This window comes from Planococcus sp. VCh962 (assembly GCF_057748275.1).
In genome coordinates this window covers 1-57,671 of sequence record NZ_JBYLHS010000001.1, presented here as the reverse complement: position 1 = coordinate 57,671, position 57,671 = coordinate 1, and the positions used below count along the sequence as shown (strand labels likewise).

Genomic DNA, 57,671 nt, shown 5'->3' with positions numbered 1-57,671 from the left:
GCCTGGCAAGCGATAACCCGAGGCCCGAGCCCCCAGTTTCACGGCTTCTCGCTTTATCCACCCGGTAGAAGCGATCAAATATAAATGGCAGAGATTCTTTCGGGATACCGATGCCGTAGTCGCGAATTTGAATGATGGAGCGCCCTTCGTTTTTAGCCACCACTTCAATACGATCGCTGCTGTATTTCCGTGCATTGTCGAGCAGAATATACAATAGCTGCTTGAGCTTCGCAAGATCTGTCGTTACTAAAATATCCGGTTCGCTTGCTTGCAAATGAAACTCCCGGTTATACGAAGTCGTCAGAGCCGTAGTTGTTTGCTTTAGCACTTCCACGATGTTTACTTTCGAATATTCAAGCTGCGAATCGCTTTGCCGCGCAATATGCAATAATTGCTCGATCAAAGCTTTCATGCGGTCCGTTTCGTTTCGGATTGCGGTAAGCCCTTCATCCGCAATTTTTTCATCTTGCATCCCTTGCCGCTGCAGCAATTTTGCGTAGCTGCCGATCACCGTCAAAGGCGTCTTCAGTTCATGGGATGCATTCGATACGAACTCTTCCTGCTTTGTGTAGTTTTCTTCTAGAAGAGTCATCATTTCGTTAAATGTTTGGCCCATTTGACCGATTTCATCATTTGTCTCTTCAGTGATCTGTAATTTCTCGAATTTGCCGTTGCGCTGAATACGAGTCATCGTGCTGGTCAAATCGGTGATCGGCTTCGTAATGATCCTGCCAAGAACGATGCTCGAAATCACGACTGGAATCATGGCAAGCACTGTCACCGTAATCAGAACAAGACGCAGCGTCTGAAGATTTCCAGTTACTTCCCTCATTGATTGAGCAATCGTTAAATTTGCCACTTCTCCGTCTGTCCAAATGACAGGAGTGGTCACATAAGCAAAATGCTCACCTTCTACTTCTATGGTGCCTGAAGCTTCCGGCAAGTCTGTAGGTAGCTCGCTGGTGACAGAAGGGTCCTGTATTGTTCGAATCAGTTTCGCTCCATTCCGATTGACTTGGATTGAACCATTAACTGGCACGTACCCCCGAAGCACCGTCGAAGGATCTTCTGTCGAAGTTTCATTCAACTTTGTCACGACCACCCTGGCTTCGGTACGCAGCTGGCTGACTTCCGATGAATACGTTAAACGGCTGAATGAAAAATAAATCACTGTCATGAGCACCAGCAAAATGATCAGCATCAGCAAGGTTGTCCAAATATGGATTTTATTTTTCAGCTTCATTTATATGCTCCTTCAAAACATAACCAACGCCTCTTACGGTTTGAATATAAGTGGCAGCTTCCCCAGCATCCACTTTTTTTCGCAAATAACGGATATATACATCAATGACATTTGTGTCCCCGTAGTAATCATAGCCCCACACTGCGTTAAGCACTTGTTCCCTGCTGAGTACTTGGTGTGGATGCTGCATTAGATACAACAGCAAATCAAACTCGCGCGGCGTCAGCTCAATAGAACGCCCATTTCTGGACACTTCCCTTGTCGTTTCATTCAGTTCTAAATCCTCGAAACGGCGCACTTCGGAATGGCCGTTTCCGGCAGACAATCGCAGACAAGCACGAATGCGTGCCAGCAGCTCTTCGATTTCAAATGGTTTCGTTACATAGTCATTAGCCCCTAAATCGAGGCCGGCTACTTTATCTTTGACATCATTTTTTGCGGTCAATAAAATGACCGGCACCGTGGAATCTGAAGAACGAATGCGCTTCAATACGTCCAATCCGTGGATTTCCGGTAGCATTAAATCAAGCAAAATCAAATCCCAGTCATTTTCCCGGAATTGAATAAGGCCTTCCGACCCGGTATGGGCAACTCCTGTTTTATAGCCTTCGTATGTAAGTTCAAGCTCCAGTACACGCGCAATATTCTTTTCATCTTCTACTATCAGAATGCGTTCTGCCATTTCCGTCACCTCTTACTGATTATTCTAGCAAACATAAAGAAAAAAGCGACCCGCAGGCCGCTTACTTCAATACCGTTCTGACTAACTTGACTCTGTTTCCATAAGGCGGAAACAGGATATTAGTCGAAAATTTAGTGGATTTTTTCAATATTGATTTGGTATGCGTAAATGTTTCAAAACTTGCTTTTCCATGATAAGAATTGATGCCGGAAGTTCCGATACCGCCAAACGGCAGATATGGGCTGCCAACATGGGATACCGTGTCATTGATGCATCCCCCGCCGAACGGCAGTTCTTCCAGGAAAAAGTTGATGGCCCGTTCATTTTCTGAAAACATATACGCCGATAGTGGCTTTGGCATTTTTCGGATATGGCGCAATAATGCCGGAAGGTCAGTATATGTAACGACCGGAAGAATCGGACCAAATAGTTCTTCTTCCATGGAAGGGCTATTCCATTGGATATTCTCAAGGACAACCGGTTCGATATAGCGCTCATCCCGGTTCATCTTGCCGCCTGTTACGATATGGGGGGATTCCTTTTCAATGATTGAAGCCAACCGGTCAAAGTGCTGCAATGAAACGATGCGGCCATAATCCGGACTTTCATGTGCATTTTTGCCATAAAAGCTTTGGATAGCTTTGACCAGCTTTTTCATAAACTCTTCTTTCACGGACTCATGCACACATACATAATCCGGAGCGACACAAGTTTGTCCTGTATTCATCAATTTCCCCCAAGCAATTCGTTTCGCCGCCAAATCCAGGTTGGCAGTTTGGTCGACAATTGCCGGGCTTTTCCCTCCCAGCTCCAATGTGATGGGAGTCAAACGCTCAGAAGCTGCTTTCATGATGACTTTGCCGACATTAACGCTGCCGGTAAAGAAAATATAATCGAACGGTGCGTGGATAAGCGCAGTCACTTCTTCCCTTTCACCTTCCACCACTTGTATATAATAGGCTGGAAACGTTTTTTCAATCAGCTGTCGAATCACCCGTGTGACATTGGGGGTAGTCTCAGACGGTTTAATAACAGCGCAGTTGCCGCCGATAATGGCACCAATCAACGGTTCCATGATCAATTGAAAAGGATAATTGAACGGTCCGATGATCAATACAGAGCCGTAAGGTTCCCGCAGCACAAAACTTTTTGCAGGCTGAAAATGCAGCGGCGTCTTCACTTGTTCGGGCTCCATCCATTCCTCCAGATGCTTCGTCATAAAACCGATGCTGTCGAGAACAAATCCTACTTCTGTCGTATAAGCCTCAAATTCGCTCTTGCCCAAATCTTTTTTCAACGCTTGCGTAATATCTTTCTCGTATTCTACAATGGCTTGCTTTAACCGCTGGAGCTGTGCTTTGCGGAAACTGGCGTTTTTTGTGGCACCGGTATAAAAAAAGTCATGCTGTTGTTCAATCATCTTTTCGACGCTTGCGGACGTAACTTCCATTATTGGAACCTCCTCGTTAATACGATCATTTTAGTTCTTTACCCGTTATCAGTTCCGGCAATCAATTTTTCTGAAGTAAATGATCAATATGCCGCTGAACAACCAAGCCTTCTTCAAAAGTGACTAGAAAAGTCGACTGGGAGCGCATGGCATCAAATAAAGTCGGTACTTCCACAAAGTCTGTGATTTGTTTCCGCTCTTCGTATTTCCACTCTACGTATAGATTCGACCAATTCTCAAGTGTCAATACACCGTCATCACCATAAACCTTAAATTGCAACAACTCTTTTTGGCCGATTCCGCTGAGGCCTGAGATTAAAAAAGGAATATTGCGGATAGTCAATCCATGGGCTACGATGCCGGTTTCGCATTTGTCCTCTTGTTCCGGATAACTGATTTGATGCGATACAATGCTCAGGTCCCCAAATACCCGGTTCAACAGCTGCAAATAATGCGGAAATACTTCACGAACAAAGCCGCCTTGGCTTCTTGAGGCAATCCATGGATTTTGCTGCCAAGCCCGCGGCCAATCCGGGAAAAAAGTCTGCAATTCAATTCGCGTTATTTTACCGATATCGCCACTGCGGATTCGCTTGACCATGTCATGGACAGCCGGAGAGTACATTAAAGGAAAATGCATTGCAGTCCGTACGCGGCTTTTTTCAACAGCTGCTACCATTTCTTCTCCGTCTGCTGCGTTATGTGCCAAAGGCTTTTCACTTAACACATGTATTCCGGCACTTGCAGCGCGGTTGGCAATTTCTGAATGTGACGCTGGTGGTGTACCGATATACAGCCAATCAATATTAGAATGAAGAATCGAATCGAGCGAATCAACGATCGGGACCCCATATGTTTCATGAAGATATTGAAGCCGATCCTGCTGTACATCAAAGACTCCCTTGATCACTATTTTGCCGTCTTGCTGAATTTGCTTAATGATGCGTTCCCCTACTATACCTGCTCCAATAATGCCGATTGAGATCATCCTATCCCTCTTTTCTGCAAGGCTAAAGGCTTATTTTACTTCTTTCTGTTTATAAGTGTAACCTTTAGGGGTATAGAATAGTCAAACAATTACAATGCCATTGGAGGAGGAATTTACGATGAACAAACAAACAAACTGGTGGGAACCGATTTTTTCTGGAGAACTGGAAGTGGGATTAAACAAAGACAAATTGGACGATATGGAAAAAGAGTCATTTCTATATTTTGACGAATCTCAAATCGACCTGGAGTCACATGCTTAATTGAGGTACTTACTAGCTGAATATAGTCGCTGCAGTACATAAAAAACGCCTTGTTCAATGATTCATTGAGAAGGCGTTTTGTCATGTCTGGATTCTTTTGCACAGTTCCTCTATATAAAAACAGCGCTGAATAACAAGGATCCGGCATTCGTTCCTGCAGATGTGCCAACAGTTTTGGTTGCAAGCTGCCCAAGTAGTAAATATAATGAAAAAATGGAAGCAGGGATCAATATGAAGAGAATTTTTGGCTTATTAACAGCATTATTATTGCTTACAGGGTGTGGAATGCTGGATTCCACCGATACAGCTGGAACTAAGGACCGCATTGACGTAGAAGTCACCTCAGTTATTGACGGCGATACCATTAAAATCATGTATGAAGGAAAAGAAGAAACGGTTCGTTATCTGCTGATTGATACTCCCGAAACGAACCATCCAAGACTTGGAAAACAGCCGCTTGGCAGCGAAGCCACCGCCGAAAATAAACGGCTCATCGAATCAGGCAATGTGTCTATTGAATTTGATGTAGGCGACCGCTTTGATGACTACGGACGAATGCTCGCCTATATTTATGTAGATGGAGAAAACGTGCAGGAACTAATGCTTGAAGCCGGACTTGCCCGTGTTGCCTACGTGTATCCCCCAAACACCCGCTATCTGGATGAATTTGAAGAAGCTGAAAAAGCTGCAAAAAATGCTGGCATCGGTATTTGGGAATTCGAAAATTATTCGACCGACCGCGGATTTGATGCAGATGCTTATGGTGAGGTAAGCGGGCATAGCACACAAAATTCTAATGACAGCAAGTGCCGGATCAAAGGAAATATTAACCGCAGCGGGGATAAAATCTATCATCTGCCTGATGAAGGTTCATATGAACAAACCAATCCTGAGGAATGGTTTTGTACAGAACAAGAAGCACGGGATGCAGGATTTAGAAGCACAGGAAGATAACGGAGGAGGCCTTTTATGCAAGTCATCGTTCTACGGCTCGACTACCACGCGTCCAATATCATAGAACAGTTCCAACAGCAGGCACATGCCGCAAGCTTAAAGCAGGAAGTCGCTTTACCGCCGCATATAACGCTGCAGTCATTCAACCAAACTAATCCGATCGAACTGAAAAAAGCAATTGAACATTGGGCTAGTCATACTGAGCAGCTCTCTTTATCGTTTGCATCTCTTGGATTTTTCAAACAGCAAGGTTGTTTTTTTGCTTCTCCCGTTTATACAAAACCGCTGGCTCAGCTGCATGAAGCGTTAAATCTTTCAACGCGTGAATTCACTGGACAAAAGAAATTTTATATGCCCGAACACTGGGTGCCGCATTCCACAATCATCAACAACATTGCCCCTCCATTTTGGGGTCCGATGTTCGCCCGCCTTTCAATGGAGTTTCAGCCATTTGAAGGCAAAGCTATCGCCATTGAGTGCTGGTCATTGATTCAAGGCAAAGCACAAACCGAATGGAGCATTTTTCTTTCCGAATAGATGATCGACTTTTTAGCGGGGCACTATAAAGTTATGCTTTTCATGGGAAACAAGTTTTCTGAACCCAGCTGGAGACCGCTGTTTTGACAAGATAAATAGTAATTTTAATACAGTTTAACTACAAACCGTTGATAGATACAATCAATTTAAGTAGCGTTTCAATCCTGTAGACCTGAAAGTTCGACCTTAACACTTTGTTACTTCTGTTAAATTTCAGAAGAATGGGGTGTTTTTATATTTTCAGATCAGCTCAAGAATAAAAAAGTTGTCAAAAAATGATTTCCTATAAACGTATCGAAGAATAAATCTAAAATAGAAAACCTTTCGTTGAGCATTCGAGCATGGCAACTCTATATTTTTTCAAAAAGCTCTTGGGTAAGATATGCCTTTGTTTAATTTTTTTCATTTTATATTCTCTTCTAAGCGTATGAAAAACCGAATTCCCAGAGCTGATGGGAATTCGGTGAGTGTAAAGCTTGAATCTAGCGGAATTAAGCATCTGGAGTTTCGACACGCTTCCGGTGATTCAAGCCCTGTTCTTTGATGCCTGCTTTCCAAAAAAGCGGTGCATCTTTTGGCAATTTCCCGAAAGCAAAACCGGCAAACGGAACAAAGCGGTGGAAAAACCAAATGAAAAGATAGCAGAATACGACTGCTAGTACGAATTGAAGCCAAATCATGATATGCCAAGATAGGCCTGTTCCTTTTGTCGAAAAGAACAGCATCACATAATACAGAATAAAAGGATGCACCAAATAATAGCCGAAGGAATAAGAGGCTACATACTTCAGATTGGTGGTTGTTTTTTTGCTGAAGAAGGCAGCAAACTTCTCGGAAATATAAAAGAAGAAGAGCGCCCCCAGTGTCAAGTAGACGATTCCGATCAAGCGGTAATAGGCAATCGGAATCTCGACCCTTTCCCCGAACAGATTACGGTAATGGATTGAAATGAAAATTATTCCGCATAGAAGTGAACCGGCGCCAGCCAATAGGATTTTCCGGCTGGTAATTTTAGCGGATACCGTTTCATAATGAATGCCGATCCAGGCACCCAATGAGAACGCTGCAAAATAGTTCAAGAAAAAGTGCGTCGAAGTTAAGCGGTATTCCATATTCAATACAAAAAAGATAAATTCAATCAAAAAACCGATAAGCCATAAGTACTTTTGCAGAAACTTGGAATGACGAACTATAACAAGGATTATCGGGAAAATAAGATAAAATTGTACAATTAGATAAATAAACCAGAGCTGGTAATGACTTTCCCCATTCAATAACCGGTGCCAGACTTCTCCAAGATTCAATGTTCTGGCGCCAAGATAGACATTAAAGAATTCATAGAAAATCGACCAAACGAGATAAGGGATAATAATATAGGTTACCCGTTTTTTAAAGTAGGACTTAAAGACATCCTTTGTCAATACGCGTGTCCGATAGTTATAGAAAAATACAATGCCGACCAGCATAATGAACAGAGAGGATTCTACCCGGATTATCCGATTAATGAAATGATAGAACTGATGTTGATATGTAAAAGGTTCAAACAAATGGAAGATCTGAGCGGTAGTATGAACAAGGACCACCATCAGCATGGCCATAATACGAATATAATAAATAGAACTGATTTCTTTTTTCAGAACAGTCCAACTCCTTCCTTTTTTAAAATTTTTATGGTTAAAAGCCCCATCATTTTTCAATATATGTCCACCGTATCCCAGCATTTTCAACATAAAATTATTAAGTTTTGCCTTTAAACATTGATGGGGCTTTTATCTATTGATGAACCAGTTTCAAGACATGACAATCAATGTCCCTTATCAGGGAATAAGCTTGGTTAGATAGTTTCTTCTGCTCGTTATTGTACTATATTTTCCTTGTCATTTGTTACAGTCATTCAATAACTGATAAATTAAAGATTAAAAATTAAATCTAAAAGAAACAGTTTATTGCTCTAATTCCTCATTCCAAATTTTCAGTGCTTCTATCCACTGATTATTATTTTAAATATTTTTCATAAAACTATTGTAGTGTACATGTCGAACGTATATAATAACTTAGGTAGAAGTAACTTAAGCGTTGTTATAGCATCGTTTACCTCGATTCCTTAGCTCAGCTGGGAGAGCGCTACCTTGACAGGGTAGAGGTCGCTGGTTCGAGCCCAGTAGGAATCATAGGGTGCCAAACCCGTTGTAAACTTTAGGAACAAAGTTTGCAGAGAAAAAGCTGTTGCCTTCGGGCAGCAGCTTTTTTATTTTTCAAAAACCCCGGAGAGAAGCTTGATGCTTCTCTCCGGGGTTTTTGAATTATGCTGCTGAGGTATGCGAAACTTTCTTTTCCCTGGACATCCATTGAATGGCAAACAGGATAATAAACACTACCACACCTATATATGAATACAAGCCTTCCGGATAAATTAACGCTAAACCAGTAACCAAAGCGATAATCCGTTCAATCCAATTGAGTTTCCGGTACCAATATCCGATCAGTCCGGCCCCTACTGCTATCATCCCGGCAAAAGCCGTAAGGACTACCCAAGTCAATTCCGGCCAGGTCGTATCAATCATTAACAGCGTTGGAGACAATACAAACATATACGGAATAATAAAGGCAGCGGCCGCCAATTTAGCAGAAATTATGCCAGTCCGAATCGGCTCTCCACCGGAAATGCCGGATGCTGCGAATGCAGCTAGTGCAACCGGCGGCGTAATATCGGCGATAATCCCAAAATAGAATACGAAGAGATGGGCAGAAATCGCGACAACCATCGGTACGGCAGCTCCTGCAGGTTCGTCAAGCATTAATAAGGTAATTATGGCAGGGGCAGCAATTGTGGACGTGATTACATAGTTTGCTGTTGTCGGAGAACCCATTCCGAGAACAATTGCAGCGAGCATAGTAAAGAATAAAGTCAATAAGATGCTGCCTCCTGACGCTGAAATCAGCCCGTTTGCCAAGCTTAATCCCAAACCGGTCTTCACCACTACTCCTACGATAATGCCCGCTGCAGCTGTGGCAGCACCTACAGCAAGAGCGGTTCGCGCGCCGTCCACTAAAGCATGGACCATATCCTTAAAACTTAACCGTGTTTCTTTATTGATGGCACTGACTAAGATCGTAGCAAGAATACCATACAATGCAGCGTGCATGGTCGGAACTCCGATCATCAAGAAGACAATTATAATTAAAATTGGAAGCAAAAGATGTATTTTCTTCAATACCTCTTTACGGTCAGGCATTTCTTCTTTCGAAAGGCCACGGAGGCCAACCCGTTTCGCTTCAAAATGCGTCATGATCCAAACACCTGAAAAATACAGAATTGCAGGAATAGCAGCAGCTTTAGCAATATCCCAGTAACTGATGCCCCCGATAAATTCCACCATTAAGAAAGCGGCTGCTCCCATAATAGGCGGCATAATTTGGCCACCTGTGGAAGACGTTGCTTCCACGGCCCCTGCGAATTCTTTGTTATAGCCAAGCTTTTTCATCATTGGAATTGTGTATGCCCCAGACGTTACAACGTTGGCCACAGAACTTCCTGAAATGGTTCCTTGCAGAGCGCTGGAGAAAATCGCAACTTTTGCTGGTCCTCCAATTAAATGACCGGCAAGAGATACGGATAAATCATTAAAATATTCCCCGACTCCCGTCTTCACCAAAAATGCGCCAAACAATAAATAAACAAAAATGAACGTTGCTGAAACAGCTAGAGGCGTTCCTAAAATTCCGTCAGTAGTATAGAACATCAACTGGATGACGGACTCCAGATCCTGTCCTCGGTGCCTTAAAAATCCGGGGAAATAAGGACCAAAAAAGGTATACGATAAAAATACTGAAGAGATAATTGTAATAGGCAATCCAACAGCCCGGCGAGTTGCTTCTAAAGTCAGCAGGATAGCAAGTATTCCGACAAACAAATCCAAATCTGTCACTCGGCCGATCCGGAATACCAAATCATCATACATTAACGGCCAGTAAGCTCCAACTACGATTGACAGCAAAGATAAAATATAATCATAAAAAGGTACTTTGCGCCGATCTCCTTTTTTCTTAAAGGCAGGAAACAAAAGAAAGATTAACGACAAGGCAAAGCCTAAGTGAATCGACCTCTGCAAATATGCTGTAAACTGCCCGTTGATGGCGGTATAGAGCTGAAACAGTGAAAATGCCAATAACCCATAAAATACAATATGTTTAGCAATTCCCATTAAATCGCGTGTATTTGATTCAGGATCGTATTTTTGTAAAATTTCTTTTTGTTTTTCTTCAGAAATATAGGTTTCCTCTTCTGGAGGCAGTTTCAATTTCTCTTTCTCTTCTGGGGGCAGCTCATGGCTCATCGATGTTCACTCCTCTTAATTGTTGGATAAGAGATAGTCGCTTGACTTGAAATGTGTATGATTGGCCGCGTTTTAGGATTTTCTTTAAATCGTACTCCTGACCATTGCTCAAAAAAGAAAGGCCAGCATCCACATCGCCAATAAAAATTCTGAAATCAGGCACTTCTCTTTTCATGCCGGCAATAATATATTTTCCGTCTTTTTCGACAAAAGTTTCCCCTTCTCCTGCATTAGAAGGCATCCCAATATTAAAATCTTCATATTCCAGTTGAACTATTCTCAAGCGATTATCAGGAAGCACTTGATAACTTTCCAGTACCTCTGATAAATGGACGGAATGAGTATACTTGATTTGAAAATTCGTATCTTTAACAGGCAAACGTAAAGCAATATGCCCGGTTTCATTGTCAATAAAGATGTAATTTTTGTTAACAGGAACGATTGCAGCTGTACAGAATAATATAAGGACCGTTAATACGAGTAGAAATGGCTGCACCGGTTTTGGTTCCATTGCATATGCTCGCTCCTCTTACGAAAAAATAAATAACGACGATAAAGCTTTCGCTTTATCGTCACTTAGTCAGATATTATTTGTTCACTTCATCAAAATACTTTTGTGCACCTGGATGTACATCGATTCCGATGCCTTCCAGAGCAGTTTCTGCTTTAATGAACTCTGCTTTTGCATGTTGGATTTGATCGGTGTTTTCATAAATCGCTTTTGTGATGTCATAAACTAGATCTTCAGAAAGCTCATTTTGTACTACCAGCATCGCCAGTACAGAAACAGTCGGAACATCTTCTGTTAACCCGTATGTTCCTGATTTAATTGTATCGTTCGTATAATAAGGATATTTTTCAATCAGTTCCTTAGCCTTGTCTTCTGCCACAGGGACGATTCTAACATCGGCAGTCGCACTTAAACTTTCAACAGCCCCTGTAGGTGTCCCAGCGGTAATGAATGCAGCATCGATTTGCCCTGCTTGCAAACTTTCCTGGGATTCAGCAAAATCCAGGTTCTGTGCTTCAATGTCTTTCATCGTCATGCCATGGATTTCAAGCAGCTGTTCTGCATTGATATACGTACCGGATCCTGGTGCACCGACCGAGACTTTTTTCCCTTTTAAATCTTCAAAAGAAGCAATACCGGCATTCGCAGTAGTCACCAATTGGACTGTTTCAGGATAAAGCGCGCCAATTGCAGATACCGTATCAATTACTTCACCTTCAAACATATTTGTACCTTCCGCTGCATAATATGCCGTATCCGTTTGGACAAAAGCAATCTGGGCACCGCCATCAGCAAGTGCTGTCATATTAGCCGCAGAAGCCTGAGAAGATTCAGCAGTCGTATCAATTCCCGTCTCGTTTTCTATAATGGTTGCCATTGCTCCACCTAATGGATAATAAGTACCAGTGGTTCCGCCTGTTAAGATGCTAAGAAATTCAGGATCTGCAGAACCCCCGCCTTCTCCTCCTTCTCCGCTGTCAGTTGCTGTGTCTCCTCCGCATCCTGCCAGAAAAATCGACCCAGCTAATGTAATTGCAGCGAACACTCCCAATTTTTTGTTTGCCATAAAATAAATTCCCCCTTTTTTGAATATTGCAACTTCATCATAACATGCCTTTAGACTTGTTTACCATCTGAATTTTCCAAAAATTATGAGAAAAACGAACCCTTTTATGTTTCTGCGCCTTCCACATGAGTTTCAGGGGCTGTGTCTTTCGGAGCCACATCTTCAAACGTCATTCCTTTTTCCTCTAAATCTCTCGTGCGATGAGCTATGCGCGCAGATGCACATGCCGCTACACTGGCTACAAGATCATCTAGGAAAGTATGGACTCCTCCGCCGATTTTCGTATCCAATTTCCGGATAATCCCGACTTTGTTTTTATCTAAATGACCAAAAGTAGTAACCGCAATACTGCCATATGTTAAAACAGCACCAAGTCCAATCATTTCATCAACTCCGAACAACCCTTCATCCGAACCAACAATCTGCTGGAGCGGATGCGACAACTTCCCTTGTTCTGCCAGTTCGTCCAATTCAATTCCTACTAGTAATGCATGCTGCATTTCACGTTTCCTAAGAACACTTTCCACTGACTCAATACAATGGTCAATTGTTAGCCCATCGTTATAAGGCAATTGCATTTCCAATACAATTTTTGCGATTTCTTCACTTTTCACACCTCTGCGCTCCAATGCTTCAAGAGTCGCTTTTGTTATTTCTTCCGAATGTACACGGAATTTCCCTCCATCCATAAGTCATATCCCCTTCCATAATGTCTTTAGCTTTCTTGCCCATTATACCTCTACCGATGAATATGTTACAATTTTCGTACAGAAAGCACTAGGAGGTCTATTGATGAACAGAGGAACGGTACAGGATTTATCCATTTACAGTAAGGAATTGCAGGAAGATATACAACTGTTGGTTTACCTTCCAGCTAATTTTTCACCACTATATAAATATACTTTGATTATTGCATCTGACGGCAAAGACTATTTCCAGCTGGGCCGTGTGCCGCGTATTGCGGATGAATTATTGGAAAACAACGAAATTGAAAACATTATATTCGTTGGTGTTCCATATAAAAATGTGAAAGACCGCAGCAGCAAGTACGAGCCGACCGGTGAAAAGCATGGCGCATACTTACGCTTTTTAGCGCACGAACTGGTGCCTTATTTGGATGAAAATTACCCAACTTATCAAGTCGGAATGGGACGTGCTTTAATCGGAGACTCACTAGCAGCCACCGTATCACTCAGCGCCGCATTAAAATATCCAAACATCTTTGGCCGCGTAATTCTGCAGTCTCCTAAAGTAAGCGATGAATTGATGGAAACGGTAGATGCGTTTAATTCAGCTAATGCATTTACGGTTTACCATGTAATTGGAAAAGGCGAAACTGCTGTAAAGTTAATGTCCGGAGAAACCGCAGACTTTCTGGAACCTAATCGAAAATTAAACAAATTACTGAAAAATAAAGGGTTTTCTATCTTTTATGAAGAATTTGAAGGAGACCATACATGGAAGCATTGGCAACCTGACTTAAAAAGGGCTTTGCTGCAGAACTTCGGTTTATAACTGTCAATTCACGGCTTTCATGTTTTTTTGGTATAATAAATATTGAAGTATTACTACAGACTAGGAGGGCTTTTTATGAAATTCGGTGTTGTCGCATTCCCATCTAAAAAACTTCAGGACGTTGCAAACTCTTATCGCAAACGTTATGATCCCCATTATGAATTGATTACACCGCATATGACGTTAAAAGATGCGTTTGAGGTTGATGAAAATCAAATTAAAGACATGGTAAAAGAATTAACTGAAATTGTGAAGCGCCACAAACCTTTTCAGCTTCACGCAACTCGCGTCAGTACTTTTGCGCCTTTAACAAATACACTCTATTTTAAAATTGACCCAAATCCTGAAATCTTATCTCTTCACGAAGACTTGCATAAAGATTTCTTTAGCAGCCAGCCGAAATATTCGTATGTGCCGCATGTAACGATTGCTCAAAAAATGTCTGATTCCGAACATGCAGATATTTTTGGCCAATTGAAAATGGTAGGCATTGACCATGAAGAAACAATTGACCGTATTCATTTGCTTTATCAATTAGAAGATGGTTCATGGACCGTTTATGATACTTTTCGTTTATCAGGAGATGACCAGTAAGTGATTAAGGTGAAAATAGCAGAAAAACCTATTGAAAAAGAGCAAGCATATGATGTAAGACGAAAAGTGTTCGTCGAAGAACAAGGAATACCATTGCACATCGAATTAGATGAGTTCGATGATACAGCCGTTCATTTTGTTGCCTACGAACTGGAACAGCCAATAGCTGCAGCCCGTATACGAGAACTCGAAATGGGCATCGGAAAAATTGAGCGCGTGTGTGTTCTTCCGGAATACCGCGGCCAACATGTCGGCCTATTGATGATGAACGAAATGGAGCAATATGCACAAAAAGCCGGATTATTCACTTTAAAATTAAATGCCCAATCCTATGCTGTTCCTTTCTACGAAAAAATGGACTACTCCGTAAATTCTCCAGAATTCCTGGATGCCGGTGTACCTCACCGGGCAATGGAGAAAAAGATCATATAAAAAAAACAGGACTCACAAAGAGTCCTGTTTTTTACATTTGAGTAAGAAAGTTGAAATTCATTTTAGTTTTAAACATTTTATTGAAATTCCGCCAATCCGCTTCATCGCTGCGCTAGCTTCAAGACATGAAAGGATGTTGCAGGGTCTAGGCCGTCTCATCGCTTGGGCTGCCCCACAGGCAAGACATTGACCGACGCCTGCGTGGGCAAGTCTTTACTCCTTATCTGGAGAACAGGAAGCAACAAAAGAGAGTTTTCTCAAACAAGCACTGTTTCAGAGAATCACAAAAGGTGATTAAACGAAGTTGAATGCAGAGAAAGGCGGCGACTCCTGCGGAAGCAGCGTGAGCCTGAGACCCCGCAGAGAGCGTAAGCGAGCGAGGAGGCTTAGGCCACGCTCCGCGGAAAGCGTCCGCCTAGAGCGAAATGAAAGGTAAGCATAAGGTTTCTCGATAGTCTATAAAAAAGCAGGACTCACAAAGAGTCCTGCTTTTCTAGATGGTACTAGTATTAAAGAATGTGATAGCCGCTATCTACGTGGATGGTCTCGCCTGTAATCCCACGGGACATATCGCTAAACAGGAATGCAGCCGTATCTCCTACTTCTTCTGGAGTAGTATTGCGGCGAAGCGGTGCTTTTTCTTCAATTTCATGAAGAATCGTGTTGAAACCGCTGATGCCTTTTGCTGATAAAGTACGGATTGGCCCAGAAGAAATCGCATTTACACGAATTCCGTGTTTACCGAGATCAGCCGCTAAATAGCGCACCGACATTTCAAGTGAAGCTTTAGCCACTCCCATGACATTATAGTTAGGCATTACACGCTCACCACCGATATACGTCAAAGCGACAATGCTTCCTCCTTCTGTCATTAGAGGCTTGGCGTATTTTGCTATGACCGTCAATGAATACGAGCTGATATTTTGCGCCAGTAAGAAGCCGTCGCGTGATGTATCATAGAAGTTTCCTGCCAGTTCTTCTGTCTTTGCAAAAGCGATGCAATGAGCAAGGCCATGGATCGTTCCTACTTCTTCTTTGATGGTTGTGAAGCAGTTTTCTACGCTTTCATCGCTTGTTACATCACAAGGCAAAATCAATTCGTGGTTGCCGTCCAATGTAGCCACCAAATCGCGTACCGGCTTTTCAAAACGTTCTCCGGCATATGTAAAAATCAAGCGTGCACCGGATTGATCCAGTGACTGTGCAATTCCCCAAGCAATGCTGCGTTTATTGGCTACGCCCATGACGACGTAAGTTTTTCCTGCTAAAGATATTGACATCCAAAATTCCTCCTATACCTATTATTATTACCTGGTACTAATAATACTCCATAAAAAAGAAAAGTGCAATTCGCACTTCTCTTATAGGCTATTTAAAAAAGTTGTTGCCAGTCCCAAATAAATCAGGATGGAAATGATATCGTTTAAGGTAGTGATAAATGGTCCAGAAGCTACTGCAGGATCAATTTTCAATCGATGGATTAGCAGAGGAATAAATGACCCAGCCAATGTGGCGACAAAGATGGAGCCCATAACCGCTGTGCCCACAAGAAGACCGATCAACAGCTCTCCTTTCCAAAAATACACCAGTCCAACGACTACAATGCCGCATACAATTCCAGTTATTAAACCGGTCCCAGCTTCTCTGAACAACAATTTCACTTTGCTTTCTTCTTCGATATCACCCGTGGCAATTCCCCGAACTGCTACAGCGAGCGCTTGAGTGCCACTGTTTCCAGCCATACCGGCTATTAAAGGTATGAATACAGCTAATAACGCAACCTGGTCAAGGGTCGCTTCAAACATGCCCATCAAATTGGCGGTCAGCATACCAAGAAAAGTCAGTAAAATTAACCATGGCAACCGTTTTTTTGCGGCAGTGAAAGGCCCTCTATCAAAATTATCCATATCCGATACGGCGGCCAATTTTGAATAATCGTCCGATGCTTCTTCATCCAAAACATCGATGATGTCATCTACTGTAATAATTCCAAGTAAATGATTTTGAAAATCCACTACAGGCATTGCCAGAAAATCATAATCCTTGATCATCCGGGCCACTTCTTCCTGATCCTCACCTACTGACACACTGACTACACGTTCATTCATAATCGACTTGATTAATGTATCTTCATCCGAAATAATCAAATCACGCAAAGTAACAATTCCAGAAAGTCTTTTATCTTCGTCAACTACAAAAACATAATAAATAGTCTCTGCATTGGGTGCTGCATTCCGAAGAATATTCATCGCCGAACGGACAGTAGAGTTTTCAGGGATAGATACGAACTCGGTCGTCATGATAGATCCAGCTGTGTACTCTTCGTAATGCAGCAAATCCTTGATTTGCCGTGCAGAATCTTTGTCCATGATAGTTAAGTAAGTAGCCACCTGATCTTTATTCAATTTATTGAGAATGTCTACGGCATCGTCTGTGTACATAGCAGAAAGCAGGTCCGCTGCGTAATGGACGTTCATTTCTTTGAATAAATCTTCGTATTCATCGTCGTCTAATTCAATGGCTTCAAATGTGTTGGCCATTTCTTTAGGAGAGAGATACTGATACAGTTGCTGGCGGATTTCATGCTCAGCTTTCGCAAAAAATGTTGCTTGGTCATATGGATGATGTGCCAAAAATTCTTCCCGGAAACTTTCTAAGTCTCCACGTTGCAATAATTCGAGCAATAACTCCTCGTTCAGTTCTTGGTCGTGCACTACTTTTTCTTCCATCATGTAAACTCCCTCCTTTCGAATGTTTAGGGACCTGTAATTCCAATCCTTACGTTACACTATGTATAGAGATAATCAAGATTTAAGAGGTGATTTTTGTGAAATACGATATTATTGGCGATATTCATGGCTGCTTTGATGAATTGCTGGAATTGCTTGGCAAACTCGGCTATAAAAATGAGAAAGAAATTTATATACATCCCGAAGGGCGGCAACTCGTTTTCGTCGGAGATGCTATGGACCGAGGGCCGAAATCACTCGAAGTGCTGCAGCTTTTGTTTAAAATGCAGGACCGGGGCATTCTCTTCTATTCCCCAGGAAATCATTGCAACAAACTTTATCGGTATTTTAAAGGCAATAATGTACAAGTAAACAATGGTTTGGAGACCACACTTGCTGAATGGAGAACACTTCCTAAAAAAGAACAACAGGAATTCAGATCCCGTTACCGCCGCTTTTACGAGAAACTGCCCATATATCAGGAACTGGACGAAGAATTGATTGTCGCCCATGCTGGAATCAAAGCCGATATGATTGGCAAGCCACTCAGCAAAAAGATTGCTGTTTTCGTTTTATACGGCGATATAACAGGAAGATTTGATGTTAACGGTAGGCCAATCAGAAAAAATTGGGCAAAGTCCTATAATGGTTCCAAATGGATTGTCTATGGGCATACGCCTACTGAACAGCCTTATTTAATCAACCAAACCGCCAATATTGATACCGGCTGCGTTTTCGGAGGGGCACTGACAGCATTCCGCTTTCCTGAGAAACAACTTGTTTCGGTCGCTTCTCATCAGCCTTATCAACCCGATCATTTTCATCGGTTTACGTAAATCAGTTCTTCCATATCTTTATTCAAAGCGGAAGTGAAAAACAGCTTTTCTCCTGTAACAGGATGAACTAATTCCACTGATTTGCAATGGAGAGCTTGACGGGGAATGCTATCCCTCTTTCCACCATATAAATCATCACCAAGCAGCGGATGGCCAATGTGAGATAGGTGAACCCGGATTTGATGGGTTCTCCCTGTATTCAGCTGAAGCCGGACATAGGAAAACACGTCAAATTCCTTCAATACTTCAACTTCCGTTTCTGCAAATTGGCCATCCTCACGCACTTCCCTTTCGATGATGCTGCTTTCTTTCCGGCCAATCGGCTCAGTGATTTTAAAGTTCTTTTCAGCAAGTTTGCCGTGCACTAATGCATCGTACCGCCGTATCATCTTCTTTTCTTGCTGCTGCATAGAAAGCATATGATGAATATGGCGGTTTTTTGCTATGCAGACAAGTCCTGAAGTATCACGGTCAAGGCGGGTCGCTATATGAAGTGTCGCCGGGATTCCATTTTCTTTAAAGTGCATGGCTACAATATTAGCAAGGCTTCCACTGGGATGCTCACGCGAAGGAATGGTGTTTTGCAGCGGAGGTTTATCCACAATCAGCAAAGCTTGATCTTCATAGACAATATTTAAAGGGCCAGTCTCTGCAATGAGCCCTTCTCCCAATTCTTCATTCGGAAAAATAACGGTCACGGCATCATCTTTTTCCAAGACATGCCGGACCGTTACCTTATTGCCATTTACTAAAATTTGGCCGCCGCTGTATTTGACAGAAGCCAAAGTCCTTTTGGAAATTCCCCAATCGCTTAATGCTTCCCGCAGAACACCAGATTTCTTAGCGATATATGTTAACTGAAATGGCTTGAATTGTTTCACATTTATACCTCACTATCGATGAATGAATCATGAACCCTTTTCCAAAAAGGATGGTTCCGGAACCGGGCAAAACGGACTTTTTGTGTTGCGACTCTATACTCAATCGATTTTACATCTTTATGGAGCAGTTGCAAATGATCCACAGTGACCATAAAATCTACGGCTTTCACCGGGCGGAGAGCACAACGGTGATGTGAGGGCAATACAAGCGGTGAACCGACTGTCCGAAAAACCCGGTTATTGATCGAGGCCATCTCTGTCAGTTGCATAGCTTGAAGAGAAGGATGGATAATCGCTCCGCCTAGCGCTTTATTGTAAGCCGTACTGCCTGATGGCGTGGACATGCACAATCCATCACCTCTAAAAGTTTCGAAATGGCTTTCGTTTAAAAAGACATCCATGACCAGTGTTACATCTGGTGATTTAACAGTTGATTCATTTAACGCCAGATAGACAGCTGGCACCTCTTTGTTGCGGTAATGAATGCTTGCTTCCAATAAAGGATACTCAATTACCTCATATTCTTTCTTCGCTATAGAAAGCACCAGCTTTTCAATTTCGATCGGTTTCCAGTCTGCGTAAAATCCGAGATGGCCAGTATGTATTCCTACAAAAGCAACGGATGACAACTGGTCCCGATATTTATGGAAAGCGTGAAGAAACGTTCCATCCCCGCCAATTGATAGCACGACATCCGGCGACTGCTCATCCCATTCCATGCCAAAATCCTGCAAATAATCACGTGCTGTTCCCATTAATTCATTTGAAAGTTCATCACTTCTGGATTGTATAAAAAATTTCATCGCGGCGATGTGCCTCCTTCCCTTTCATTTGGAAAATGCGTACTTGGCGATTCTTTAAATTCACTGAAATACGCTTGAGCTTCTTGGATTTCATCTCTTATTTGCGACATTTCCTCATCAAGCTGAAATGCAGCTTCCGCAGCCCGTTGCAGCCGCTTCTTAATTTCTGCAGGGAAAACCCCTTTATATTTGTAGTTGAGTGAATGTTCAATGGATGCCCAAAAATTCATAGCCAAGGTGCGGATCTGAATTTCTGCCAATATCAGCTTTTCCCCTTTGATCGTCTGGACCGGGTATTCAACAATCACATGATATGACCGGTAACCGCTTTGCTTCTCGTGGGAAATATAATCCTTCTCTTCCACGATCCGCAAATCATTTCGCTGTCTTAGCAAGGCTACAACTGTTTCTATGTCTCCTACGAATTGGCACATCATTCGGAGACCCGCAATATCCTGCAGCTGGTGGGCCAGTTCATCTGAAGGCTCAAACGGAATTCCTTTTTCAAGCGTTTTATCATAAATGCTTGCTAATGGTTTCACTCTTCCGGTGACAAACTCAATCGGAGAATTCGTATTATCTGTTTCAAACTGCTGGCGCATCCCTTTAAATTTAATTTTTAATTCATCTACTGCTTGCTTATATGGTGCTAAAAAGCGATCCCATTGACCCATATTGTGTCCCCCTTACTTCTCTTTACGTCCTTGAAGCAAGTGCCTCATGAAAAGCTTCTTCTACCGCAGTACGAAATTCTGATCCGTAGTTGTCGTTACCTTCTATATTCTCTATCAGCATCCACAATTCCTCGTGAAAGCCAGCCAGCGGCATGATTTGTTCACCCCATTGAAGCAATGGAACATCGTTTCTTTGCAAGGCATTCGCTAAACTCGCCCAAGTATGTTCTTTGAAATGAACATAAATATATTCAGTTCCAGTATCTACTAAATAAACAAACGCACATTCATCACTGTCAGTAATCATTTTTCCAGCGGCTTCAACCGCTTCAAACGGTTCCATTGCCTCAATTTTGAATTGAACATGTTTTTCTGTGATTAAACCTTCTTTCACTTCAACTAATTTGCGCAATAAAAGTACTTCCCTTCTGCCTGTTATATAGCCATATTTTAACACAGCTCTGCCATTCGTTGCAGTTTGGCGGAGATTATCCGATAATAAAAATAACAGAGAGGTGTATTCATGACAAAAGAACTTGAAATTGAATTTAAAAACATGCTGACCCGAGAAGAATATAAACAACTTCTCCTGCATTTCCATTTAAATCCGGATGACGCAAAAACTCAGGAAAATTATTATTTTGACACAGCGGATTTCAACTTAAAAGAAGCCAAATGCGCACTTCGCATAAGGAAAAAACAAGACAGCTATGAGTGCACTTTAAAAATTCCGGCACTTGAAGGAAATTATGAAATTACCGATTCATTAAACGCGCAGCAAGCGGAAGCTTTGCTCACAGGGCATTCATTCGAAGCGGCTGAAGTTTATGCCGCTCTTCAAAAATTGCAAGTAGAGCCATCTCAATTAATGATGATTGGAAAACTGACGACACACCGAATTGAGCTTGACTATAAGGACGGCTTACTGGTTCTTGACCACTCAGAATATAAGGATACCGTGGACTATGAAGTGGAATTTGAAGTACAGGATGCTAAACTTGGCGAACAGCAATTTCTGGAGTTCTTGCAGCTGCAGCATATTCCAGTCCGCCCGGCGGATAAAAAAATAGCCCGGTTCATGAAAGCGGTTAAATCTGGAATCTAATTCAAAATGTAACTTTTTTAGATGAAAATTCTTTCATTCCCATCGCATTCAGTCGATTTGTTTGAGAAATTCTCACTCCGTTGTTAAAATGAATTTACAGCTAAAGCAAAGGAGACACAATGATGACTGGAAAACCAATAATTCCGTACGAAGAAATTGGTGCGGAACGCTTGTCACAGTTAATCGATGCATTTTACGCACGAGTGGCAAAGCATCCAAAGCTGCAGCCTATATTCCCACAGGATCTGACTGAAACTGCTAGAAAGCAGAAACAATTTATGACTCAATATTTAGGTGGACCTAATTTATATTCTGAAGAACACGGGCATCCGCGTCTTAGAGCACGGCATCATCCTTTTCCTATAACTCCAGATCGCGCACAAGCCTGGCTCGAATGCATGAGTGAAGCAATGGATGAAGTTGGATTGGATGGGAAATTCCGAGAAGTCTTTTATCAACGGCTTGTTTTGACTGCTCATCATATGGTGAATGAGCAAGATAGCGAGGAGGAGTTAGAATGAACAATCTGGACCTGGCTCAAGAGACAGAAAAGCAAGAAAAAACGCTGAAGCCAATGGAACTGTATGTTTTTTTTGACCCTTTAAATCCAGAATGCTGGGAACTGCAAGGAATTATTCGCAAGCTCCAAATCGAATACGGACATTATTTTTCCATGCGCTTTGTGTTAAGCACTAAATTATTTAATTTGAACAAAATAAGCAAGACCGTCAATATTGATACAAACAGTCTTTCGCATCCTGTTCTGGCATCAGTTGCCGTAAAAGCAGCCGAACTGCAAGGAAAGCGTGCTGGAAACCGTTTCTTGCATAAATTGCAGGAATACTTGATGCTCAGGACAAAAGACGTTTCTTCTTACACTATTCTTTTAGAAATTGCAGAAGAATCCGATTTGGACCATGAAGAATTCAAACGTGATTTTCATTCTGTTCATACCGCAAAAGCATTTCAATGCGACTTGCATATCACTCGTGAAATGGAAATTGACGAAGTGCCGAGTATTGTTTTTTTCAATGAATGCATTGAAGATGAAGGTGTTAAAGTATCCGGACTATATTCTTATGATGTCTATCAAACGATTCTGCAAGAAATGCTGGGAGAAGAGCGATTAAATCGTCAATCGCCGCCATCATTAAATGAATTATTCTTAAAGTACTCTACTTTGGCAACTAGAGAAATTGCTTCTATATATAATATTTCTGAACAAACAGCTGAACGCGAATTAAAAAAGCAAGTACTACAGCAAAAATTGGAACGCATCAATTTGCCCGATCAAACTTTATGGACTTTAAAATAGCCTTTCGCATATGCGAAAGGCTTTTTATTTATATGCAATTGTAATCTAGCTGTGTCTATTACAGGCGCTTCCGCTTTTCTTTATCCGGCTGCAGCGCCTAGCTCTTCGAGGTCGCTACGGCCTTTCCGTTAATGGCTAAGAATGCCATTTCCGGCAAGCCCTCCAGCGCTTGTCGGAGTTGGACAGGAGCTTCCGCTTTTCTTTGTCTTAGCTGCAATCGCCAGATTCTCGGGGCATAAGTTAACCCAGCTGCGTGGCAAAGAGCGCCATTTCTCTGGTTCGCCTTATCCCTGTCGAATCTTAACGGCCATTTCCGCTTTTCCTGTCTAGTTGCAGCGCCTAACTCCTTGGGTCGTAATCCACTTCGGCTGTGCGGCTGTAGATATGCCGCTTCGCCAAATCGGCTTACGCCCGTCGGAGCTGAACAGGCGCTTCCACTTTTCTTTATAAAACAGCGAAAGGCGCCTTCCACGTCCGGAAGGCGCCTTTCCATATTACACAAAGGGGATGGGAGAAATGTTCACGCTCAAACAAAGGGGTGTATGTTTGTATGTGATTTATTTCACAACCTAACTTTATCATGAAATAATAGTTAATGCAATAATTCACAAAGGATTTCACAAATTTGTCATATTGACATTACAATGGACAGCAAACTGAAAGCACTTTGCTATATTAGGAAAATAAAAAAAGCGGACTGCCAAATATCCTGGCAGTCCGCATTTTTTATTTTCATTTCTTTAAAAGCAACTTCTCTAGTTCATTTAGTTTCTCTTCAAAAACTTTGCATGCTTCTGCTACAGGCTCTGGAGAAGTCATATCCACGCCCGCTTTCTTAAGCACTTCAATCGGATAATCCGAGCTTCCCGCTTTCAAAAATTCGTTGATGTATCGGTCAACAGCGGGTTGCCCTTCTTCTAAAATCCCTTTGCTTAAGGCTGTTGCAGCACTTAAGCCAGTCGCGTATTGGAACACATAATAGTTATAGTAGAAGTGTGGAATGCGTGCCCATTCCATTCCAATTTCTTCATCTACAGCTACCTCTTCCCCGAAGTACTTTTTGTTCAAGTCATAATATACTTCAGTTAAGCGGTCTGCAGTCAGTGCTTCGCCGTCTTGATCCATCTGATGGATCAAGTGTTCAAACTCAGCAAACATCGTCTGCCTGAAGACAGTTCCCCGGAAACCGTCCAGCCAATGGTTCAATAAGTATATGCGTTCCTGGTCATCTTCTGTAGTTTTAACCATGTGTTCATTCAGCAAGGCCTCGTTAGTAGTTGAAGCCACTTCTGCCACAAAAATTGAGTAGTCTCCGTAAACGTAAGGCTGAGAAGAACGGGTGTAATAACTATGGACGCTATGGCCAAACTCGTGAGCTAATGTAAACAAATTGTCCACGTTGTCCTGCCAATTCATCAAAATATATGGGTTGGTGCCATAAGCCCCTGACGAATACGCTCCACTTCGCTTGCCTTTGTTCTCTTTGACGTCCACCCATCTGTTATTGATGCCTTGCTCTACAATCCCTACATACTCTTCTCCTAATGCTCCAAGGCCAGAGAGCATGGTTTCTGTCGCTTTTTCATAAGGGATTTCCATTTTCACCTCTTTAACAAGCGGTGTATACATATCCCACATATGGACTTGATCCACACCAAGCACTTCTTTGCGAAGCGCTGCATAACGGTGAAGCAAATGAAGATTATTGTTTACAGTTTCCACTAAATTATCATAAACGCTTTCAGGAATATGATCATCAGACAAGGCTGCTTGACGGGCTGATTCATATTTCCGGATACGTGCATTTACATTGTCGCGTTTAATATTTCCCGATAAAGTTGAAGCGAACGTATTACGGAATTTCCCGTATGTGGCATACACCGCTTTAAACGCATCTTCCCTTACTCGACGATCTGTACTTTCAAGGAAACGGCTGTAATTGCCATGCGTGATCTGTACCATTTCACCGTCTTCGTTCTCGATTTCCGGAAACTCCAAATCGGCATTATTCAGCATGCCAAATGTATTGGAAGAAGAACTGACAACTTCTGATAATTGTGCAAGCAATGCTTCCTGTTCAGCAGGCAGAACATGAGGGCGGACACTATTCAATTCTTCCAATGCATGCTTATACAGCTGCAGCCCTTCATGGTTTTCGATATAGCTATTCAGCACGGTTTCTTCCAAACTGAGGATTTCAGGTGTTAAAAAAGACAAGCCAGTTGAAACTTTTGCGTATAATGACTTGATTCGGCTATCCATCGCTTGATAAGTCGAATTGGTGGTGTCTTGGTCATAACGCATGTGCGAATACGTATATAGTTTCTGTAATCGCTGCAATAATTCATCTTTATATACCAGAACCTCATAAAGAGCTTCTGCACCATCTTGAAGTTTGCCTTGATAAGAACCGGCTTTCTCGCCCAATTCTGTCACTTTTTTAAATTCCTGTTCCCAAGCTTCATCAGACTCAAAAATTTCTTCCAATTTCCATGTCATTTCTGTAGGAACTTCTTCTCTTAACAATAGTTTATCTGCCACTCCAATTCCTCCTTTGCCCTACTCTTTCGGGAGTCGAACTACGTATTATTTTCTCAATTTTCATACGTTTTTGCAATAGTTATCATACAAAAGCTCTAAAAGAACTTCTTCATTGCTCTCCTGTTTTTTCAGGTAAGAATAGATCATTAAGTATTGTTCTAATAACTCGTAAACTTCTTCCTCAGAAGCTTCGGCTGTTAACTTTATTTTTCCTGAGCGAAGAAGCTCTTTCAAAGTTATCCCTTTCAAATCAGCCTGCAACACTTGCAGTTGCCAAATAACAGCACACTGAGCCATCAGATGGTTTCCAGCCAAAAGTATGCCTATGGTTAACGGCAGTTTGTTAGCATCCAATTGAAGTTCATAAATCAAACGCCAGAAAAGATTTTGAAAACGGTTTTTCACAAAATGCTGATTCCGGACAAAGCGCTGCCTCTCTTCAAAAGCCAAGAAATAAATTTTGGAAAATTCCGCTTTAGTAACTCTTCTCGGTACAGCAAAAGGAAATGTCTGTTTTTCCGCAGCTAAAGACTTCACTTTGGCTATCCATCGGTTCCCGCTAATATGAAATAAATTGGAGTAATAATAAAACCGATTGTTAACGGGATTAAAAGCTAATGCGAATTTATAATTTTTCTGTTGCTGGAGCATCGCTAGTTCAAAGGACTTTAATTTGATTATTCGGATGCCTTCAAAGAGCGGAACTTCTACAGAAAAAAACCAAAAAGGCATTATCCCCAACGATTTATATCCAGCAGAGCGCATTTTGATTTGCTGAACGGGAATGTGGCTGCATTGAAACTCAATTGCGAATTTATTATCAATCAGCAGATCTGCTCGCTGTTTGATTTGAGGAAAATACTTTTCAAGTTCTGCCTGATGATTTTTTTGTACGAAAAATTGATGCAGCAGGTACTTGCCGTTTAAATGGAGAGGGGATTCGGGTTCACTGGATGAAGAGCATTCAGAAAGGGTTTTATGGGAGAAATGGGGGATTTTTATATGACCGACTTTCAACAACAGCAGCTGGCCGCAACCGGGACAAAAAAACTGCTCTCTTTCTCTTAAATCAAGAAGTTCATTTCGGCTATCAAGCGGATTCAAATAAATTAATTGATTGTCTAAAGTCTTGGCTACTAATATAGCATTCACTCTCCTTTTTTTGATTGTAAGAGAGTTTTATGGCTTAGGCAAGAGATGATTTAATAAAATTCTGTTGAAAATAGGAGGATGCTTTGCATGTCTTTACTTTATAGTTTTACACCAATTACGTTCGTCATCATCTAAGTGACAATTGATAAAAATTCATACAAAAAAGACCTCCAAAGCGGAGGCCTTAACCGAAATAGTGTAATACATTTGATAATGCATCTTCTTTAAAAATTTGCTTACCGTACTCTTCCAGACGATGAATCGTAACCGGAGATACCTGCAAATATTCTGTAAATATGCTGATATTATCTTTCACATCACTTTCTGAGTGTAAGATCTCATCAAAACTTACATATAGATAGTATTTGTTTTCAAAATGATAAAGGGCCGATTCAATAGGTACATACATCAAACGGCGTGCTATCGGAAGCAATTCATCAACTTCTGAGAAAACAAAAGTATACTCTAATTTTTTCAAGTCTGGCTCATCAAAAATAGGTTCGAATTCATCAAATTCCGTCGCAGCTGAATCGTCACTGCCAAACATCTTACGGCGTTCTTCTATATCATCAGGCAAATCAAGTTTTTGCCCATCTTTTGTAAGTTGAGCACGAGTAACTGTCACTTCGAGTCCTTTATCCATTGCTTGGACTTGAATCCAAAGCGGCCCTTCCATGACAAAATCTGCTTCTTCATTTACTTCATCCATCATTTCCCAAAAAAGTTCTTCACTTTTATCTCTGTTAAACCAAATTTCGTCACGGCTAAAGCCACGTTCTTCAACATCAAGATAGGAAATGTAAAATTTAACTGTGTTATCATTGATTCTTTCTATCTCCATTTTACACCTCTCCTTTCGAAATGGACTAAGAGGATCGTCCTTCTATACCGTGCTGTGGTACTGCCTTAATTATATCCTTTTTTACTAGGGATGAGAAAGTATATGCCTAACGCTCGCATCAGCATTAAGTATCTTAGAGTTTAGTTCATTATACTGATTTATGCAACTATTTAAGAATAAAGAAAAGCTGCCCTAGATCCATTATGAATTGTCATAAAGACCGGACAGCTTAAAAACTTTTTTAGTTTACCATACGCTGTGCTTCAAGCAATTGATATGCTCTTACTTTACGAGGTAGGAAGCGGCGAATTTCATCTTCGTTGTATCCGACCTGTAAGCGCTTCTCGTCCATTATAATCGGACGGCGTAGCAAACCAGGGTATTCCTGAATTAATTCATATAGACGCTGTAGAGGTAAGCTTTCTACATCCACATTTAGTTTTTGGAAAATTTTAGAGCGAGTCGAAATAATTTCGTCTGTGCCATCTTCTGTCATTCGCAAGATTTCTTTAATCTCACTGATTGTTAAAGGCTCAGAGAAAATATTGCGTTCTGTATATGGAATTTCATGTTCTTCCAACCACGCTTTTGCTTTTCGGCAAGAGGTGCAGCTTGGAGAAGTAAATAATGTTACCATCATAGTAGAGCACTTCCTTTCGGATTCAGGTTACTTCATTTAATTATCAAATTAGAATCACTATAATGTAGAAGCTTTACATTCATTATACAATACTTGCTTTAAAATGAATAGAGATTCTGCTGAATTTTATTATTAAAGCTTCATATACGTCACATTTTAGCTATAATTTTATATAATTTCCTTATTCATTTGTATAATTAATTTTACCCCTATAAGAGACTTTTAAACCCTCTTTATAATTTTTTTTATTCTCAATTACATTTTCTTTTTGAAAATCATTTCCCTCTTTCTTGAATATAATACGTTTGAAAAAGGAATTAGTTGCAGAAATAAACCAAACCTTTTGATTGGTTTTTCTACAGGCTGTCGAGAAACTTTCGATAGCCTTTTCTCATTTCACTCCATGGTGGAAGCTTTCCGCGGGGTGCGGCCTAAACCTCTTTGCTTGATGGCGCACTTTGTCGCTGAAAACATATGCTCCTTGTCTCTGCATTGCTTTGCTAGCTTCGTTGCATGAAAAACCACCGCTGCGCTATTTTCGAAACAAGTAAGTGCGTTGCAACGCACTTACTTGTTTCGAAGCTGTGTAGCGGAATATCGGTTAAGGGATGATCACTAATAGAAACTTTAACTTCCTCAACAAGCTGAAAAAACCCCAATCCTTAGATTGGGGTTTTTCGCAATTATTAAGGTGTATAGTCTACTCCTGGTGAATAAGTATTTCCAGCATTCCATAATAAGAATTCGTCAATTCCATTTTCATTCAACGCCTTAATTTGTGCTTCAACTTCTTCTTTTCCGTATTTTTGGTAGTTTCCTGCGCCTAAATAAGATGCAGTAAAGTCCTGTAGCCACGGTCGTGAAGTTGGCGGAGTTTTAAGTTCTGCCAATTTATTGTTTTCAACTTTGGCATATTCCGTTACCAGCTTATAAGGTTCTAAATCTGGCTTGGCAATACCGAAATAAGAGGTCCAGTGGCTTGGATAAATCATTGAAGAAATTACATCAACATTTTCAGAGATTTTCGAGAAGTTCTGTCCAATACCCGGTGCTTCCGGCAAGGTTGCCGCATAGCCAAAAATATCAACAGACACTTGCACGCCATATGGCTTTAATTGTTCTCGAGCATAGGCGACAAAGTCTGTAACTGCTTCTACTCGCCGTTGTACGGGATCAAGATCGGAATCAGCATATTCCCCCATAGAATACTTCAGCGTGTCTGCTCTATTTTCAAATCCTTCAGGGAAGCGTACGTAATCAAATTGAATTTCCTTAAAGCCCAATTTGGCCGCTTCAATGGCAATTTGAACATTATGGTCCCAAACTTCTTTTAAGAATGGATTTACAAAAGATTCACCACGTCCATTTTTCCAAACTTGGTTTCCATCCACAAACGATAACTCCGGCCGCTTATTTGCCAGAACAGAGTCTTTAAAAACGACGACTCGAGCTATTGGATATATTTGTTTTTCTTCTAATCTTTCCAGTACTGCCCGTGGATCTTTCATATAAGGCTGACCAATTTTTAGCGCGGCTAAAGAACTTTCTTCTTGGGGCATATAAGTTAAATATCCGAAGTCTTCTTTAATGTCGATTACCATGGCGTTCAAATCAGTAGTATCAACCAAATCCACAAGTTTTTCAAAACGGTCTCCGCCTGCGGAATGGGCTGTGACAAAAATGCCTCTGACTGCATCAGGGTATTCAAAAGCTAGTCCTGAATCAAAAGCCAGGAGTTTTGATGATGCCAGCATTTCTGCATCAATATTGTTGATATTGTATGTACGGGAAACAAAGTCCGGTGTCTTCGACTCGTCTTCTGCTGCGAACACAGGTGTTACCGCTAATGTGCTTAGCAGTAAAGCACAAACTGCTGTCCATTTCTTCGTTTTCATCCAGCCTTACCCCCCTCTTCCTAATCTTTCTTCATTTTAACATTTTTATCAAAATTTGAAAGAAAAAGCGATGCCGTTTTGGCATCGCTTTGTCATTTTTATTTCACCGAGACGGAAGCTCTCTCAGATACAGATGCTTTTAAAGTTTCGAATTCTTGTACTGAACATTGGACAAAATGCCCTGGAGTAATCTCTCTCATCTGAACATCATCGCCTGCTGTGTAATTATGCATAGCAGGATTATATGACTTACGTACGCGATTGCGTTCGTAATTCGGATCCGGAAGCGGAATAGCCGACAACAAAGACTGGGTATATGGGTGCATGGGATTATTATATAGATCTTCCGCAGGCGCCAATTCCACCAGCTTTCCAAAATACATAACGCCAATCCGATCCGAGATGTATTTAACCATGGACAAATCATGGGCGATGAACAGGTACGTCAATCCTTTTTCTTCCTGTAATTCTTTCAATAAATTAACTACTTGTGCTTGTATAGATACATCTAATGCAGAAATCGGTTCATCAGCAATGATAAAGTCCGGATCTACAGCCAATGCCCGGGCGATTCCAAGGCGCTGGCGCTGGCCACCTGAAAATTCATGTGGATAGCGGTTAGCATGCTCTTTATTCAAGCCAACAGTTTCCAGCAAATCGAAAACCATTTTCTTGCGGTCAGCTGCATTTTTTGCCAAGCCATGGATATCGATGCCTTCTGCAATAATATCCATTACTTTCATACGAGGATTTAATGATGCATATGGATCCTGGAAAATCATTTGCATCTTCCGATTAAATTTTTTCAATTCTTTTTTCGATTTCTTGCCATGGACGTTTTCACCTTCATAAAAAACATCGCCTGAAGTTGCATCATATAACCGGATGATGGAGCGGCCGGTAGTGGATTTCCCACATCCCGATTCTCCAACTAAGCCCAGCGTCTCGCCTCTGTAAATATCGAAACTGATGTCATCGACTGCTTTCACTTCATTTGCTTTACCAACATTAAAATGCTGTTTTAAGTTCTTGATTTCTAATAATTTTTCTACCATCATACCGCTCCCCCTTCGTAATATCTACTGCCCGGGAACTTCTTCATCCGCTCGATTACTGTTGCAGGAGGCTCAACTTGCGGTGCATCCGGATGCAATAACCATGTAGCAGCAGAATGAGTATCACTCACTTTAAAAAATGGAGGATTTTGCTCCATGTCAATTTGTAAAGCATACTCGCTGCGCAAGGCAAAAGCATCTCCTTTCGGAGGTGCAATTAAATCTGGCGGAGTTCCTGGTATAGCATATAATTTCGCCTCAGAAGTATCTAGAGATGGCATAGAACTTAACAATCCCCATGTATACGGATGCTGAGGATTGTAGAAAATTTCATCCACAGTGCCAATTTCCACAATTTTGCCGCCGTACATAACAGCTACACGGTCTGCAACGTTCGCTACAACTCCAAGGTCATGTGTAATAAAGATAATGGATGTATCAATTTTCTTTTGCAGGTCTTTCATCAGTTCTAATATCTGAGCCTGGATTGTTACATCAAGCGCTGTTGTCGGCTCGTCAGCGATTAAAATTTGAGGATTGCAGGCAAGTGAAATGGCAATAACAATTCGCTGACGCTGTCCGCCGGAAAATTGGTGCGGATATTGTTTCATTCGAAGTTCAGGTTTCGGCATACCAACTAAACGCAATAAGTCGATGGCCACTTTTTTCGCTTCTGCTTTACTGATTTTTTGGTGCTTTAAAATCGGTTCTGTAATTTGCCGACCAATTGGCATTGTCGGATTCAAAGAAGTCATCGGATCCTGAAAAATCATTGAAATATCTTTCCCGCGGATCTTCTGCATCTCTTTATCCGAAAGCTTGGTTAAATCACGTCCGCCAAACAAGATTTCACCATTCTTGAATTCAGCCGAATGTTCCGGCAGCAGACGCATGATGGATTTTGTGGTAACGGATTTACCGGAACCTGATTCCCCGACAATTGCTAATGTCTCACCTTTATATAAATCAAAATTGACGCCTCGGATAGCTTTAACTTCCCCACCAAAAGTATTAAAGGAAAGCTCAAGGTCTTTTACTTGTAAAATTTTCTCCATTTGTGACTTTCCTCCTTAATCTTTCATCTTAGGATCAAGCGCATCGCGAAGGCCATCACCGATCAAGTTAAAGCAAATCATAATCAAGCTCAACAAGATAGCCGGGAATGCTAAAATATGCGGCTGATATTGAAGCAATTTGTAACCGTCGTTAATCAATGTTCCAAGTGACGCATCCGGTGCTTGAAGACCTAAACCGATAAAGCTCAAGAACGCTTCAAAGAAAATGGCGCTTGGGATAGTGAACATCGTATTGATAATGATTATGCCAAGGACGTTAGGCATCAAATGTTTCCAAATAATGCGGGAATCGCTTGCCCCAAGAGTCCTGGAAGCAAGTACAAACTCCTGGTTCTTGTATTTAAGGACCTGCCCGCGCACGACTCGTGACATTCCTGTCCAACCGGTTATTGTTAATGCAATGATGATAGCTAGAATTCCGGGATCCATTATCATAATGAACAAAATTACGACGACAAGGTTTGGGATACCGGTCAGTATTTCTACGATACGCTGCATAAAATCATCCACGCGGCCGCCGAAATAACCAGAAATCCCGCCATAGATGACACCGATTATCATATCAATCGCTGCCGCTACAAACGCAATGAATAAAGAAACTTGAGTCCCTTTCCATAGGCGGGAAAACATATCTCGCCCTAGTCCGTCGGTCCCGAACCAATAGTTGACTTCAACATTTTTCATTTCATACAAGTCAACTTCTTTTCCACCTAAAGTCCCTACGCCATCAAAAATCCCAAAATTTTCAATGACAGGTATTTTCGGCGGTAAGTTCGCATGCGTAATAGTCTGTGCATTTGGTTCATACGGACTGATTGCCGGTCCCACAAATGACATGATTGCGATTAAGAGGAACAGCACCAAGCTGAAAATGGCTCCTTTGTTTTTGCGCAATCTATACCAGGCATCTTGCCAGAAGCTGACACTTGGTTTAGAGATGCGTTCCGCTTGTTTTGTATCCACCGTGATTCGTTCGAACGAACCTTTGGGTAATTTTTCTAGATTTTGGGTCATTAACTTTTACCTCCTGAAAGACGAATCCGAGGATCGATGATGCCATAAAGAATATCTACGATTAAAATAACGACGATAAGGAAGACCGAGAAGAAAATAGTGGTGCCCATAATAATCGCGAAATCATTTACCATGATGGATTTAACGAATTGTTCTCCAATTCCTGGAATCGCAAAGATTTGTTCCACCACAAGTGATCCAGTCAAAATCCCTACTGTCATTGGCCCAAGTACAGTGATCAAAGGAATCAAAGCATTCCGGAAAGCATGTTTGAATGCAATCTCCGAGCCGCTTGCCCCTTTGGCTTTCGCTAATGTTATATAATCTGAACCTAAGACTTCAATCATTTCTGTACGGATAAAGCGTGCCGCTGTTGCAAGCGGGAACATTGCCAATGCGATTGATGGCAGGACACTCGACATAAATCCGTCTTTCCACAATGCTACCGGGAACCATTCCAATTTAAGCCCGAACCAATATTGAAGCAGTGAAGCAAATACAAAAGAAGGAATGGATATTCCGATTATAGCTACGAGCGTACTGCTGTAGTCGATCCAGGTGTTTTGCCGCAGAGCAGCTATCATTCCAAGCAGAATGCCAATCACAGTTCCAATCAGCATCCCTTGGAAACCGATTTGCGCAGAAGGTCCCATACGGCTGAGTATTAAATCAGTTACCGGTGCACCTTTGAACTGGTTAATCGAAATTCCTAAATCCCCTTGCACTAAGCCGAACATATAGTTAAAATACTGGACCGGGAGAGGGTCATTTAATCCGTAAGCTTCTTCAACCACTGCCCTTTGTTCTGGAGATAATTTATCTGCGGAAGCGATAGGGGAACCTGGTAAAATTTTCATTAAGAAAAATGTGAAAGTAGCAATCAACGCTAACGTGATTACCATATAAATTAATCGTTTGCCGATGTATCGTGCCATGTTGCACCTCCAAAATGAATACTTCTATATTACACAAGACTCTTGTTTCAATAATAAATTTAAGGCTTGTTTTTTTCGAAAGTTAGCAGAAAATGTTTAATTTTCCGTGAATTTTCCTTCATTAGAAAAGAGAGTATATCGTCCAAATACAAGCGATATACTCTCTTTCTATTTGTTTTTCACAGTGGCCAGTGTATTAGATTATTCTTTGCCGGAAATGTAAGCCCACTTGTAACCATAATCTCCACCGAATGGGTGAACAACGATGTCATGAACATACGGTTTTTGAAGTGACATTACACTACGTTGGAAGATCCCAGAAATAGTAGCATCTTCTTCAACCAAAATTTTCTCTGCTTTTGCCATAGCTTCCCAGCGAGCTGCAGGATCTAGAGACAATTCGCCTTTAGCTTGTTCAATCAATTTGTCGAATTCAGGGTTAGAGTAACTCATTTTGTTCTGAGCAGAGCCTGTTACGAACAAGTCGAGGAATGTCATCGGATCTTGATAGTCAGGACCCCAGCCAGAGTTTTGGATATCGTAATCTTGTTTCTCATCAAGTTCTAGACGTACCGCGAATGGAACCGCTTTTAGGTTGACAGTCAATCCTTCAAGGTTTCCTTCAAGTTGAGATTTTAAGTACTCGTCCATTTTCTTAGAAAGCTCAGTATCTCCACCAAGCAATTCAAGAGTAACTTCTGTAACGCCTAGCTCTTTCAAACCAGTTTCCCAGTATTTTTTAGCTTCTTCAGCATTAAATTCGTTCATTTTTCCGTTTACTTCACGGAAGTCTTTTTTCTCTTCATCAAAAGTAAATTCAGTCGGTACTAAGAAATCAGCTGGAAGTGATCCGTTAGCCAACACAACATCTACCAAATCTTGTTTATTGTAAGCCATAGAAATCGCTTTACGGATATTTATGTTTTCTAATGGAGTTTTTTCTCCATTGCGTTCTTGGTTAAATTTCAAATAGAATACAGTCGGCTCTAATTCTTTAACAACTTCTGCATTGTCAGCATATTGTAATGCATACTCACCAGAAAGGCTTGCACGGTCTTTTTCACCTGAATTATAAAGGTTAAGCCCAGTTCCCGCCTCTTTAACCACGTCTACGTTGATTTTATCAAGTTTAACTGTTTCTGCATCCCAGTACTCCGGGTTCTTTTCCATTGACCATGTTAGGCCAGTGCCATCCCATTTAGTCAAAACGAAAGGTCCGTTGTAAAGAAGATTGTCAGAGTTAGAAGCATAAGCTTCGCCTTTTTCAGTGACAAACGCTTCTTTCTGTGGAAGGAATGTTCCAAATGCCATTAATGACATGAAGTATGGAACAGGACGCTCAAGTGTTACCACTAGAGTTTTTTCATCTTTCGCTTCTACACCAAGTTCAGCTTTGTCCATCTTGCCTTCTGCAATTGCTGCAGCGTTTTTGATAGTGCCAGCCATCATGTAAGGGCCGTAAGGTGATCCGGTAGCTGGATCAACAGCACGCTGCCATGAGAATACGAAGTCCTGTGCTGTAACAGGTGTACCATCTGACCAGTTAGCATCACGCAATTTGAAAGTGTAAGTTAATCCGTCTTCGCTGACTTCAGGTTCGCCTTCAGCCATAGCCGGTTCTGCAATGTTTTCTTGGTTCAAGCGGTACAAACCTTCGTTTACATTGTTCATAATGTTGAAAGCTACAGCGTCTTCAGCAAGTGCTGAATCCATTGTTGGAATTTCTGCAGTTTCCATTAAATTCAACTCTTGCACTGAATCTAAATCCCCTGATGCTTTTTCATCAGTTTTTTCTGTATTGCCCTCTTTGTCTGTTGGTTCAGTTGCAGTATCTTCCCCGCCGCCACATGCCGCTAGGAAGGCACTAAGAACTAGAACCAGGCCCAATAGCCAAAATAACTTGCTGTTCTTCACTTACGTGACCCCCTTAAATTTTCTGAAAAATTGGTACACTGTTTATTATACATAATCTTTTTTAGTTGTACAGCACTTTTTTTTGACTAGTTACAACTTTATAACAATGATATGACAGTTATATTACGAAGAAAAGCATGAATATTGGTTTTATAAGGATTTTTTAACAAATTTTTTATTATAGATTTTGATTTTTTTTATTATTTCTTCTACAATAATTAAGAACAGGGGTGTAAAAATGAAAAAAACAATTCTTGGTATAATTTTTATCCAAGTCTTAATTCTTCTGACCATGGTGTTGCGGAGCGAGCCTTTCTCTCTATTATCTTATGTAAACAATTCTTTCATTTATGGTGGAGTCTTGTTTTTTATAGGCTTATGGGTTTTTGTCATACGTACAGGAGTATTTGATATATTTACAATGAGCATGAGAAAAGTCTTTAAGGGAAAATCTACTTTAGAAGATGACGAAATGCGTTCACCTTCTGAAATCTTCGCTGTTTCAAGCGCTCCGCTGTTGATCATTGGCGGTGTCACTTTACTGGGTATGGGAATTTCACTTGTTATTTATCAGCTATAAATCTTGCTTCTAAAAACTTTTTTGTATTATAATTAACGAATAGAAAATGAGCGATGAAAAAGAAGAGTAAATGCTGTTCCTTCTATATAGAGAGTCTGTGGCTGGTGAAAACAGATGGAGGATAACATTGAATGGGCTTTTGAGCTGAACCGGTGAACAAACAAGTAGCCGGTTCCGTGATCTTCACGTTATGAAGAAGAGTGGCCGGTGACGGCAACTAGGGTGGTACCGCGGAAAAACACATCATTCGTCCCTTTTTTTGGGATGTGTGCTGTGTTTTTTTATATTGAGGAGGAATTTAGATGAAAAAAATCTTTTCAGGCGTACAACCTACTGGTACCGTTACTTTAGGAAATTATATCGGTGCATTCAAGCAATTTACCGATCTGCAGGATGAGTTTGACTGTATTTTTTGTATCGTGGACCAGCATGCCATTACCATGCCCCAAGATCGGCTGGAGCTAAGAAAAAATATTAAAGCTCTTGCAGCTTTATATCTTGCTGTCGGTATTGATCCGGAGAAAGTTACTCTATTCATACAATCGGAAGTTCCGGCACATGCCCAAGCCGGTTGGATGATGCAATGCATTTCTACTATTGGTGAACTTGAGCGCATGACGCAATACAAAGATAAATCTGCAAAAAACACTTCGGTGTCGTCCGGCCTTTTGACTTATCCACCTTTGATGGCAGCGGACATTCTCCTTTATCAAACCGATGTCGTACCGGTCGGAGATGATCAGAAGCAGCATATTGAATTGACCCGTGATTTGGCAGAACGCTTTAATAAACGTTTTAATGAAGTATTCAAGATTCCGGAAATTCGTATTCCGAAAAATGGTGCCCGCATCATGTCACTTCAAGATCCAACGAAAAAAATGAGCAAGTCGGATACCAATAAAAAAGCGATTGTCACACTGCTGGATGATTTAAAGACAATCGAAAAGAAAATTAAAAGCGCAGTAACAGATTCAGAAGGCATTGTGAAATTTGATCCTGTAAACAAACCCGGCATTTCCAATTTATTGACTATCGAAGCGGCTCTTACAGACGAAAGCATTGAATCGCTTGTCTCTAAATATGAAGGCTCCGGCTATGGCGATTTCAAAGCATCGGTTGCAAAAGCGGTAACCGACCATCTTGCTCCTATTCAAGAACGCTATCAGGAACTCTTAAATTCAGAAGAACTTGACCGTATTTTGGATGAAGGCGCCGAAAAAGCTAATTATTTGGCCAATAAGACGTTAAAGAAAATGGAAAATGCGATGGGCTTAGGCCGTAAACGCAAATAAAGAAAAGGCTACAGCATCTGTAGCCTTTTCTTTTTGTCTTTATAAAAAATTCCCAGAACTTCTTACGGCTACTGCTTTCCGGAGATATATGTCCATTTATAGCCGTAATCTCCACCGAACGGATGTGTAACAATGTCATTGACATAAGGTTTTTGCAGTACCATCGCGCCGCGCTGATAGATAGGTGCGATTGCTGCATCTTCTTCAATTAATATCCGTTCTGCCTGTGCCATCGCATCCCAGCGAGCCGGGATGTCTTGTGCCAATTCTCCTTTGGCAGATTCCACTAATGCATCAAATTCCGGATTAGAGTATCCCATTTTATTCTGAGGAGAACCGGTGACAAACAAATCGATGAATGTCATTGGATCCTGGTAATCAGGACCCCAGCCAGAGTTCTGGATTTCATAATCTTGAGCTTCATCCAATTCCAAACGGACATTGAATGGAACTGTCTTAATTTGAATGGTTAAACCTTCAAGATTTTCTTCCAGCTGGGCTTTCATATATTCATTCATCTTTTTAGAGAGTTCAGTGTCATCTCCAAGATATTCAATCGTAACTTCAGTTAACCCCTCTTCTTCCATGCCTTGAGCCCATAGTTTTTTCGCTTCATCTGCATTGTACTCGTTCATATCGCCATTAACATCCCGAAAATCTTTCTGATTCTCATCGAATGTAAATTCAGTCGGCACCAAGAAATTCGCTGGAAGTGATCCGTTCGCCAATACGACATCTACTAAATCCTGTTTATTAAAAGCCATTGAGATGGCTCTACGGATATTTTCATTTGCCAGAACAGTCGGCTGGCCATTGCGTTGCTGATTAAACTTCATGTAAAAAATGCTTGGCTCTAATTCCCGTACTACTTCAGGATCATCAGCGTATTGCATCGCAAATTCCCCGGAGAGACTTGTACGATCTTTTTCTCCCGAATTATAGAGATTCAGTCCAGTACCCGCATCTTTCACCACATCCACGTTAATTGTCTCGAGTTTAACGGTTTCTGCATCCCAGTACTCCGGGTTCTTTTCCATCGACCATGTCAGACCTGTACCATCCCAATTGGTCAGCATAAAAGGACCATTGTACAGGACATTGTCGGAATTTGAAGCGTAAGCTCCCCCTTTTTCAGTGACGAACGCCTCTTTCTGCGGCAGGAAGGTGCCGAACGACATCAGTGAGAGAAAATAAGGGACCGGGCGTTCCAAAGTCACCACCAGCGTTTTGTCGTCCGGCGCTTCCACGCCAAGTTCCGCTTTGTCCATCTTGCCTTCCGCAATTGCCGCCGCATTTTTGATGGTGCCCGCCATCATGTAAGGGCCGTAAGGCGACCCGGTTGCCGGGTCGACTGCCCGTTGCCAGGCGAATACGAAATCTTGCGCGGTCACCGGCGTACCATCTGACCAATTGGCATCCCGCAATTTAAATGTGTACGTTAATCCGTCTTCGCTGATTTCAGGTTCGCCTTCAGCCATCGCAGGCTCAGCCACGTTTTCCTGATTCAGGCGGTACAGCCCTTCATTGACATTGTTCAAAATATTGAAAGCTACCGCGTCTTCCGCAAGTGCCGAATCCATAGTGGGGATTTCAGCGCTTGCCATCAAATTTAATTCCTGTACTGAATCTAATTCTCCTGTAGCTACTCCTTCAGTATTTTCTTCTGCATTTTCCGGAGCCGTATTGTCGCTATTGCCACTGCAGGCAGCTAAAAAGAAACTGAAACTTAAAATCGTACAGAGTAACCAGTATATCTTCTTGCGATTCACTAAGTCCTCCCCCTTAATTTTCCGAAAAGTTTATTTATTAAATTATACAACTTCTTTTTATAATGTATAGTATTTATTTGATTTATTTAATAACAAAAAACATTTTTCATTATGGAAACAAATTCAGCTATTTCTCTTTTTGCCAATTGAGATGAATTTTTAAAACAACCACGCATAAAAAAAAGCTGCTATCAAAGCAGCTTTTTCATTGATGAACTTTTATTCTTTCCCGGATATATACGTCCATTTGTAACTAAATTCACCGCCAAACGGCTGTCTGATTATATCTTTCACGTAAGGCTTTTGAAGAGACATCGTTCCTTCTTGGAAAATTGGCCCGATTGCTGCATCTTCCTCGATCAATATCCGTTCTGCCTGTGCCATCGCCTCCCAGCGAGCCGCTGGGTCTTGTGTCAACTCGGCTTTGGCAGAGTCCACCAATGCATCAAATTCCGGATTAGTGTATCCCATATTGTTATGAGATGAACCAGTCACGAACAAATCGATGAAAGTCATGGGATCCTGGTAGTCTGGGCCCCAGCCTGAAATTTGTATATCGTAATCTTGCGATCCATCGAGTTCCAAGCGTACAGAAAAAGGCACCGATTTTATATTGACTGTAATTCCACTAAGGTTTTCTTCAAGCTGTGATTTAATATAAGCCCCTAAATTTTTACTATCACTTGAATCATCAATTAATAACTCAACACTTAAGTCTGAGAGCCCTTCTTCTTCTAAACCAGTCGTCCAAAGTTCTTTTGCTTCTTCTGTATTGTACTCATTCATATCTCCATTGATTTCCCTGAAGTCTTTCTTATCTTCATCAAATGTGAATTCAGCCGGTACCAGGTAATTCGCTGGAAGAGAGCCATCTGCCATTACGGTATCGACCATGTCCTGTTTATTGAAAGCCATAGAAATTGCTTTCCGTATATTTAAATTGGCGAGTGGGGTCTTTTCTCCGTTACGTTCCTGGTTATATTTAAAGTAAAAAATAGCCGGTGTTAAATTTTTTATTAAGTCAGGATCGTCAGCATGCTGCATGGCATATTCCCCAGAAAGAAGCACACTGTCTTTCTTGCCTGAAGTGTAAAGATTTACTCCTGTACTTACCTCTTTTACGACGTCCACATTGACGGTCTGAAGCTTAACCGTTTCTGCGTCCCAATACTCCGGATTCTTTTCCATTGACCATGTCAGGCCCGTGCCGTCCCAGTTAGTCAACATGAACGGTCCGTTGTATAAAATATTATCTGAATTAGTGGCATAAGAGCCGCCTTTCTCCGTGACATAAGCTTCTTTCTGCGGTAGGAAGGTCCCGAACGACATCAGCGAGAGGAAATAAGGGACCGGACGTTCCAAAGTCACCACCAGCGTTTTGTCGTCCGGCGCTTCCACGCCAAGTTCCGCTTTGTCCATCTTGCCTTCCGCAATTGCCGCCGCATTTTTGATGGTGCCCGCCATCATGTAAGGGCCGTAAGGCGACCCGGTTGCCGGGTCGACTGCCCGTTGCCAGGCGAATACGAAATCCTGCGCGGTCACCGGCGTACCGTCCGACCAATTGGCATCCCGCAATTTGAAGGTGTACGTCAGGCCGTCTTCGCTGATTTCCGGTTCGCCTTCCGCCATTGCCGGTTCCGCTATGTTTTCTTTATTTAGACGGAACAAACCTTCATTGACGTTGTTCAAAATAGTAAAAGCAACTATGTCTTCCGCAATCGCTGAATCCATGGTGGGAATTTCTGCACTTTCCATTATATTGAGTACTTGTTCTGCATCCATTTCCCCTGCTGCCCCTTCTTCTTTTTCATTATTCCCTTCCGGTGCTGGCGTATTGTTTTCACCTTCCCCATTGCATGAACCTAGCACAATCCCAGCCAAAAGAAGCAAAACGACTAACCAGAACCTTTTCATGCTCGACACTTGAATACCTCCCTAAATTATTTTCAGAATATTATGTATATTTAGAATTATACTGTTTTAATACACAAATTAATAGCGTTTTTTATCTTCATTATCATTTTTATATCAAAAAAATTTAAATACTCTCTAATTATAAAAATCTTAGTAGATAACCTACGGATTTAAACCACATAAAAAAGGCTGCAAAATTGCAGCCTCTACTATCATCTTAATGATTTAGGATTCAAAGCATCCTTCAATCCTTCGCCAATAAAATTGATGGATAAAATTGTTAAGGTGATAATCAGAGCCGGAGGCATCCATATCCATGGTTTGCCTTGCAAAACATCAGGTTCATTAGCAGACGACAACATATTGCCCCAGCTTGGTGTAGTCTGCGGCACACCAAAACCTAAATAGCTTAATGCCGATTCAACTACAATCATACTGGCAAAAATCAATGTAGCCTGGACGATGATTGTGGACATGACATTTGGCAAGAGATGTTTGCGAATGACTTTCCAAGGTGAACAGCCAATCGATAAAGCCGCCAGTATATATTCATTCTCTTTTTCTGCCAGTACTTTACTTCGCACCAATCTGGCAACTCCTCCCCAACTGAGAGCTCCAATGACAATGATTAATACCCATAAACCATCTACGAGTCCATATAAAACGGTATTTAATACAATAACGAAGACCAAGAATGGGAAGTTTAAGACAAAATCGGTAAACCTCATTAAAATACTATCTACAATCCCGCCAAAAAAGCCAGCTATAGATCCAACAAGCGTCCCCAATGTGATGACCATTAAGGTAGCGCTAAAGCCGACTAATAATGATACTCGTCCTCCGTAAAACAAACGAGTCAGGACGTCTCTGCCGCTCTTATCTGTTCCCATCAGGTGCTCACTATTTGGCTCAATGTTCATTGAGCCAATATTTACTCTTGATATATCTGGATTAGGAGAAAGGTATGGTGCTAAGAACGGCGCCAATAAAGACATGAGAGTAACTAAAACAATAAAGCCGGTGCTAATCATTGCTAATTTATTCCGTAAAAATTTTTTCCGTGCAATCTGCCATGGAGACAAGCTTCTTTCCGGCTTCTTCTGCTGTGCAATAGTTGTTGATGATGCCATAACTGCTCCTCCTTAATCCAAACGGATTCGTGGATCCACGATGCCGTATAATATATCTGCCAATAAATTTCCTGCTAATGTTAAAAAGGACAACAGCATCGTTAATGCCATTAAAGTCGGATAATCCTGGTTGGTGACCGAATCAAGGAATAATTGGCCGATCCCCGGATAAGTAAAAATAGTTTCTGTAATAATAGCGCCTCCGATTAAGGCTGCGAAGTCAAATCCCAAAAAAGTTACCAGTGGAATGATGGAGTTCCGCAGAATATGCACGTTGTAAATCTTTTTCATCGGCGTCCCTTTGGCACGAGCCGTACGCACAAAATCTTTGCGCGAGTTTTCGATAATATCATTGCGAAGAAATTGGGTATAGGAAGCCGTGCTCAATGCTCCAAGGACAAGGGCTGGAAGCAACACATGATGAAGCCTGCTAAGCCAATATTCAAGCGAGCCCTCTTCAACCAGAATATCCACCGAACCCCCGAATGGGAACCAGTTTAAATGGAAGGAGAAAAAGTAAATAGCAAAAACCGCCGCAACAAAAGACGGGATTGCCAACATCACATAATTGAGTCCAGCTATCGCATTGTCACCAATGGTATATGGTTTGCGCCCCGAATACATTCCCATGATAAAAGCCAGTATATAGGTGATCACTAGCGATATTACTCCAAGAAAAAGGGTATTCGGAAGTTTTTCCATGATGACGTCTGCAACCGGCACTTTAAAACGAGTTGATTTGCCAAAGTCCCCTTGGACAAAGTCCGTAATCCAATTAAAATATTGCACAGGCAACGGATCATTATAGCCCAGCTTTTCCCTCATTTCTGCAATGTACTCTGGATTTGTATTGAGCGGATCGATTTCGCCGCTCAGCGAATCTCCCGGCATGAGTTTTGCTAAAGCAAACACTACAACGGAAATAAGGATGAGCATAGGAATCATTCCAAGCAGTCTTCTAAATGTGTATTTCAGCATATATACTCTCCTTGTCGTTCATATTCTCAGTTGAGCTCTCCGGCACGGTAAGAACTGCTTTTCGACAAGCTTCCCTTACCGTGCATAAGAGCCTTTAAATAATTATTCAACGATGGGCTTTTTCTGCCCATCGTTGAATGTGCTGCTGAACCCTTATTCTTTTACAAACCATTTTGCCGGGCTATTCGAACCTGATACATCATATTCCGTTCCGCCTACACGCTTGTTTAAAGCTACAATTTCTTCAAGTTCTGCAATGTATAGCATCGGGACTTCTTCATTTACAATCTTCTGCCATTCAACATACAAATCAGCACGTTTTTGCTGGTCCGTACCAACGATATCGATATTTAAAGCATCATCAAGCAGCTTGTCTGCTTCTGGATTATTGTAGCGAGTATAGTTCCATAATTGATTTGCTTTCCATGTAGCCGATGGATCTGGATCGGATCCTGTAGACCAGCCGCCAAAGAAAGTTTCAATAGAAGGATCATCTTTTTCAATCATTTCATAGTACAAGTTGACTTCTACCATTTCCAGTTCTGATTTGATGCCTACTTCTTCCCAATATTGAGTGATTGCTTGTGCACGTGATTCGAATGTCGGGTTTCCTGTTGCATAGTGAGAGAACTTTACAACGAATTCATCGCCGTTTGGATCTTCACGGAAACCATCGCCATTTTTGTCTGCATATCCGGCAGCATCAAGGAGCTCTTTTGCTTTTTCCGGATCGTAGTCATAAGTGTTCAATTCACTGTCATCAGCCGCATTCCAGTGTGCAGTAGGAACCGGCTTATTAACAACTTTTGCATAACCGAAGAAGAAAGCGTCAGCCCATTCCTGGCGGTTGATAGCATACATCATCGCTTGGCGAAGTTCTTTGCTTTGGTATTTCGGAAGTTCTTCAGAAATTGTTTGTTTTGCATTATCGAATTTGCCAAGCTTAAATCCTACATAGTAATAAGAAAGGCCAGGATACGTAATGATGTCCACGTTTTCCAATGGCTCTACTTCCGGTCCCGAAACCGGCTGAAGTGAAATCATATCAACATCGCCGTTTTGCAATGCACCAACTACTGAAGAGTTGTCGATTACGCGAACAACGATTTTATCCAAATTCACATCGCCATTCCAGTATTCATCGAATCTGGATAGCTCAACTGATTCACCTGGGACGATTTTTTCCACTTTGAATGGCCCGATTCCGATTGGTGTTGTCCGTACCCATTCCGATGCAGACATCTCAGCGACTGGAACATCTCCAAGCACCGATTCTGGAAGTGGATAAGACCAAAGGTTCGTCAAGTTGTTAACGCGCGCTTGGTCAAAAGTGATGTTTATTTCGTAATCGTTCACCACTTCTACTCCGGAAATCGCTTCAGCTTCTCCATTGCGGAAAGCCTCTGCCCCTTCAATTGTTTGAACGTTTGAATAGCGAGGTCCGTCATAGTCCGGACTTGCAATCGTTTCAAAAGCGAATACCCAGTCATTGACTGTCAGTTCTTCGCCGTTATGCCATTTCACGCCTTCTTTGAACTTGAAATTGAATACTTTATTGTCTTCAGTGGTCCAAGAAGCTACGTTCGGTTCCGGCTCAAGTTTTTCATTGTACGAAATCAAGGGCTCATCAAAAAGGTCGATGACTTCTGCATCTGTAGCTATGCCATAAAACGCTGCGTTAAATAATCCTTCCGGCGGGGCGTCGATACCATAGACCATCGTACCGCCTTTTTGCGGTTCTCCTTCAGCTGTTGCTGAATCCTTGCTGTCGTCTTTCGATGAATCATCTTTTGAGGCATCGCCATCATCCCCGCCGCAAGCCGCTAAAAATGCTGCTAAGACTAGAATCATTGCGAATAGCCAGAAGACCTTCTTGTTTTGCATGCTTTTTCCCCCTAATATTTTTTTGATTTAATACAGAACACACGCGACGTGATGCCCCGGACGCACTTCTTTTAATGGAGGCTTCTCTTTCGAGCAGATATCCATTGCCATCGGACATCGTGTATGGAAAGGGCATCCGGATGGCGGATTTTGTGGACTCGGCACATCTCCCTGCAACACAATCCGCTCTTTCTTGATCGCCGTACTAGGTTCCGGAATCGCGGAAATCAGCGCCTGTGTATACGGGTGCAGCGGTTCTCTGTATAAATCTCTATTTGAAGCAACCTCAACGAGATTGCCCAAATACATCACACCGATTCGATCGCTCATGTGTTTCACTACGCTAAGATCATGCGCAATAAACAGATAAGTTAAATCGAATTCCTTCTGCAGATCTTTCAGCAGATTCAATACCTGTGACTGGACCGAAACATCCAACGCCGAAACCGGTTCATCAGCCACAATCAGTTTAGGGTTCAGCGCAAGAGCTCTCGCTATACCGATACGCTGACGCTGGCCACCGGAAAATTCATGGGCATATTTGTAATATGCCTCCTCCGGCAGTCCAACGCGAGTCAATAATGATTTAATTTCCTTCTCCAATTCTTTTTTATTGCGTTTTTCATAATTGAGAATCGGCTCGGCAATAATATCTCCAACCATTTGCATCGGGTTCAGGGATGCATATGGGTCTTGAAAAACCATTTGAAAATCCCGGCGTGCTTTTTGAAGCTTTGCCCCGGTCACTTTCGTAATATCTTTTCCTTCAAAAAGGATTTTGCCATCTGTCGGTTTCAGTAGCCGCAGAATTGTTCGGCCGGTCGTTGATTTTCCACAACCGGATTCACCGACGAGTCCTAGCGTTTCCCCTTTTCTGATGGTGAAAGATACATCATCGACAGCTTTGACATTGCCAATGACTCTTTTAAAAAAGCCGCCTGTTACCGGATAATAGGTTTTAAGATTTTGGACTTCCAGCAGGACCTCACGGCTTTCTAAACTATCAATTCTTTCTTGTATGAAATCTCTTGTAGTCATATAACGGTAGCCCCTTCTTTTTGTGGTTTTTGTCCTGCCGGCCAGCTTGCATCGTAAAGAAGGCAAGCTGTTTCATGCCCTGGTGCCACTTCTCGAAGTTGCGGCGTTACAGTCATACATTCCGGCATAGCTTTTGGACACCGGTTTGAGAACCGGCATCCCACTTGAGGCATATTGGTGATAGAAGGAACCAAACCCTCTATTGTTGCCAGCTTTTCCACATCTTCATCCATTTTTGGAACCGCTTTCATTAATAAGTCCGTGTATGGATGCTTTGGATTATTAAAGAGCTCATCAACTGAAGCCCGTTCTGCGATTTTTCCAGCATACATGACAAGGACTTCATCACAGATTTCCGCTACTACGCCGAGATCATGAGTAATCAGGATAATGGACATGTCATTTGTTTCCTGGATACCTTTCAGCAATTCCAGAATTTGAGCTTGCACTGTCACGTCAAGAGCCGTCGTTGGTTCGTCTGCAATCAGTAATTTGGGCTGGCAGGCAATCGCCATCGCAATCATGACCCGCTGCCGCATCCCTCCTGACAACTGATGTGGATACTCATTCACGATTTTGTCAGCTCTTGGGATGCCTACACTTTTCAATAAAGCAATTGAGCGTATGCGCGCTTCTTTTTTTGTAATATTTTCATGGTTTAAAATAACTTCTTCAATCTGATAGCCAATAGTAAATACGGGATTCAACGAAGTCATTGGTTCTTGAAAAATCATCGAAATTTCTTTTCCGCGAAGTTTATTCATTTTTTTATCCGAAAGATTTGAAATATTTTCTCCTTCAAACGCTATCTCCCCACCACGGATTTTGCCAACCCCTGGTGGCAACAATTGCATAATAGATAGAGACATTACGCTTTTTCCGCAACCTGATTCCCCTACAATACCAACAATCTGTTTTCGGTTTACATCAAATGAAACGCCTTCGACAGCGTTATAAAATTCTCCGTCTATTTTAAAACCAGTTTGAAGATTTTTTACTTGAAGAAGCGGTGCCGTCTTATTGGATGAATGATGAATTGACATGTGAACACCTCGTAATTGTTTTTATTCTGATAACTTATGTTGAATAAAGTTTATTACATAAACATTACGTAATCAATACATTTTTCGTAATTTTAGAAATCATTTTACTATTCCAAAAATTAAAAGAGGGTATAAAGTCTTGTTCCACAAAGGTAAGAGTATATATATAGAATTTCAGTTTTATATATATATTTCCTTAATCAGTAAAAAACCACCAGGCTGAATTAGCCTGGTGGTTGAATTTCATTTGAATTACTCTTCTATTTTTTTAAAGACCAAGGAAGCGTTATGTCCGCCAAAACCGAGTGAATTGCTCATAGCATACGTAAAGTCCGCTTTACGGGCTTCATTTGCAACGTAATCCAAATCGCATTCTTCATCAGGTGTTTCATAGTTGATCGTTGGAGGCATAATTCCTTCTTTCAAAGCCAGAGCTGTGAAAATAGCTTCTACTCCGCCGGCGGCTCCCAGCAAATGCCCTGTCATCGATTTGGTAGAGCTCATTCCTAGGTTGTAAGCATGGTCTCCAAATACGGTTTTAACAGCCATCGTTTCAAAAAGATCGTTGTATGGTGTACTTGTACCATGGGCATTAATATAGCCAATTTCCGTTGTTTCAACTCCGCCATCTTCAAGAGCTTGAGCCATTGCGCGCGCTGCCCCTTCTCCGCCTGGAGCTGGAGCCGTAATGTGATGGGCATCTCCTGTAGAACCATAGCCTACTAGTTCAGCATAGATTTTGGCACCTCGGGCTTTGGCATGTTCGTATTCCTCTAAAATAACGATGCCCGCTCCTTCTCCAATAACAAAGCCATCGCGGTTTTTGTCAAAAGGACGTGACGCTGTGGATACATCTCCGTTTGTAGTTAATGCCGTATTGGCAGTAAAGCCAGCAACAGATAATCTCGTAATAGGGGCTTCCGCTCCACCAGAAATCATTGCATCTGCATCTCCGCGCTGAATGACTTTAAACGCATCGCCAATTGAATTGGTGCCCGATGCACAAGCCGTTACGGAACATGAGTTGATCCCTTTTGCTCCAAAGTAAATGGAAACTTGTCCGGATGCCATATCGGGAATGATCATCGGTACAAAAAATGGGCTGACTCGCCGTACACCGCGATTGTTCAATACTTCCAATTGATTTTCAATCGTTTCCATCCCGCCGATTCCAGAACCGATCCAAACGCCCGTGCGAAGCGCGGTTTTTTCATCAAGTTCCAGCCCTGCATCTTTCATCGCCATGATGGAAGCTGCTAAAGCGTAATGTGTAAAGCGATCCATTTTCCGTGCTTCTTTTTTCTCAACATAGTCTTCGATGGAAAAGTCTTTAACTTCCGCTGCTACTTTTGCCGGGTATTGATCAGCATCTAATCTTGTCAGCGGGCCGACTCCGGATTTACCGGCCTTTAAAGATTCCCATGTAGTTTCAATATTATTGCCTAAAGGGGTTACAGCCCCTACTCCTGTAATCACTACTCGACGATTTGCCATTCTATCTTCTTCCTTTCGCATAAACAGTTATTTGCCCCATCTCATTGCTACAGCGCCCCATGTCAATCCGCCGCCAAAACCGACCATCACTATTACATCGTCCTCTTTGATTCTTCCTTCTTCCACGTCTTCAACTAATGAAATCGGAATAGAGGCTGCAGAGGTATTGCCGTATTTGTGGATTGTCTTGGACATTTTTTCAATCGGAAGTTCCAAACGGGTTCTGGATGCTTCCATAATGCGGATATTTGCTTGGTGTGGAATCAGGAAATCCACATCTTCTTTTTTCAGTCCCGCTTTTTCAATAACATTGACCGCAGATTCACCCATCTGGCGGACTGCAAATTTGAACACTTCACGGCCATTCATGATGAGATATTCATCTTGGTACAGATGTTTGCCGCCGGTGCCGTCTGCTCCCAATTCAAAGGAAAGAATTCCCCGTCCTTCCGATACTTTTCCAAGAACAGCAGCTCCCGCTCCGTCTCCGAAAAGAACAGCAGTGTTACGGTCTTCCCAGTCAGTGATTTTCGATAATTTTTCTACACCGATAACCAATACATATTTATAAACATCAGAATCAATAAATTGTTTAGCAGTAACGAGGCCGTACATAAATCCTGCACAAGCTGCCGACAAATCCATAGCTGCAGCATTTACTGCTCCCAACTCTTGCTGGATTGTACATGCCATTGAAGGAAAAGGCTGATCCGGTGTCACTGTCGCTACCAAAATCATACCAATTTCTGCGGGATCGATTCCAGCATCTTCAATGGCTTGTTTTGCTGCTGCAAGAGCCATGTGAGAGGTATCCTGATCGTCTTTGGCAATCCGGCGTTCTTCGATTCCAGTCATGGTACGGATCCACTCATCTGAAGTATCCATGCGCTTTTCCAAATCGAAATTCGTAAGCTTATCTTCAGGCAGACATCTGCCAATGCCGATTATTCCTGCGTTCATTATTGGTCCCTCTTTTCAATTAACATCAATTATTAGTACCTGGTAATAATAATACGCCTTTTCAATATTTTTTTCAACTAACTGACATAGTTCCGACAAATAATATTTAAAAAAGACAAACTTTCTTTCTGTCCGCGAATCGGTATGATATGATAAAAGAAGATATTTTATGTTGAGGTGAAACTGATGCAATATATTGGAACATTCCTGTGGTCATTTTTATTAATTTCGTTATTGAACTATGTTGTAAGTGCTGTCCAAAACGTACCTTTCGACTTTATGATGGGCGTTTATATTTCTATTGGAGTTTCTATCCTGATTTTCGTAATTTCATCGATTATTCCGGATGAACCGTCACCTGAAAAACATTAATAATGAAAAGAAGCGTAATCCGGAATCCGGATTACGCTTCTTTTTTGTTGATGATTAAGTTTGAGCCGTCCATCTCCAAATGCAAAACAGTATTTGGCTCTATATCACCTTTGATCAACTCACGCGCTATTTTCGTTTCAATTTCCCGTTGAATAAACCGTTTTAATGGCCGTGCGCCGAATACCGGATCGGTTCCCGCTTCAATAATGTAATCAATGACTGAATCATCCACAGCAAGCTCGAGCTGCTGCTGTTTCATGCGGTTCGCCAGTTCAGCCAGCATTTTCTTGGCAATTCCATAGAAATGGCTATTGTTCAGTGCATGGAAAATGACGATATCATCAATACGGTTCAGCAGTTCCGGTTTAAAGTGTTTACGCAACTCTAACATGACAATATCTTCAATATCATGCTCGGTATTTTCAGCACCGATGTAAGCAGATCCGATATTCGAAGTCATGATGACAACCGTATTCGAAAAATTGACAAGCCGTCCTTGGCTGTCCGTGATGCGTCCATCATCCAAGATCTGCAGCAAAATATTCGCAACATCGGGGTGCGCTTTTTCAATTTCATCAAGCAGCACAACGGAATAAGGGTTGCGTCTGACCGCTTCTGTCAATTGGCCGCCTTCCTCGTAGCCGATATAGCCAGGAGGAGCTCCAACGAGTCGGGAAACGCTATGCTTTTCCATATACTCCGACATATCAATCCGGATAAAGTGGTCTTCCGAATCAAAAAGGTTTGCGGCAAGCGATTTCGCCAACTCCGTTTTACCGACCCCGGTCGGTCCAAGGAAGATGAAAGAACCGATTGGCTTGTGCTCATCTTTGATGCCTGCACGTGCTCGCCATACGGCTTCCGTCACTAGTTCAACCGCGCGGTCCTGTCCTATTACGCGTTCTCTTAAGGTATCGCCGAGTCGCAATAGTTTCTCGCGCTCGCCTTCCACTAGTTTTGTCACTGGAATTCCCGTCCATCTGGCAACAATTCCTGCAATCTCATCGTCTGTCACTTCTTCACGCAATAGCCGAGCTGCCCCGTCTTTTTTCAGATCGCTTTCAAGAGCTGCCAGTTCTTTTTCAAGTTCCGGGATTTTTCCGTGGCGCAATACGGCAGCTGCATTCAAATCGTATTTGTTCTCTGCATCTTCCAGCTGTCTGCGGTATTGATCCAGCTTCTCGCGTTTTTCCTGGATTTTTTTCAATGATTCTTTTTCCGCTTTCCATTGCTGCTGCATACCACCAGAGGATTCTTTCAACTCGGCAATTTCTTTGCGCAATGTCTCCAAACGATTTTGGCTTGCTGTGTCTTTTTCTTTCATCAAGGCTTGTTCTTCAATTTCCAATTGCATCAAGCGCCGTGTCACTTCATCAAGCTCCTGCGGCATTGAATCGATTTCCGTGCGGATCATGGCACATGCTTCATCGATCAAATCGATCGCTTTGTCCGGCAAAAAGCGTTCGGTTATATAACGGTCCGACATAGCCGCCGCAGCTACAATAGCACGGTCATGAATGCGAACCCCGTGATGCAATTCAAAACGTTCTTTCAGCCCTCTCAAAATGGAAACCGTATCTTCAACTGAAGGTTCACGGACCATTACCTGCTGAAAACGGCGTTCCAGCGCTGGATCTTTTTCGATGTTCATCCGGTACTCATCCAATGTAGTGGCACCGATACAGTAAAGTTCTCCGCGTGCCAGCATTGGCTTCAGCATATTGCCGGCATCCATAGCGCCTTCTGTTCTTCCTGCCCCTACAATTGTATGAATTTCATCTATGAATAAAATAATTTGTCCATTACTGTCTTTAACTTGTTTTAAGACACTTTTTAGCCGTTCTTCAAATTCTCCCCGGTACTTGGCACCAGCAATCAATGCACTCATATCGAGTTCGTATATGGTCCGATCTTTTAACCCTTCTGGAACGTCATTTCGGACAATACGCTGTGCTAACCCCTCTACGATTGCCGTTTTACCAACGCCGGGTTCACCAATCAGGACTGGATTGTTTTTTGTTTTACGTGATAATATGCGGATTACGTTGCGGATCTCCTGGTCTCTGCCAATGACAGGATCCATTTTCCCGCTCTTTGCTTGCTCCACCATATTCCGCCCATACTGTTCCAGCGGTGATTTTCGTTCTTGGTTTGCAAATTGAACCATCTTTTTCACTCCTTCAAGAGTTTGACCTTTATTGACTAATTAAATTATATGAAATCCTCACTAAAATGGCAAATGATAAGCAATAAAAAAAGCTCAAGGAATTTGTTGATTCCTTGAGCTTTCTTCATTAACGTACACCGAGTGCCATTTTCGCGTAACGCGACATTTTGTCTTTTCCCCATACCGGCTGCCAGACAATTTTCACATCGACTTCGCTCACTTCCGGCAATTCGTATAAAGCATGTTTAACCATATCCACGATTTGCGGACCCATTGGGCAACCCATCGAAGTTAAGGTCATTGTTACCACTGTAAAGCCTTCTTCTGACATATCAACATCATAGACAAGGCCCAAGTTTACAATATCAACCCCCAGTTCCGGGTCAATGACATTTTCCAAAGCACCCATGATGCTGTCTCTCATATCTTGATCCAAAAGAATCCCTCCTTTTTCTGCTCTTTTTATCTTAACAAACTTTCATTGGAAATGAAATTTCCCTGCTTACTGTGCAACATGACGGGCGAGCCAATCGGTGGCTGCAAGCATCCCCGGACGGCTTACAGCGTGTCCGGCCTCTCTTTCATTCATGAAATGTAGATGCTCCGGCACTTCTTCATATTCATCTTTTAACGCTTTGAAAAAACTGTATGTCGGGCTGAATGGTACGGTTGTATCCTGCTCCCCATGCCAAAAGAAGATTGGGCGTTTATTGAGAATCCCTTTGTTTTTCGTTGCATCAAATCGCTCAAGCGTAGCCAGCATCTGTTTTCGTTCTTCAGCAGTGATCGGCAATTTAAATCCTTTAGATTCAAATTGAGCCATCTGGGCTTTTGCCAATTGAACGTAATTCGCTGCTCCCATCATAACCGCCGCCGCTTTGATCCAAGGATACACTGTTAAAGCACCAAGTGTTGTTATTCCACCCATTGATGTGCCGCCAACACCGATTTCATCTTTAGCTAATTGTTTTTCATGGATTCTTTCATGTATGTATGCCAATTCTTCAATTGAAGTCAAGACGATTTCCCAAAATCGTAAACTCATTTGGACTTCATCAAGTCCTTCATTTCGCTCGCCATGCAAAAGTGCGTCCGGCAATAGCACACGCATCCCTTTCTCGGCCAATTGATAAGCGTAATGTAGATTATGTTCTTTTGCGCTCATATGGCCGTGAAAAAATACTACAGTTGGCAGTCTTTCATCTTTTTTCCCATCCGGAAATACATGGAGCAACGGGATTTGGTTCCATATTTCGCGTTCTGCTATCATTCACTTCACTTCCTTTATATACATCGTATCAATGTTCAAGAAAGTCAGCAAATAAAGCGAAACTCTCGGGCTGCTTTGTGTAGCGGACCTGGAATAGTTCATTAAGTTTTTTTGACGAAACGCTTCTATTATCGCTACACTATACCTAGAGAGAGAAAGGAGACGGAATATCATGAAACAGCATTTAATTGTCCTGGATTTAGACGGGACGCTATTAACCGACCAGAAAGTCATTTCAGAAAAAACCAAACTAACATTAAGAAAAGCACAGATGGCAGGACACCAAGTAATGATTGCTACCGGCCGCCCTTATCGTTCAAGCGAACCTTATTATAAAGAATTGGGTCTGACTACGCCTATTGTCAATTTCAACGGCGCTTTTGTCCACCATCCGACAGATAATAATTGGGGCATTCACCACACCCCAATTTCATTGGACGTTGTTCATGAAGTAGTGGAATCGATGCATGATTTTAATTTCCATAATATTGTTGCAGAAGTGCTTGACGACGTATACGTTCATCACCATGATGAGAAATTGATGGATATATTTAAGTTTGGAGACCCAGCTATCACAACCGGAGACTTGCGGAATTACTTGAAAGTGGATCCAACTTCTTTGCTGATCCATGCGCCTTATGAAAAAGTTGGTCTCATTCACGACCATTTGAATGAAGTCCATGCCGAAGTGATCGATCATCGCAGATGGGGCGCGCCTTGGCATGTAATTGAAATTGTAAAAAGCGGCATGAACAAAGCGGTCGGCCTAGATCGCGTATCAAAATCCCTTGGCATTTCCCGTGAAAATATCATTGCTTTCGGAGATGAAGATAATGATTTGGAAATGATTGAATTTGCAGGAACAGGAGTGGCAATGGGAAATGCCATTGATTCCCTGAAAAACATCGCGAATGAAATCACTTTGACGAATAATGAAGATGGCATTGCTGAGCTGCTTATTGACCGCTTAAAACTAAAATAGAAAAAGGAGGTTTCACATGAGAATTTTTGCTGACAGTGCATCTGATTTGCCGAAACAGTTTTTCCAAGATGAAAACGTTGTTTTATTCCCGCTGCGTGTCCATATCGGGGACAAAGATTTCGATGATATTCGGGCCATTGATTCAAAAAAAGTGTATGACGCCATACGTTCAAATATTCATCCGAAAACTTCCCAAGTCTCGCCGGAGGAAGTGCTGAAAGCTTTTGAGCAATTGGCTAAAGATGGCGAGGAAGGATATTACATCTCTTTTTCTTCCGAATTATCGGGTACATACAGTACCGCGGTCATGGTGGCAGACCAAGTGAGAGAAGAATATCCCGATTTGAAGCTAACCATTCTGGATTCCAAAGCTGCTTCGCTTGGATATGGCATGCTTGTAAAAGAAGCAGCCCGACTTCGCTCTGCCGGCTATTCTTTAAATGACATTATTGAAAAGACCCGCTTTATGGCCGAGCACATGCAAAGTCTTTTTACAGTCGAAGACTTGGACTATATGGCAAAAGGGGGCCGCATTTCCAAGGGAAGCGCCTTCGTGGGGGGATTGCTGAACATCAAACCGCTGCTTCATGTAGAAGAAGGAAAACTGGTGCCCATTGAAAAATTGCGCGGGCGGAAAAAAGTATTAAAGCGACTGGTTGAGCTGATGCAGGAACGTGGTACCGACTGGAGCGAACAGACGGTTTCTATCAGCCATGGAGACGACTTGGAATACGCCCAGCTGCTAAAGAACGAAATTGAAGAAAACCTCCATCCTAAACAAGTTGATATTTATATGATTGGTTCCGTCATTGCCGCTCATACCGGACCCGGAACTTTAGCAGTGTTTTTCTTGGACAAAATAAAAGGTTGAGGTGATTTTCATGAGCAAAATTGTCATTGTAGGAGCAGTTGGAGGAGGCGCTACAGTAGCTGGCCAAATTCGGTTCTACGACAAAAATGCTGAAATTACGGTTTTTGACCGTGACTCAACGATGTCGTATGCTGCTTGCGGTACTCCTTATGTAATTGGAAATGTCATTGAAGATCCTTCTTCTCTGCTTATGACAGATCCTCAGCAATTCAAAGAAAAACGTAATATCAATGTATTCCTGAAACATGAAGTGCTGAAAATCCATCGTGATAAAAAACAGCTGCTTGTGCGGGATTTAAGTTCTGAAGAACAATACACCGAATCCTACGATACCTTGATCTTAGCGCCAGGCGGTTCAGCTATGATTCCTGAAATTGATGGGCTGGAGACTGCCAAAGTATTTGTGCTGCGGAGTTACGATGATATGCTGAATATCAGCCAATACATTGAAAAGCACAATCCTTCCAGCTGTGTAATTTCAGGCGCCGGTTTTATCGGCTTGGAAATGGCTGAAAATTTAAAGGCTTTAGGCCTCAAAGTTCAGCTGGTACATAGATCAGGCCAGGTCATGTCGATTTTGGATTCTGACGTATCTCAATTGATAGAAGCCGAACTCCTGGCCAATGATGTGCAATTATACAAAGATACGGTCATTACAAAAGCCGATTCCAGCTCCGTGGAGCTGTCTAATGGTACGCGTTTGCAGGCAGATTTTATCATTATGAGCATTGGAATAAAACCCAATACCGAACTAGCTGAGAAAGCCGGGCTTCCTGTTGGCAATACGGGTGGCATTTTGACAAATGAGTTTATGCAGACAGCAGACTCCTCTATTTTTGCGCTTGGTGATGCTACAGAGAACGCAGATATGGTGACAGGCGATCCTAAACGGGTGCCCCTTGCCTGGCCAGCCCATAGGCAAGCCTTCCTTATCGCGCAATATCTGATTGGCAACGCTATTCCTAAGAAAGGGTTGCTTGGCACTTCTGTCGTTAAAATATTTTCACAGACTGTGGCAATGACGGGGTTGAATGAACGGACAATCAAAAATAAAGGCATCTCCTATAAAACCGTCATTCACCGCGGCAATTCAAACGCAGGTTATTACCCCGACCATGCCAAAATATTGCTCAAAATTCATTTCGATTCAGTAAGCCGGAAAATTCTTGGAGCACAATGCATTGGCGGAAAAGGTGTCGATAAAAGGATTGATGTCCTTGTTACAGCTATTTATGCAGGATTAACGATTGATGATCTGCAAGCTCTGGAATTGAGCTATGCCCCGCCTTACTCTTCGCCAAAAGATCCAATCAATATGGCGGGTTATAAAGCGATCAATCAATAAAGACTTTGAGTGAATTTTACACCGGCTATTCCTTTAAATGGCCGAAGCTGAACTCCTCTTGCCATCATTGGATTTCCCAGAGGTCTTTTAGCTAAATAAAAAGAAACCAATACGGTAGTGACCCCTTAAAGTTAGAGTTTTCGTTATGCAGCTAATTGGCTGGCATGCGTCCGGTATTGCACCGGGCTCATGCCGGCCAATTTTTGTTTGATGCGTTCATTGTTATAGTAGTCGATGTACCGTTCGATCCGCTTCTTCAATTCTTCGTAGGAGACCAACGCTTCTCCGTAATACATCTCCTGCTTCAGGAGGCCGAAGAAATTCTCCATGGCCGCATTGTCGGCACAGGTCCCTTTCCGGGACATGCTTTGGAAGATCCGTCGCCCCTTCAATGCCTTCACCCAGGCGGGGTGCTGGTAATGCCAACCTTGGTCGGAGTGGATGGTGGTCCGGTAGGCCGCCTGCTTCTCGATAACTGGCAGGGCTTGGTGCAGTGATTCCAGGACAAAGTCGAGGGTCGGCCGTTTTGCCATGCTCACGCCAACGATCTCGCCGTTATAAAGGTCCATGATGGGACTCAGATAAAGCTTCTCTTCACCCGTACA

Annotated in this window: 54 protein-coding genes, 1 tRNA gene and 1 other annotated feature (1 of these 56 running past the window's edge); of the genes, 17 read left to right on the top strand and 38 right to left on the bottom strand. The window is 42.0% G+C overall.

Features of this window, described 5'->3' with window-relative positions; genetic code table 11:
* The 4 genes from AC3AQ9_RS00275 to AC3AQ9_RS00260 form a co-directional block, all read right to left on the bottom strand.
* Nucleotides 1–1,243, bottom strand: partial view of a sensor histidine kinase gene (locus tag AC3AQ9_RS00275; RefSeq protein ID WP_488305464.1) — the 5' portion only. It extends 128 nt beyond the left edge of the window; only the first 1,243 of its 1,371 coding nucleotides appear in the window; its start codon is at nucleotides 1,241–1,243; its stop codon lies off the left edge, out of view.
* Nucleotides 1,227–1,925, bottom strand: a complete 699-nt coding sequence (locus tag AC3AQ9_RS00270; protein ID WP_488305463.1) for a response regulator transcription factor — start codon at nucleotides 1,923–1,925, stop codon at nucleotides 1,227–1,229. Before AC3AQ9_RS00270 ends, AC3AQ9_RS00275 begins: the two co-directional genes overlap by 17 nt.
* 61 nt (nucleotides 1,926–1,986) lie before the next feature.
* On the bottom strand, nucleotides 1,987–3,375 hold the full coding sequence (locus tag AC3AQ9_RS00265; RefSeq protein WP_488305462.1) for an aldehyde dehydrogenase: 1,389 nt from the start codon (nucleotides 3,373–3,375) through the stop codon (nucleotides 1,987–1,989).
* 61 nt (nucleotides 3,376–3,436) lie between these two features.
* Nucleotides 3,437–4,363, bottom strand: a complete 927-nt coding sequence (locus AC3AQ9_RS00260; protein WP_488305461.1) for a Gfo/Idh/MocA family protein — start codon at nucleotides 4,361–4,363, stop codon at nucleotides 3,437–3,439.
* A 118-nt stretch (nucleotides 4,364–4,481) separates the two neighbouring features.
* Between AC3AQ9_RS00260 and AC3AQ9_RS00255 the strand changes: the two genes are divergently transcribed.
* The 3 genes from AC3AQ9_RS00255 (at nucleotide 4,482) to AC3AQ9_RS00245 (ending at nucleotide 6,116) form a co-directional block, all read left to right on the top strand.
* Nucleotides 4,482–4,625, top strand: coding sequence for a hypothetical protein (locus tag AC3AQ9_RS00255; RefSeq protein WP_488305460.1), 144 nt, complete (start codon nucleotides 4,482–4,484; stop codon nucleotides 4,623–4,625).
* A gap of 231 nt (nucleotides 4,626–4,856) precedes the next feature.
* Nucleotides 4,857–5,579, top strand: coding sequence for a thermonuclease family protein (locus AC3AQ9_RS00250; protein WP_488305459.1), 723 nt, complete (start codon nucleotides 4,857–4,859; stop codon nucleotides 5,577–5,579).
* 15 nt (nucleotides 5,580–5,594) lie between these two features.
* On the top strand, nucleotides 5,595–6,116 hold the full coding sequence (locus tag AC3AQ9_RS00245) for a 2'-5' RNA ligase family protein (RefSeq protein WP_488305458.1): 522 nt from the start codon (nucleotides 5,595–5,597) through the stop codon (nucleotides 6,114–6,116).
* A gap of 491 nt (nucleotides 6,117–6,607) precedes the next feature.
* Here the strand turns inward: AC3AQ9_RS00245 and AC3AQ9_RS00240 are convergent, their stop codons facing one another.
* Nucleotides 6,608–7,813 carry an acyltransferase gene (locus tag AC3AQ9_RS00240; RefSeq protein ID WP_488305457.1) on the bottom strand — a complete coding sequence of 402 codons (1,206 nt, stop codon included), beginning with the start codon at nucleotides 7,811–7,813 and terminating at the stop codon, nucleotides 6,608–6,610.
* Between the two features lie 401 nt (nucleotides 7,814–8,214).
* On the opposite strand from AC3AQ9_RS00240, the gene AC3AQ9_RS00235 reads away from it, so the two are divergent.
* Nucleotides 8,215–8,287 (top strand) — tRNA-Val (locus tag AC3AQ9_RS00235).
* 132 nt (nucleotides 8,288–8,419) lie between these two features.
* Here AC3AQ9_RS00235 and AC3AQ9_RS00230 read toward each other — a convergent pair.
* The 4 genes from AC3AQ9_RS00230 to AC3AQ9_RS00215 all read right to left on the bottom strand — a co-directional run bounded on the left by AC3AQ9_RS00230 (nucleotide 8,420) and on the right by AC3AQ9_RS00215 (nucleotide 12,719).
* Nucleotides 8,420–10,453, bottom strand: a complete 2,034-nt coding sequence (locus AC3AQ9_RS00230) for a TRAP transporter permease (protein WP_488305456.1) — start codon at nucleotides 10,451–10,453, stop codon at nucleotides 8,420–8,422.
* Nucleotides 10,443–10,964, bottom strand: coding sequence for a DUF1850 domain-containing protein (locus AC3AQ9_RS00225; RefSeq protein ID WP_488305455.1), 522 nt, complete (start codon nucleotides 10,962–10,964; stop codon nucleotides 10,443–10,445). The genes AC3AQ9_RS00230 and AC3AQ9_RS00225 overlap by 11 nt, the downstream gene beginning before the upstream one ends.
* A 76-nt stretch (nucleotides 10,965–11,040) precedes the next feature.
* Nucleotides 11,041–12,030, bottom strand: coding sequence for a TAXI family TRAP transporter solute-binding subunit (locus tag AC3AQ9_RS00220; protein WP_488305454.1), 990 nt, complete (start codon nucleotides 12,028–12,030; stop codon nucleotides 11,041–11,043).
* Between the two features lie 104 nt (nucleotides 12,031–12,134).
* Nucleotides 12,135–12,719 (bottom strand): phosphatidylglycerophosphatase A family protein, encoded by a 585-nt coding sequence (locus AC3AQ9_RS00215; RefSeq protein ID WP_488305453.1) that lies wholly within the window; start codon nucleotides 12,717–12,719, stop codon nucleotides 12,135–12,137.
* Nucleotides 12,720–12,822: 103 nt separating this feature from the next.
* Between AC3AQ9_RS00215 and AC3AQ9_RS00210 the strand changes: the two genes are divergently transcribed.
* The 3 genes from AC3AQ9_RS00210 to AC3AQ9_RS00200 all read left to right on the top strand — a co-directional run bounded on the left by AC3AQ9_RS00210 (nucleotide 12,823) and on the right by AC3AQ9_RS00200 (nucleotide 14,571).
* Nucleotides 12,823–13,545, top strand: a complete 723-nt coding sequence (locus AC3AQ9_RS00210; protein WP_488305452.1) for an alpha/beta hydrolase — start codon at nucleotides 12,823–12,825, stop codon at nucleotides 13,543–13,545.
* Between the two features lie 75 nt (nucleotides 13,546–13,620).
* On the top strand, nucleotides 13,621–14,139 hold the full coding sequence (locus AC3AQ9_RS00205) for a YjcG family protein (protein WP_488305451.1): 519 nt from the start codon (nucleotides 13,621–13,623) through the stop codon (nucleotides 14,137–14,139).
* Entirely contained in the window at nucleotides 14,140–14,571 is a 432-nt protein-coding gene (locus AC3AQ9_RS00200; protein ID WP_488305450.1) for a GNAT family N-acetyltransferase, read from the top strand.
* Between the two features lie 509 nt (nucleotides 14,572–15,080).
* Here AC3AQ9_RS00200 and fabI read toward each other — a convergent pair.
* Complete coding sequence (gene fabI / locus AC3AQ9_RS00195; protein ID WP_488305449.1) at nucleotides 15,081–15,851, bottom strand: enoyl-ACP reductase FabI; 771 nt, start codon at nucleotides 15,849–15,851, stop codon at nucleotides 15,081–15,083.
* 81 nt (nucleotides 15,852–15,932) lie between these two features.
* Entirely contained in the window at nucleotides 15,933–17,303 is a 1,371-nt protein-coding gene (mgtE, locus tag AC3AQ9_RS00190) for a magnesium transporter (protein ID WP_488305448.1), read from the bottom strand.
* Nucleotides 17,304–17,398: 95 nt separating this feature from the next.
* Here mgtE and prpE point away from each other — a divergent pair, with 95 nt between their 5' ends.
* Nucleotides 17,399–18,136 (top strand): bis(5'-nucleosyl)-tetraphosphatase PrpE, encoded by a 738-nt coding sequence (prpE, locus tag AC3AQ9_RS00185; RefSeq protein WP_488305447.1) that lies wholly within the window; start codon nucleotides 17,399–17,401, stop codon nucleotides 18,134–18,136.
* Here the strand turns inward: prpE and AC3AQ9_RS00180 are convergent.
* From AC3AQ9_RS00180 to AC3AQ9_RS00165, 4 genes are read right to left on the bottom strand one after another with little or no spacing between them, the layout of a single operon-like run.
* Nucleotides 18,121–19,017 (bottom strand): RluA family pseudouridine synthase, encoded by an 897-nt coding sequence (locus AC3AQ9_RS00180; RefSeq protein ID WP_488305446.1) that lies wholly within the window; start codon nucleotides 19,015–19,017, stop codon nucleotides 18,121–18,123. The two genes, prpE and AC3AQ9_RS00180, sit on opposite strands and share 16 nt — an antisense overlap.
* Before the next feature lie 2 nt (nucleotides 19,018–19,019).
* Nucleotides 19,020–19,820, bottom strand: a complete 801-nt coding sequence (locus AC3AQ9_RS00175; protein WP_488305445.1) for an NAD kinase — start codon at nucleotides 19,818–19,820, stop codon at nucleotides 19,020–19,022.
* Nucleotides 19,817–20,494: a GTP diphosphokinase gene (gene yjbM, locus AC3AQ9_RS00170; protein ID WP_488305444.1), complete on the bottom strand. Its 678-nt coding sequence runs from the start codon at nucleotides 20,492–20,494 to the stop codon at nucleotides 19,817–19,819. Before yjbM ends, AC3AQ9_RS00175 begins: the two co-directional genes overlap by 4 nt.
* Before the next feature lie 22 nt (nucleotides 20,495–20,516).
* Complete coding sequence (locus AC3AQ9_RS00165; RefSeq protein ID WP_488305443.1) at nucleotides 20,517–20,906, bottom strand: UPF0738 family protein; 390 nt, start codon at nucleotides 20,904–20,906, stop codon at nucleotides 20,517–20,519.
* Between the two features lie 111 nt (nucleotides 20,907–21,017).
* Between AC3AQ9_RS00165 and AC3AQ9_RS00160 the strand changes: the two genes are divergently transcribed.
* The 3 genes from AC3AQ9_RS00160 to AC3AQ9_RS00150 all read left to right on the top strand — a co-directional run bounded on the left by AC3AQ9_RS00160 (nucleotide 21,018) and on the right by AC3AQ9_RS00150 (nucleotide 22,914).
* Nucleotides 21,018–21,599: a CYTH domain-containing protein gene (locus AC3AQ9_RS00160; protein WP_488305442.1), complete on the top strand. Its 582-nt coding sequence runs from the start codon at nucleotides 21,018–21,020 to the stop codon at nucleotides 21,597–21,599.
* 122 nt (nucleotides 21,600–21,721) lie between these two features.
* Nucleotides 21,722–22,120 carry a globin domain-containing protein gene (locus tag AC3AQ9_RS00155; protein WP_488305441.1) on the top strand — a complete coding sequence of 133 codons (399 nt, stop codon included), beginning with the start codon at nucleotides 21,722–21,724 and terminating at the stop codon, nucleotides 22,118–22,120.
* A complete protein-coding gene (locus AC3AQ9_RS00150) occupies nucleotides 22,117–22,914 on the top strand; it encodes a ClpXP adapter SpxH family protein (RefSeq protein ID WP_488305440.1) in 798 nt (265 codons plus the stop codon). Before AC3AQ9_RS00155 ends, AC3AQ9_RS00150 begins: the two co-directional genes overlap by 4 nt.
* Nucleotides 22,915–23,646: 732 nt before the next feature.
* Here the strand turns inward: AC3AQ9_RS00150 and pepF are convergent.
* The 10 genes from pepF to AC3AQ9_RS00100 all read right to left on the bottom strand — a co-directional run bounded on the left by pepF (nucleotide 23,647) and on the right by AC3AQ9_RS00100 (nucleotide 35,977).
* Nucleotides 23,647–25,455, bottom strand: coding sequence for an oligoendopeptidase F (gene pepF / locus AC3AQ9_RS00145; protein WP_488305439.1), 1,809 nt, complete (start codon nucleotides 25,453–25,455; stop codon nucleotides 23,647–23,649).
* A gap of 60 nt (nucleotides 25,456–25,515) precedes the next feature.
* The gene (locus AC3AQ9_RS00140) at nucleotides 25,516–26,607 is read right to left on the bottom strand and encodes a competence protein CoiA (protein ID WP_488305438.1); all 1,092 of its coding nucleotides are present in this window, start codon (nucleotides 26,605–26,607) and stop codon (nucleotides 25,516–25,518) included.
* A 184-nt stretch (nucleotides 26,608–26,791) separates the two neighbouring features.
* The gene (gene mecA, locus AC3AQ9_RS00135; RefSeq protein ID WP_488305437.1) at nucleotides 26,792–27,448 is read right to left on the bottom strand and encodes an adaptor protein MecA; all 657 of its coding nucleotides are present in this window, start codon (nucleotides 27,446–27,448) and stop codon (nucleotides 26,792–26,794) included.
* 241 nt (nucleotides 27,449–27,689) lie between these two features.
* The gene (gene spxA / locus AC3AQ9_RS00130) at nucleotides 27,690–28,085 is read right to left on the bottom strand and encodes a transcriptional regulator SpxA (protein ID WP_175557103.1); all 396 of its coding nucleotides are present in this window, start codon (nucleotides 28,083–28,085) and stop codon (nucleotides 27,690–27,692) included.
* Between the two features lie 689 nt (nucleotides 28,086–28,774).
* Nucleotides 28,775–29,983 carry a putative glycoside hydrolase gene (locus tag AC3AQ9_RS00125; protein ID WP_488305436.1) on the bottom strand — a complete coding sequence of 403 codons (1,209 nt, stop codon included), beginning with the start codon at nucleotides 29,981–29,983 and terminating at the stop codon, nucleotides 28,775–28,777.
* A gap of 98 nt (nucleotides 29,984–30,081) precedes the next feature.
* Entirely contained in the window at nucleotides 30,082–31,038 is a 957-nt protein-coding gene (locus AC3AQ9_RS00120) for an ABC transporter ATP-binding protein (protein ID WP_488306789.1), read from the bottom strand.
* Nucleotides 31,038–32,093, bottom strand: coding sequence for an ABC transporter ATP-binding protein (locus AC3AQ9_RS00115; RefSeq protein ID WP_488305435.1), 1,056 nt, complete (start codon nucleotides 32,091–32,093; stop codon nucleotides 31,038–31,040). Before AC3AQ9_RS00115 ends, AC3AQ9_RS00120 begins: the two co-directional genes overlap by 1 nt.
* Before the next feature lie 15 nt (nucleotides 32,094–32,108).
* Nucleotides 32,109–33,128, bottom strand: coding sequence for an oligopeptide ABC transporter permease (gene opp3C / locus AC3AQ9_RS00110; RefSeq protein ID WP_488305434.1), 1,020 nt, complete (start codon nucleotides 33,126–33,128; stop codon nucleotides 32,109–32,111).
* Entirely contained in the window at nucleotides 33,128–34,063 is a 936-nt protein-coding gene (gene opp3b / locus AC3AQ9_RS00105) for an oligopeptide ABC transporter permease (RefSeq protein ID WP_488305433.1), read from the bottom strand. Before opp3b ends, opp3C begins: the two co-directional genes overlap by 1 nt.
* A gap of 201 nt (nucleotides 34,064–34,264) precedes the next feature.
* Nucleotides 34,265–35,977, bottom strand: a complete 1,713-nt coding sequence (locus AC3AQ9_RS00100; protein WP_488305432.1) for a peptide ABC transporter substrate-binding protein — start codon at nucleotides 35,975–35,977, stop codon at nucleotides 34,265–34,267.
* A gap of 238 nt (nucleotides 35,978–36,215) precedes the next feature.
* On the opposite strand from AC3AQ9_RS00100, the gene AC3AQ9_RS00095 reads away from it, so the two are divergent.
* Both AC3AQ9_RS00095 and trpS read left to right on the top strand, forming a co-directional pair.
* Nucleotides 36,216–36,557 carry a DUF3899 domain-containing protein gene (locus AC3AQ9_RS00095; RefSeq protein WP_488305431.1) on the top strand — a complete coding sequence of 114 codons (342 nt, stop codon included), beginning with the start codon at nucleotides 36,216–36,218 and terminating at the stop codon, nucleotides 36,555–36,557.
* Nucleotides 36,558–36,601: 44 nt separating this feature from the next.
* Nucleotides 36,602–36,815, top strand: a binding site (T-box leader).
* Nucleotides 36,816–36,859: 44 nt separating this feature from the next.
* Nucleotides 36,860–37,849, top strand: a complete 990-nt coding sequence (trpS, locus tag AC3AQ9_RS00090) for a tryptophan--tRNA ligase (protein ID WP_488305430.1) — start codon at nucleotides 36,860–36,862, stop codon at nucleotides 37,847–37,849.
* A 68-nt stretch (nucleotides 37,850–37,917) separates the two neighbouring features.
* Here trpS and AC3AQ9_RS00085 read toward each other — a convergent pair whose 3' ends face one another.
* From AC3AQ9_RS00085 to AC3AQ9_RS00045, 9 genes are all read right to left on the bottom strand, one after another.
* Nucleotides 37,918–39,618: a peptide ABC transporter substrate-binding protein gene (locus AC3AQ9_RS00085; RefSeq protein ID WP_488305429.1), complete on the bottom strand. Its 1,701-nt coding sequence runs from the start codon at nucleotides 39,616–39,618 to the stop codon at nucleotides 37,918–37,920.
* Between the two features lie 219 nt (nucleotides 39,619–39,837).
* A complete protein-coding gene (locus AC3AQ9_RS00080) occupies nucleotides 39,838–41,532 on the bottom strand; it encodes a peptide ABC transporter substrate-binding protein (protein WP_488306788.1) in 1,695 nt (564 codons plus the stop codon).
* A 212-nt stretch (nucleotides 41,533–41,744) separates the two neighbouring features.
* A complete protein-coding gene (gene opp4C, locus AC3AQ9_RS00075; protein ID WP_488305428.1) occupies nucleotides 41,745–42,662 on the bottom strand; it encodes an oligopeptide ABC transporter permease in 918 nt (305 codons plus the stop codon).
* 12 nt (nucleotides 42,663–42,674) lie between these two features.
* On the bottom strand, nucleotides 42,675–43,640 hold the full coding sequence (gene opp4B / locus AC3AQ9_RS00070; protein ID WP_488305427.1) for an oligopeptide ABC transporter permease: 966 nt from the start codon (nucleotides 43,638–43,640) through the stop codon (nucleotides 42,675–42,677).
* Nucleotides 43,641–43,793: 153 nt separating this feature from the next.
* Nucleotides 43,794–45,524: an oligopeptide ABC transporter substrate-binding protein gene (opp4A, locus tag AC3AQ9_RS00065; protein WP_488305426.1), complete on the bottom strand. Its 1,731-nt coding sequence runs from the start codon at nucleotides 45,522–45,524 to the stop codon at nucleotides 43,794–43,796.
* 27 nt (nucleotides 45,525–45,551) lie between these two features.
* A complete protein-coding gene (locus AC3AQ9_RS00060; RefSeq protein ID WP_488305425.1) occupies nucleotides 45,552–46,562 on the bottom strand; it encodes an ABC transporter ATP-binding protein in 1,011 nt (336 codons plus the stop codon).
* Nucleotides 46,559–47,605 (bottom strand): ABC transporter ATP-binding protein, encoded by a 1,047-nt coding sequence (locus AC3AQ9_RS00055; RefSeq protein WP_488305424.1) that lies wholly within the window; start codon nucleotides 47,603–47,605, stop codon nucleotides 46,559–46,561. Before AC3AQ9_RS00055 ends, AC3AQ9_RS00060 begins: the two co-directional genes overlap by 4 nt.
* Before the next feature lie 252 nt (nucleotides 47,606–47,857).
* Complete coding sequence (fabF, locus tag AC3AQ9_RS00050; protein WP_488305423.1) at nucleotides 47,858–49,099, bottom strand: beta-ketoacyl-ACP synthase II; 1,242 nt, start codon at nucleotides 49,097–49,099, stop codon at nucleotides 47,858–47,860.
* Nucleotides 49,100–49,126: 27 nt separating this feature from the next.
* On the bottom strand, nucleotides 49,127–50,059 hold the full coding sequence (locus AC3AQ9_RS00045; protein WP_488305422.1) for a beta-ketoacyl-ACP synthase III: 933 nt from the start codon (nucleotides 50,057–50,059) through the stop codon (nucleotides 49,127–49,129).
* A gap of 186 nt (nucleotides 50,060–50,245) precedes the next feature.
* On the opposite strand from AC3AQ9_RS00045, the gene AC3AQ9_RS00040 reads away from it, so the two are divergent.
* Entirely contained in the window at nucleotides 50,246–50,431 is a 186-nt protein-coding gene (locus AC3AQ9_RS00040; RefSeq protein ID WP_488305421.1) for a YjzD family protein, read from the top strand.
* A gap of 31 nt (nucleotides 50,432–50,462) precedes the next feature.
* On the opposite strand, the gene AC3AQ9_RS00035 is transcribed toward AC3AQ9_RS00040, so the two are convergent.
* The 3 genes from AC3AQ9_RS00035 to AC3AQ9_RS00025 all read right to left on the bottom strand — a co-directional run bounded on the left by AC3AQ9_RS00035 (nucleotide 50,463) and on the right by AC3AQ9_RS00025 (nucleotide 53,868).
* On the bottom strand, nucleotides 50,463–52,598 hold the full coding sequence (locus AC3AQ9_RS00035; protein ID WP_488305420.1) for an ATP-dependent Clp protease ATP-binding subunit: 2,136 nt from the start codon (nucleotides 52,596–52,598) through the stop codon (nucleotides 50,463–50,465).
* A 127-nt stretch (nucleotides 52,599–52,725) separates the two neighbouring features.
* Nucleotides 52,726–53,034 (bottom strand): metal-sulfur cluster assembly factor, encoded by a 309-nt coding sequence (locus AC3AQ9_RS00030; protein WP_488305419.1) that lies wholly within the window; start codon nucleotides 53,032–53,034, stop codon nucleotides 52,726–52,728.
* Nucleotides 53,035–53,100: 66 nt separating this feature from the next.
* A complete protein-coding gene (locus AC3AQ9_RS00025) occupies nucleotides 53,101–53,868 on the bottom strand; it encodes a prolyl oligopeptidase family serine peptidase (RefSeq protein ID WP_488305418.1) in 768 nt (255 codons plus the stop codon).
* A 172-nt stretch (nucleotides 53,869–54,040) separates the two neighbouring features.
* Here AC3AQ9_RS00025 and AC3AQ9_RS00020 point away from each other — a divergent pair, with 172 nt between their 5' ends.
* Genes AC3AQ9_RS00020 through AC3AQ9_RS00010 form a run of 3 tightly spaced genes read left to right on the top strand, consistent with a single transcriptional unit; the run spans nucleotide 54,041 to nucleotide 57,066 of the window.
* The gene (locus AC3AQ9_RS00020; protein WP_488305417.1) at nucleotides 54,041–54,850 is read left to right on the top strand and encodes a Cof-type HAD-IIB family hydrolase; all 810 of its coding nucleotides are present in this window, start codon (nucleotides 54,041–54,043) and stop codon (nucleotides 54,848–54,850) included.
* Between the two features lie 16 nt (nucleotides 54,851–54,866).
* Nucleotides 54,867–55,721, top strand: coding sequence for a DegV family protein (locus AC3AQ9_RS00015; protein ID WP_488305416.1), 855 nt, complete (start codon nucleotides 54,867–54,869; stop codon nucleotides 55,719–55,721).
* A 10-nt stretch (nucleotides 55,722–55,731) separates the two neighbouring features.
* The gene (locus AC3AQ9_RS00010; RefSeq protein WP_488305415.1) at nucleotides 55,732–57,066 is read left to right on the top strand and encodes a CoA-disulfide reductase; all 1,335 of its coding nucleotides are present in this window, start codon (nucleotides 55,732–55,734) and stop codon (nucleotides 57,064–57,066) included.
* A gap of 143 nt (nucleotides 57,067–57,209) precedes the next feature.
* Here the strand turns inward: AC3AQ9_RS00010 and AC3AQ9_RS00005 are convergent.
* Nucleotides 57,210–57,671, bottom strand: a 462-nt coding sequence (locus AC3AQ9_RS00005; RefSeq protein ID WP_488305414.1) for an IS3 family transposase, incomplete at its 5' end; no start/stop codon positions are given.

Coding starts and splice junctions, on each gene's coding strand:
- AC3AQ9_RS00160 (WP_488305442.1), top strand. CDS start 21,018: ATGACAAAAGAACTTGAAATTGAATTTAAAAACATGCTGACCCGAGAA.
- AC3AQ9_RS00215 (WP_488305453.1), bottom strand. CDS start 12,719: ATGGATGGAGGGAAATTCCGTGTACATTCGGAAGAAATAACAAAAGCG.
- AC3AQ9_RS00155 (WP_488305441.1), top strand. CDS start 21,722: ATGACTGGAAAACCAATAATTCCGTACGAAGAAATTGGTGCGGAACGC.
- AC3AQ9_RS00225 (WP_488305455.1), bottom strand. CDS start 10,964: ATGGAACCAAAACCGGTGCAGCCATTTCTACTCGTATTAACGGTCCTT.
- AC3AQ9_RS00250 (WP_488305459.1), top strand. CDS start 4,857: ATGAAGAGAATTTTTGGCTTATTAACAGCATTATTATTGCTTACAGGG.
- AC3AQ9_RS00060 (WP_488305425.1), bottom strand. CDS start 46,562: ATGACTACAAGAGATTTCATACAAGAAAGAATTGATAGTTTAGAAAGC.
- opp4A (WP_488305426.1), bottom strand. CDS start 45,524: ATGCAAAACAAGAAGGTCTTCTGGCTATTCGCAATGATTCTAGTCTTA.
- AC3AQ9_RS00035 (WP_488305420.1), bottom strand. CDS start 52,598: ATGGTTCAATTTGCAAACCAAGAACGAAAATCACCGCTGGAACAGTAT.
- AC3AQ9_RS00230 (WP_488305456.1), bottom strand. CDS start 10,453: ATGAGCCATGAGCTGCCCCCAGAAGAGAAAGAGAAATTGAAACTGCCT.
- trpS (WP_488305430.1), top strand. CDS start 36,860: ATGAAAAAAATCTTTTCAGGCGTACAACCTACTGGTACCGTTACTTTA.
- mecA (WP_488305437.1), bottom strand. CDS start 27,448: ATGGAGATAGAAAGAATCAATGATAACACAGTTAAATTTTACATTTCC.
- opp4C (WP_488305428.1), bottom strand. CDS start 42,662: ATGGCATCATCAACAACTATTGCACAGCAGAAGAAGCCGGAAAGAAGC.
- AC3AQ9_RS00255 (WP_488305460.1), top strand. CDS start 4,482: ATGAACAAACAAACAAACTGGTGGGAACCGATTTTTTCTGGAGAACTG.
- AC3AQ9_RS00055 (WP_488305424.1), bottom strand. CDS start 47,605: ATGTCAATTCATCATTCATCCAATAAGACGGCACCGCTTCTTCAAGTA.
- AC3AQ9_RS00120 (WP_488306789.1), bottom strand. CDS start 31,038: ATGGTAGAAAAATTATTAGAAATCAAGAACTTAAAACAGCATTTTAAT.
- AC3AQ9_RS00125 (WP_488305436.1), bottom strand. CDS start 29,983: ATGAAAACGAAGAAATGGACAGCAGTTTGTGCTTTACTGCTAAGCACA.
- opp3C (WP_488305434.1), bottom strand. CDS start 33,128: ATGACCCAAAATCTAGAAAAATTACCCAAAGGTTCGTTCGAACGAATC.
- AC3AQ9_RS00265 (WP_488305462.1), bottom strand. CDS start 3,375: ATGGAAGTTACGTCCGCAAGCGTCGAAAAGATGATTGAACAACAGCAT.
- fabF (WP_488305423.1), bottom strand. CDS start 49,099: ATGGCAAATCGTCGAGTAGTGATTACAGGAGTAGGGGCTGTAACCCCT.
- AC3AQ9_RS00025 (WP_488305418.1), bottom strand. CDS start 53,868: ATGATAGCAGAACGCGAAATATGGAACCAAATCCCGTTGCTCCATGTA.
- AC3AQ9_RS00260 (WP_488305461.1), bottom strand. CDS start 4,363: ATGATCTCAATCGGCATTATTGGAGCAGGTATAGTAGGGGAACGCATC.
- AC3AQ9_RS00220 (WP_488305454.1), bottom strand. CDS start 12,030: ATGGCAAACAAAAAATTGGGAGTGTTCGCTGCAATTACATTAGCTGGG.
- AC3AQ9_RS00010 (WP_488305415.1), top strand. CDS start 55,732: ATGAGCAAAATTGTCATTGTAGGAGCAGTTGGAGGAGGCGCTACAGTA.
- opp4B (WP_488305427.1), bottom strand. CDS start 43,640: ATGCTGAAATACACATTTAGAAGACTGCTTGGAATGATTCCTATGCTC.
- AC3AQ9_RS00040 (WP_488305421.1), top strand. CDS start 50,246: ATGCAATATATTGGAACATTCCTGTGGTCATTTTTATTAATTTCGTTA.
- AC3AQ9_RS00080 (WP_488306788.1), bottom strand. CDS start 41,532: ATGAAAAGGTTCTGGTTAGTCGTTTTGCTTCTTTTGGCTGGGATTGTG.
- spxA (WP_175557103.1), bottom strand. CDS start 28,085: ATGGTAACATTATTTACTTCTCCAAGCTGCACCTCTTGCCGAAAAGCA.
- yjbM (WP_488305444.1), bottom strand. CDS start 20,494: ATGGGTCAATGGGATCGCTTTTTAGCACCATATAAGCAAGCAGTAGAT.
- AC3AQ9_RS00020 (WP_488305417.1), top strand. CDS start 54,041: ATGAAACAGCATTTAATTGTCCTGGATTTAGACGGGACGCTATTAACC.
- AC3AQ9_RS00175 (WP_488305445.1), bottom strand. CDS start 19,820: ATGAAATTTTTTATACAATCCAGAAGTGATGAACTTTCAAATGAATTA.
- mgtE (WP_488305448.1), bottom strand. CDS start 17,303: ATGATGGAAGAAAAAGTAGTGCACGACCAAGAACTGAACGAGGAGTTA.
- opp3b (WP_488305433.1), bottom strand. CDS start 34,063: ATGGCACGATACATCGGCAAACGATTAATTTATATGGTAATCACGTTA.
- AC3AQ9_RS00205 (WP_488305451.1), top strand. CDS start 13,621: ATGAAATTCGGTGTTGTCGCATTCCCATCTAAAAAACTTCAGGACGTT.
- AC3AQ9_RS00115 (WP_488305435.1), bottom strand. CDS start 32,093: ATGGAGAAAATTTTACAAGTAAAAGACCTTGAGCTTTCCTTTAATACT.
- AC3AQ9_RS00270 (WP_488305463.1), bottom strand. CDS start 1,925: ATGGCAGAACGCATTCTGATAGTAGAAGATGAAAAGAATATTGCGCGT.
- AC3AQ9_RS00150 (WP_488305440.1), top strand. CDS start 22,117: ATGAACAATCTGGACCTGGCTCAAGAGACAGAAAAGCAAGAAAAAACG.
- AC3AQ9_RS00015 (WP_488305416.1), top strand. CDS start 54,867: ATGAGAATTTTTGCTGACAGTGCATCTGATTTGCCGAAACAGTTTTTC.
- AC3AQ9_RS00095 (WP_488305431.1), top strand. CDS start 36,216: ATGAAAAAAACAATTCTTGGTATAATTTTTATCCAAGTCTTAATTCTT.
- AC3AQ9_RS00245 (WP_488305458.1), top strand. CDS start 5,595: ATGCAAGTCATCGTTCTACGGCTCGACTACCACGCGTCCAATATCATA.
- AC3AQ9_RS00210 (WP_488305452.1), top strand. CDS start 12,823: ATGAACAGAGGAACGGTACAGGATTTATCCATTTACAGTAAGGAATTG.
- fabI (WP_488305449.1), bottom strand. CDS start 15,851: ATGTCAATATCTTTAGCAGGAAAAACTTACGTCGTCATGGGCGTAGCC.
- AC3AQ9_RS00045 (WP_488305422.1), bottom strand. CDS start 50,059: ATGAACGCAGGAATAATCGGCATTGGCAGATGTCTGCCTGAAGATAAG.